Origin of the sequence: Nocardia sp. NPDC020380, from assembly GCF_044386975.1 — a bacterium.
Classification (GTDB): domain Bacteria; phylum Actinomycetota; class Actinomycetes; order Mycobacteriales; family Mycobacteriaceae; genus Nocardia.
In genome coordinates this window covers 400,104-454,115 of record NZ_JBIRVQ010000003.1, presented here as the reverse complement: position 1 = coordinate 454,115, position 54,012 = coordinate 400,104, and the positions used below count along the sequence as shown (strand labels likewise).

Here is a 54,012-nt window from a genome sequence, read left to right as displayed (position 1 = left end):
TGCACGCCCGCAAACTATGGGAAAGGACACGCATCGAGTTTTCCCACCACGTTGACGATCGTCCAGGGCGGTGGGCCAAGATGGACCCCGTGCCGCAACCGGATCCAGATCTGCTCATCGACTTCAACGATGTCACCGTGCGACGTTCGGGCCATACCCTCGTCGGCCCGGTGACCTGGCAGGTGGAACTCGACGAACGCTGGGTTGTGCTCGGTCCCAACGGCGCCGGGAAGACCTCGCTGCTGCGCATGGCGGCGGCCGAGATGCATCCCACCTCGGGCGTCGCGAATCTGCTGGGGGAGACCCTGGGCCGGGTCGACATCAACGAGCTTCGCCCGCGCATCGGCCTGTCGTCGGCGGCGGTGGCGAGCCGGGTGCCGCTGGACGAGAAGGTCGCGGATCTGGTGGTGTCGGCCGGGTACGCGGTGATGGGCCGCTGGCGGGAACGCTACGACGAGATGGACACCGATCGGGCCATCGACATTCTGGAAAGCCTGGGCGCGGAACATCTTTCCGATCGCGCCTACGGCACGCTGTCGGAGGGCGAGCGGAAGCGGGTGCTCATCGCCCGCGCGCTCATGTGCGATCCGGAACTGCTGCTGCTGGACGAACCGGCCGCCGGCCTGGATCTGGGCGGGCGTGAGGAACTGGTGGAGCGGCTGGGCGATCTGGCCGCTGATCCGGATGCGCCGGCCACGGTGCTGGTGACGCATCACGTGGAGGAGATTCCGCCGGGCTTCACGCACGGCATGCTGCTGAACGAGGGCAGTGTGGTGGCGCAGGGCCTGCTGACGGATGTGCTGACCTCCGAGAATCTGAGTGAGGCGTTCCACCAGTCGATTCAGCTGGATCGGATCGACGGCCGCTACTTCGCCCGGCGTTCGCAGCGTTTCGGACGGCACCGTACGCGCTGACTTCTTTACGGCGCGTTCTTTGCGGCGCGCTGCCGTTGCATCTCCTCCATCCGGCAGGCAAACTGTCCGCAAATAGGGTGGATGGAGGGAGCAGGGGTTGGGCCGGATCATCGGTGCGCTGGCGCTCGTCGCCGTCGCACTCGCCGCGACCGGTTGTGTAGCCGATCCGCCCGCGCCGCAGCAGGTCTCCAAATCCCATGCGGCCGCGAGTCTCGGCCCCGCCGCCGTCCCCTCGGACCTGGAGGGGAAAACGGTTCAGCTGACCTACGATTCCGGTTCCGGCGGCACCGTGACCTTCGCCGGTGACGGGAAGTCGCTCACCTTCATCGCCGCGGATACCGGCCGCAAGACCACGTCGCCGGTGGCGGTGGTGCCGGTGGAGGCGGGCATCTTTCTCGTGACGTGGACCGAGGAAAATGGCACGGTGATCAGTCAGATCCAGGATTACAAGACCGGCAAACTTCAGGCCACCTTCAGTCGCCGCGCCGACACCGAGACCGGCTTCGTCATCGAATCCCGCACCGGATCCGTGCGTCTGACCGACTGAGACCGAATCAGGTTCTGTTGCTTGCCCGGGGCAACGGTTAGTGTGCGAAAGGTGAGCGAGACCGTTATCCAGCCCGATTCCCAGCCCGCCGCGGCGCCCGTCAAGGACGCGTCGACCGTGGTGCTGGTGCGCGACGGGGCGCACGGGCCCGAGGTATTCCTGCAGCGCCGAGTGAATGCCATGGCCTTCGCCGCCGGCATGACCGTGTTCCCCGGCGGCGGCGTCGACCCCTCGGACGCGGAGGTGTCCCTCGACTGGGCCGGTCCCGAACCCGCCTGGTGGGCAGAGCGTTTCGGCACGGACGCGGCGCGCGCCCAGGCGCTGGTGTGCGCCGCGGTCCGTGAAACCTTCGAGGAGTGCGGGGTCCTGCTGGCGGGCCCGACCGCCGACTCGGTGGTCTCCGACACCTCGGTCTACGCGGAGGCGCGCGGTCGGCTGGAACGCCGCGAACTCTCCTTCGCCCAGTTCCTGACTCGCGAAAACCTGGTCCTGCGTGCGGATCTGCTGCGTCCGTGGGATCACTGGATCACCCCGGTGGTCGAACCGCGCCGCTACGACACCCGCTTCTTCGTGGCCGTCCTGCCCGGGGGCCAGCTGGCCGACGGCGCCACCTCGGAGGCCGAGGTCGTCACGTGGAGTACACCGCGGGAGGCGATCGACCGCTGGAAGCAGGGCCTGGACGTGCTGCTCCCGCCCACCTGGACGCAGCTCGACGCCCTCGCCGAATTCGCTTCCACCGCAGACATTCTCGCGGCGCACCGCACCATCTCCCCGATCATGCCGGTGTACGACGGGTCCGGCCGCGGTCCCGCGCTGGCCTTCCCGGACGCCGACCGCTACTTCGCCGACCTGCCGGAGCGGGCCCGCCTGCGCGGTTCCCAGCGTCCGGAGTAGTCACCGGCGGCGCGTCACCTGCGCGAGGATGATCACGGTCACCAGTGGTACCGCGGCGAAGGCGAGCACGCCGACGAACGCGCTGCCGCTGGAGATCCACACCATGACGCCGAGCGCGAACCCGATCACGAGCGCGATCGGCACGAGTACGACGGTGGCGCAGCCCGTGCCCTGTGTTCCGCTGCCGCTGGGGCGCTGCTCGCTGGTCATGCGCGGTTCGTTCCGTCGCGGACCCAGAGCAGGCTCCACAGCATGGTGCTCACCGCGAAGCCGACCGCCAGACCCGCGACCAGCACATGTGTCTCGAGTCCGGTGGCGAGGGCGACCGGTAAACCGACCTGAGCGAGTGCGCTCGGCAGTAGCCGCACCCCATCGTTTGCACGCATCCGAACCCCGCGATCGAGAAGTAACGCAGGTGGCCACGATACCGCTGGGAGACGGCAGTATGGTGTTGCTCTGTGGCCGAATTCGTGACCGTCGACCGGGGCGTGGCGGAAGGTATCGCCGTCCTCCGGATCGGGCGTCCGCCGATGAATCTGATCGATCTGCAAGTGGCTCTCGAGGTTGCCTCCGCGGCGGCCGATATCGGGGGGGACCCGTCGATTTCGGCGGTCGTGGTGTATGGCGATGAACGGGTGTTCTCGGCGGGTGACGAGCAGGCCGAGCTGGCCGCGCTGACCCCCGAGCACGCCGCGGCCATCGTGCCCGATTTCCAGGCGGCGCTGAACTGCCTGGCCAAGATTCCGCAGCCGACGGTGGCCGCCATTACGGGCTATGCGCTGGGCGCGGGCCTGGAGCTGGCGCTGGGCGCGGATCACCGCATCATCGGCGACAACGTGAAGCTGGGCCTGCCGCAGATCAAGGCGGGCCTGATTCCGCTGGCCGGTATCCGCCGGTTGAGTCTGCTGATCGGTCCGGCGAAGGCCAAGGATCTGGTGTATTCGGGTCGCTTCGTGGATGCGAAGGAGGCCGCGGCGCTGGGTCTGGTGGACGCGGTGGTGGCGCCGGACGATGTGTTCGCGTCGGCCATGCGCTGGGCGGAGCGTTTCGTGGACGGTCCGAGTCTCGCGCTGGCGGCCGCCAAACGGGTCTTCGAGGCCGGTACGCACGGGCATGATCGGGCGCGTTCCGAGTGGGCGGAGCTGTTCGGTTCCGAAGATCAGCTGGTTGGAACACGTTCCTATTTGGTCGACGGTCCGGGAGTCGCCCGGTTCACGGGCCGTTAAGCGGCCCGATAACAGGTCTCACCGGGGTATTCATTAGGCTGCCCTGCATGACTGTTGGTCCTGAAGACCCCGCGCCGAACCCGCACGCCACCGAGGCCGAGGTCCAGGCCGCGTATAGCGACAACAAGCTCGCCCAGGTCCTTTACCACGACTGGGAGGCCGAGACCTACGACGACAAGTGGTCGATCTCCTACGACGAGCGCTGCATCGAATACGCCCGCGGCCGCTTCGACGCCGTCGCCCCCGCCGACGAGGCGCCCTACGAGCGCGCCCTCGAGCTCGGCTGCGGCACCGGATTCTTCCTGCTGAACCTGATGCAGTCCGGCGTGGCGAAGCGCGGCTCGGTCACCGACCTGTCCCCGGGCATGGTCAAGGTCGCCACCCGCAACGGCCTCAACCTGGGCCTCGAGGTCGACGGCCGGGTCGCCGACGCCGAGACCATCCCGTACGAGGACGACACCTTCGACCTGGTCGTGGGTCACGCTGTGCTGCACCACATCCCGGATGTGGAGCTGGCGCTCAAGGAATGCCTGCGCGTGCTCAAGCCGGGCGGCCGTTTCGTCTTCGCGGGTGAGCCGACCACCATCGGCAACATCTACGCGCGCCGCCTCGGCCAGGTCACCTGGAAGATCACCACCGAGATCACCAAGCTGCCGTTCCTGTCCGGCTGGCGCCGCCCGCAGGAGGAGCTCGACGAGTCCTCCCGCGCCGCCGCCCTCGAGGCCGTCGTCGACCTGCACACCTTCGACCCCTCCGACCTGGAGGCCATGGCCCGCAGCGCCGGCGCCGTCGAGGTGCAGGCCAAGACCGAAGAGTTCGCCGCCGCCCTGTGGGGCTGGCCGGTCCGCACCTTCGAGGCCGCCGTCCCCGCCGACAAGCTGACCTTCCGCTACCGCATGGCCCAGTACAAGGCCTGGCTGGCGCTCAGCGCCCTCGACGAGAAGGTGCTGCGGCACGTCGTGCCCCGCCAGTTCTTCTACAACGCCATGATCACCGGCGTGAAGCCCGGCGCCTCCGCCAAGTAGTCACGACCGGCGAAATCCCTTGGGCTACGCCTTCACTCGCGACGATGTCGCCTACCTCGGCAGCGCGGCCGCCACGGCCGCGCTGACCGAGACCGGCGCCCTCGCCCTCACCCCGGCCACGTTGCTCAAGGACCTCGAGCAGCTCCGCCGCTCCTTCGGCGACCGCGCCGCCGCCCTCGTCGAAACGGTCCGCCTGCGCCGCCGCGCCGTCATCAAACTCCCCGCCGCGGCCGACTGGCTCTTCACCGACGACGCCCTGCAACAGGCGACCCCCGCGGCCGTCGCACGCCACCGCGCTCAGCGCCTGGCCGGCCGGACCATCCACGACGTAACCTGTTCCGTCGGTGCGGAATTGGCCGAGCTGGCGCAGGTCTGCCCCGCGGTCATCGGTAGCGACCTGGACGACGTCCGCCTCGCGATGGCAGCCCACAACCTCGAGGGCCGGAAAGTGTTGCTGGCCAAGGCGGATGCGCTGGTGCCGTGCAGTGTCGCGGAGGTGGTGATCGCGGATCCGGCGCGGCGGGCGGACGGGCGGCGGACGCATGATCCGGCGAAGTTGCAGCCGCCCTTGCCGGATCTGCTGGCTGCTTACGTGGGGCGGGATCTGGCCGTGAAGTGCGCTCCCGGACTGGATTTCGACAAGCTCGCCTGGGAGGGGGAAGTCGAGGTCGTCTCGCTCGACGGCGGGGTGCGTGAAGCGTGCCTCTGGACACCGGGATTGGCGGAATCCGGGGTGTCGCGGCGAGCGAGCGTGCTCTCGTCTGCGGGTGATTCGTGGACGATCACCGACGCCGACCCGGACGATATTCCGGAGCGGGCGCCGGGGGAGTGGATCATCGATCCGGACGGTGCGGTGGTGCGGGCCGGTCTGGTGCGGCACTACGCCGCGAAACACGGTCTGTGGCAGCTGGATCCGCGCATCGCGTATCTGACCGGCGACACCGTTCCCGAGGGGGTGCGGGGTTTCCGGATTCTCGACCGGCTGGACTTCAAGGAGAAGCCGCTGCGCGCCGAACTGCATCGGCGCGACTGCGGCCCCCTCGAAATCCTCACGCGCGGTGTCGATATCGATCCGGACGCCTTGCGAGCGCGGATCAAACCCCGCGGCACGCAGCCGTACACGCTGGTGATCACCAGGATCGGGCGTACGGCCACGGTCTTCCTCTGCGCGACGCCCTGATTCGCGCCGCGCGACCGCGTGCGCCGGTCTCAGCCCTGCTTGGTGACGTGCGTGGGCCGCATGACCAGGACGACGCGGCGCGGATGGTCGCCGACGGGCCGCTCGTAGGGCAGGCCGTAGCGCTGCGCCAGGACATCGAAGAAGTCGCCCTCGGGATCGGGTTCGATACGCTCGATCACCCCGCGCACCTCCAGGTACCGGTACGGCGCCTCCGGATCGTTGATGCTCACCGCCACGTGCGGATCCCGCACCGTATTCCGGTGTTTGGCGCGATCGGTGGTGGTCGTGAAGCGCAGGAATTCCCCGTCCCAGAGCTGCCAGATCGGCGTCACCTGCGGAGTGCCGTCCGCATTGAGGGTGGCGAGATGCGCGAACAGCGGCCGGGTGAGCAGGTCTGCGTGGCTGTCGGGAACGACGGGGTGAGTCATGGTGTGCTCCATCAGAGTCGGGTGATTTCTGCGATGCGGAAAGGGGCCGGGGTGCCGGGCCCGTACGGCCCGTTCTTGTCGAATTGTGAGACGGTCACCAGCGCGCGGCCACCGGCGTGCACGATGGATGTCGGAATGTCGAGCGTCGGATCGCTGACGCGGTGCTGCAGTTCGGTATTCGCGCCATCGCCGGTGACGTGCCAGCGGCTGACGGCATTGCCCTTGTTGTGCACGATCCACAGGGTGTCGGCGTCGAGTTCGAGCCCGTCACCGTCGAGGGCATTGCCGCCGTGCAGGGCCACCTGGCTGACGGCGGGCTGCGCGCCCAGCGCCACCCGGTACAGGTCGCCGTTGGTCATGTCGACCACCAGCAGATAATGCCCGGCGGTGTCGGCGGCGATGCCGTTGAGGGTCATCTGCGTTTGCGCGCCAGGGTTTTTCGCACCGCTCAGATCGGCGTACGGCTGGAGTTCGCCGCCGTGCCCGCCGTGTGCGATGGCGTCGGCGAGCCGGTCGGGCCCGATGCGGTAGACGACGGGCCGTCCGCTGTCGGTCAGGTAGACGCTGCCGTCCGGGGTGATGGCCAGGTCGTTGAGGAACGGGTTCCCGGTGGCGGGTTCGTCGAAGCGGGCGAGCAGTGCGCGGGTTCCGGTGTCGTACACCGCGACTCCCGCGGTGTGGTCGATGACCCAGAGCCGCCCGGCCGCGTCGACCTTGACCCCGTTGGCGGTGCGGCGTCCGTCCGTGCCCGCGGGGAGGAAGGTTTCGGCCTGGCTCGCACCGGGTTTCGCGCGGTAGACCGCGCCGGTGAGGAAGTTGCTCGCGTAGATGTCGCCGGTACGCGGGTCGACCGTGATGCTTTCCGGGTAGGCGTTCTCGGGTAGCCGGTAGGCCGTGCTGATCTGATCGGCGGCCGGCGTGGCCGCGGGCGTCGCGGCGTCGCCATTGCTGCAGGCCGCGAGGACCAGCAGCAGCGCAGCGGCCGTGGGCGCCGCCCAGTGGCGGATCTGGTGGGACATGCTCGAGCCTTTCGCGTGTTTCGGTGGAGCCGGCACCGGAGTGCGAGAGCGAACATATGTTAGAGGTCTAATGCTCGTCAAGATTCATACGATCGGGTGGGCTATCATCGCCAGGTGACGTCAATGCCCATCGAGGAACGGCTGGGAAGCTTCATCAAGCGCGCCGAACAGGCGCTACAGGGCGCGAAGAACGCCACCCTCAAACACGAGGGCGTCACCGTCCCCCAATACGCCGCCCTCTACGTACTCAGCGAGAACCCCGGCATCTCCGCCGCCGAACTCGCCCGCCGCTGCGGCGTCACCCCGCCCACCATGAACACCATCCTCAACAACATGCGCGACCACGGCCTCATCGAACGCACCCCGCACGCCTGGCACCGCAATGTGCTGGAGACCTCGCTGACCGACGAGGGCCGCAAGGTCATGTACGCCGCCGACGCACGAGCCGTGAAGGTCGAACGCGCCCTCGCCGACGAATTCACCGACGCCGAGCGAAAGTCGTTGATGGACATGCTCACCCGCGCCACGGCCCTCCTGGATTCCGTCCGGCCCGAAGGTTAGGGCGGCGTGAGGGACTGGTAGTCGGCGACGAATGCGGTGAGCAGGCGGGCGAATTCGTCGCGGTCACGCTCCGGCCAGGCGGCCGTGGCGGTGGCGAAGACGGCCTGCCGATTGGCATGCGCCTGATCCAGGACGGTGTGGGCGCGCGGGGTGAGATGCAGCAGGACGCGGCGCGCATCGTTCTGGTCGGCGTGGCGTTCCAATAGGTCTTCGGCGACCGCGCGCGCCACCAGGCGGCTGGCGCGCGGCTGATCCACCCCGAGCGTGGTCGCGATATCGGTGACGGTCGCGTCGCCGGCGTGCGCTTCCACGGCGTCGAGTACGCCGAAGAGCGTGGGGTCGACCGCGGGGCCGCCGCTGCGGGCGGCGATCCGGTTGAGCGCGCGCCGGGTCTGGCTGCGGCGGATGGCCACCATGGCGCGTTCGATGGCGACGATCGCGGGGTCGCTCTGTTCCATGCTTGACATCGTACAAGTACTTGCTACTTTACATGTATATGTAATATGACATGTTCTTGAAAGTGAACCATGAACGGAAACACACCCAAACCGATCGGCTACTGGCTCAAGCACATCGACGTGACGCTCGAATCGAACTTCGTAACCTTGCTCGCCACCCAGAATCTGAAGCGCCGGCACTGGCAGATCATGCACACGCTGGCCGGCGGGCCGATCGACGCGGCAGGCCTGCGCACGGCGCTCGCGCCCTTCCTCGACGCCGAAGACCCCACGCCCGCACCGTATGTCGCGGCACTGATCGAGCGCGGCTGGGTCACCGTCGACGAATCAGCCGTGCACACCCTCACGTCGGAAGGTATTGCGGCCCATACGGATCTCTTCGCCCGCATCCAGATGCAGCGCAAAGCCGTCACCGAGGGCCTCAGCGCGGACGACTACAACAACCTGCTCGCCATGCTGCAGCGCATCGCCGAAAACGTCGACGCCTTCGGGGGTTCGGGGGCGTAGCCCCTGAGAGCCCGAGAGTTGGATTCTACTTTTCGGGCTTGAATGCGAAGATCTCGCCGATGCGGGTAGTTACGAGCACCTCGCCGTCTGCACCGACGGATGTCCCGATGGTCGTACCCTGCGCGCCCGGCAGATCATTCGAGTGCACGGTCGCACCCGACCGAGTATCGAACGTGACCAGCGTCAGCTGATCACCCATCGGCGCAACCGTGTACCCGGTCCCGCCCGCCGTCTGCACCGGCTGCCCGCGCAGTTCGAGATCCTTGCGCTCCCAGGCGATCTCCGCACTGTCGCCCTTGTCGCGCAGCGCCATCAGATGCCCGCCGTCCCCGGCCGGCAGCAGCAGCCCGTTCGACACCGAGATCCCCCCGCGCGCCGGGAATCCGAGATCCTGCACCCACTTGGTGTGCCCGTTCGACGCATCCACGGCCATCAGCCGATCGCTGTTGTCGCCGATGTACACGGTCTTGCCGTCGGAGGACAGTGCGGGGCTGGTGGCGCTGCCGCCGTCGAGCATGGCGGCGCTCCAGTCGCGGCGAATCTCCTTGCCGTCGTAGGTGAGCGCCACCAGGTCGGCCGTCGCCTGTCCGGGCTGCCACACCGTCGCGTAGAAGCGCCCCGACTTCTCGTCCACCGCGGACACATTCGCGACCGGGCATTGCGGCCCGCCGACGGCGCAGTCCTCGATGCCCTGCCCATCCGGCGGCCGGTTCAGGTCGGGCGCCTGCAGGAAGTCGGGGTCGCCGAGCAGCTGGAAGGTCGGCACCTCGCGGTCGCCGGTCTGCCGGGAGAGCACGTCGAGCTGCCCGAACTGGCTGGCGGACAGCACATTCCCGTCACCGGTGAACTGCACGGAGACGGGCACGCCCGCGACCGGGGTGCGCCAGCGCGGCTGGCCCATGGTGTTGAACGAGTACACGCCGCCGTCGTCGCCGACATACACATTGTCGGAGCCGTCCACCGCGGATCCGGCGTAGACGGCGCTGGGGCCCATCTGATTGCAGAAGCGTTTGCGCCCGGTGAGCATCTGGAACGAGAAGATATTGCACGACGAGGTGCGCGTGGTGACGAAGATCTGCCCGTCGCCGCCGATGGTGACCTGCGCGCCCACCGGCCCGCCCACGGGACGCGACCAGCTCAATCCGAGGTTCCGCGAGCCGGTGACGGGAGTCGACCCGCTGTTGCGGGCGTCCCGGAAGGCGAGCGGCCAGCCCTTGCCGGCGCCGACGGTGATGTCGTCGTACTTGGTGCTGCCGAAGGCACAGGAGCTCAGCGTGACCGCGCCGACCGCGGCGACCACCAGGGCGCGCGCGACGGTCGAGGTGGTGCGTGGCCGCGGACGGTCCGGGGTCGTTCCACCGTCCGGCTCGTGACCGGTTCGCGGTGCATGGTCACGTCCGGTCTGCCGCCTGCCGCTTCGCACCTGCTGGTGTCCCTTCTGCCAGTACGGAAGTCTCTGGATAGCCCTGGGCCTGATGCAGCCGGAGCACAGCCTACTTTCGTGTCCTGTGAGGGGTACCGATACCCTCGTTCAAACGGCCGGAGAGTACTACAGGGAGAAGTCTGTGACGAGTATGTGGGGCGCACCGCTGCGCTCGCGGTGGCGGGGTTCGCGACGCCATGATCCGGAGCAGGCGCGCTTCCTCACGGCGGCGTCGCTGAAGTGGGTGCTCGCCAATCGCGCGTACACGCCCTGGTATCTGGTGCGGTATTACCGCCTGTGGAAGTTCAAGATGGCCAACCCGCATATCGTGTTGCGCGGCATGGTCTTCCTGGGCCGCAATGTGGAGGTCCACGCGACCCCCGACCTGGCCCGCATGGAGATCGGCCGCTGGGTGCACATCGGTGACGGCAATGCCCTGCGCTGCCACGAGGGTTCGCTGCGCATCGGCGACAAGGTGGTGTTCGGCAAGGACAATGTCGTCAACACCTACATCGATATCGAGATCGGCGAGTCGACCCTGGTCGCGGACTGGTGCTACATCTGCGATTTCGACCATGTCACCGACAACATCAACCTCCCCATCAAGGACCAGGGCATCGTCAAGTCCCCCGTCCGCATCGGCCCCGACACCTGGATCGCCGCCAAGGTCACGGTCCTCCGCTCCACCCGGGTCGGCCGCGGCTGCGTCCTCGGCGCCCACGCCGTGGTCAAGGGCGACTACCCCGACTACTCCATCGCCGTGGGCGCCCCCGCCCGCGTGGTCAAGAACCGCAAGGAAGCCTGGGATTCCGCCGCCGAAAAACGCGCCGCCCAACTGGAAGCCCTCGCCGATATCGAACGCAAGAAGAACGGCGTAGCCGCTTCCTGAAACGTGTCCCCCCACGCAGGTAGGTTGCACCCATGACCGGTTACGCCGCCTTCCTGCGCGGGATCATGCCCAGCAACCCCAACATGCGCAACGAAAGACTCCGCGCAGTCTTCGAAGGCCTCGGCTACGACCACGTAACAACCCTCCTCTCCAGTGGCAACGTAACCTTCCAAACCCGCGAAACCCCGCCCGCCACACTGGAATCCCGCATCCAAAAGGCCCTGAACACCGAGCTGGGCATCCCCGGCGGCACGCTCATCCGCACCCGAGACCAACTCCAGGCCCTGGTCACCTCAGACCCTTTCCCCGGCCTGACCCATTGCCGCGAAACCTATCTGACGGTCACCTTCGTCAAGGGTGTCCTCCCCGAGGCTCCGGCCATTCCCCCCGAAAGCCCCGCGGATTCCAACATCCAGGTAGTCGCCTACGACCACCAGGCCTCCGCCATCCTCTGCATCCTCGACAACAGCACCCCCGGCACCCCCGCCTACATGTCCTGGGTCGAAAAACAGTACGGCAAAGACAACGTCACCACCCGCACCTTCCTAACCGTCCAAAAAGCCCTGAAGAAACTCGACTCCTGACCACGGGCTAGCTGGATCCAGGCCACCCGGGCACCGGCGAGAGCACCGCGAACTGCGACGGCAGATCGGCCGGTCGGATCGCGTCACACGCCTGCGAATCCGGATCCGAACTCGCCGCCTGCCTCATCCGCGTTGCGTACCAACCCCCGAATACATTGCCCCCCGGCCGTTTCGCCACCCCGCTCTGGTCGCCAGGCGGCGTCTGCCCCCTATGGAAGTAAGTCAACTCGGTAGGAAAGCCCCCGGGTTCCTCCGCCCCGATCCAAAGGCACACAACAGCTTTCGTCGTCTGCCCACCTGAATTCTCCACACGCAGCAAATTCATGAACACACTTTTGTACGTGGCCGGCCCGGTATCCCGAATGCCATCGAGCCCGATGCCATGGTTCGCGTCACCGAATCCGGGATAGACATCGTAGAGCTTCCCGGAATACGCAACCGCCTGCCACGATTCGATGAACGCCCGCACGAAGGTGGCGTCCGGACTCGTCAGCTCCGAGGCCGCATTGGTCCACCGGAACGAGACATCGAGCGGCGGCGGTGCGGAGGTCGTCGTGGTCGAGTCGGTCGTCCCGCTCCCGCCGCATCCGGCGATGAGCGCCGCCGCCGCCGGCACCGACAGCCATCCGAGGTACTTCCTTGCCTCCCCGCTCATCCCACAGGACCTTTCGCGCCGTCCGGCCTCGAACCCGTCGATACGATGGCGTCGTCACCACGCCCATTGGTGAACTCCGACATGTATGCGTCGAACGGTCTGCCAGGTAATTCCAAATGGTTGAAGACATTGATGAATCGGTTCGGGTTCATCGACGCGACATAGCCAGGTAGTTGTTCCATTGCGCGCCTGCCGAGTTGATCGTCTTGGCGGCGTCGGGTCCCGAGTCCAGGATGTTGAACAGCTTCGTCAGGTCGCTGACTCGTTCGAAAGGCTGAGCCGACTGGTTGATCAGCATTTCTCCCGGCGCATTCACGAAATTGCCCAAATACGGGCGCATGGCTTCCGAAAGAGCCTGTGTCACTCCGGGATTCACCTTGCCCAGGGAGTCGGTGCCGTGGCCGGGGAGATTGAGGGCGAGGGTGTCCTCGTGGCGGACGAGGAAGTGGGCCAGGGAGTCGGCGGTTTCGCGGGCTCGGGCGCGGATGAGGGGGTCGGGGTCGGAGGCTTCGGGGCCGCCTGTCCACTTGAAGAGGTTTTCCGCGCCGTGCTGGTTCGGGTCCCACTGGTGGTTGAGGACCGACAGCAGGTGGTCGTCGGTGTCGTATTTGCTGCCCGGGGTGACGGTGGCGTCCATATTGTGGCCGGTGATGAAGTCGGAGACGGCTCGGTGGTCGCCGCCGGCCGCATCGAACATCTTGTCGGCGACGCCGCCGACGCGGTTCATGCCGCCGTCGTCGGGGAGGTAGCCGTCGGCGATCTTCACGATCTCCGAACCCTGTTTGAGCAGGCCGCGATCCAGGTCGGAGCCGAGTTTCAGCGCCGGGTTGCCGCGGTCGACGATGTTCGCGAGGGAAGTGAAGCTCTTCTCGTCGACCCAGGCGCCGCCGATGGACTTCTTGAAGGGATCCTCGGTTGTTCTCGGCCTCGTCGTCGTGTTTCTTGTCGGCGGCGTGGACGGTCCAATCGTCATCGACGCGGAATTGCCCGCCGTTCTCGAGCGACTGTGTCGTCGTCTTCAGATCGCTCACGGTGGTTTGCAGGCCGAAGACCGCGCGGCTGGCGTCGGCGAGCTGGGAGTAGGCGGTGGCGACCGCCCGGATCTGCTGTCGTTCGCGGTCGGCGCGGTCGAGGGCCGCACGCTGGGCGGCGCCGGACCATTCCAGGTCGTGGATGGTCCTGTTCATGGTGTCGGCCATGGTGTCCATGGCTGTCACGATCTTGTCGGCGTCGGTGGCGGCGTCGGCGAAGGACTGGAGGTTCCAGCCGAATACCTGGGACTTGCTCGGGGTGGCCATGTATCAGCCGGCCGAGTTGAGATCGCCGAGCTCGCCTAGTCGCTGCGCCAGCTCGGTATCGGTGCCCTTGAATTGCTCCGCAGTGGAGTACAGCAGACTGCCGAACCCGTCGAAGCGCGATTGCAGCACGCCCTTGGCTTGCGTACTGGCCGGATCCGCCCCCGCCATAGCCTTCGAAACGGCCGATCCCGACATCCCCGCAACCGCCCTGCTCGCACCCAAATGCGGCACCTGACCGGTGTCGTTCACCCCATCTGCCAGGCCCTTCAACAGCCCTGCGGCATTGGCCAAGGAACTCGGATCGATCTTGAAAGTCATTGGCTGCCCCCTCGGCTCCGATCGTGCTCCTGGCATTCAAACACGAGTCCGCAGACACCGGCCTATTGGGTTAGCCACTAAATAACTCTCTCGCAGATCAGTCGCTGGTCTTTTGAAAGCCATTCGAAATAGCAGGAGGGCTGCTCTAGATTTGATCGAGGTTGAAAGAGATTGTGAGAAGGGGAAGTTCATGAATTTTGTCGCAGGCAAGGTGCTCGGCCCGGTGGTCACCCTCGGTGCACTGACCGCAGCGGTCGTGCTGGCCGCCCCGAGCGCGAGCGCGACCATTACAGGCCTGTCGATCTCACCCGGCCTGAGCTTCGGCAGCTCGACTTCGTACGGTGTCGGCTGCACGTACACCATCAGCGTCACCGCGGCGCCGAACACGTCGATCTCCCTGTTCGACCAGAACACCGGCAACACTCCGCCCGCCGGCTACTGGAATTCGTTCAGCCCCCTCGGCATCGTGACCGACGCCTCCGGCAACGGCTCGACCACTTGGTACCCCGCATGGACGGGCACCCACACCATCACGGCCACCGAATTCGGTTCCGGCAACACCTTCACGATCACCGCCAACGCGGGCACCGGCACCAAGGTCGGCCCCCTCTGCGTGGTCTCCAGCTAGGTCGGGCGCCAACCGCGGGTTGATCAGTACGGCTGATTCGGGTCCCGTTCGGGGAGTGGGCGTTCCACGATGACCGGGCGGGCCAGGGGGTTGCGGACGCGGCGCTTGGCCTGCTGGTAGACGAGGGTCGTTTCTTGGGCGACGACGTCCCAGGCGAAGTCGGCGGTGAGGCGTTCGCGGGCTGCCCAGGCTCGGTCCTGGGCGGCGGCGGGGTCGTCGAGGACGGTGCAGACCGCGTCGACGATGCCGTTGACGTCGGCCGGTTCGAACGAGGAACCGGTGACGCCGTCCGTCACCAGATCGCCCAGGCCACCCGCGTTCGAGGTGACCAGGGGCGTGCCCGCTGCCGCCGCTTCCAGCGCCACGATGCCGAAAGGTTCATAGCGGCTGGGCAGTACGACCGCGTCGGCGCTGTGCAGCCAGCCGAGCAGGTCGGTGTGATCCAGGCGGCCTGCGAAGTTCACGGCACGCGCCACCCGATGCACACGCGCCCGCTCACGGAGCCAATCGAATTGAGTGCCGATACCGGCGATGGTGAGGGTGGTGCCGGGGTGGGCCTTGCGGATACGTGGTAGCGCCGCGATCGCGTCCTGGATGCCCTTCTCGTATTCGAGGCGGCCGACGTACAGGAGTCGCGGCGGTCCGGAGCGGGGGGCGCGTTCGCGGAAGGTCCAGGCGCCCACGTCGATTCCATTGCGGATCACCGTGATCGGCGTCTTCTCGGGGCTGTAGAGCCGTGTCACCTCGTCCTTCATGGACTCGGAACACGTGATGAGCGCATCGGATTCGTGCGCCAGCCACCATTCGACGGAGTGCACCTGCTTGTTCACGCGGCCGGAGACCCAGCCACTGTGTCGGCCGGCTTCGGTGGCGTGAATGGTGGAAACCAAAGGCACGTCGTAATACTCGGCCAGCGTGATCGCAGGGTGCGCGACCAGCCAGTCGTGGGCGTGCACCACATCCGGAGTCCAGCCTTCGCCGATTCCCGGTTTGTTCAAGGCGATTCCGGCGCGCACCATGGCGTGTCCCATGGCGAGCGTCCACGCCAGCATGTCCTCGCCGAAGTCGAAGCAGGGCGGGTCCTCGGCGACCGCCACCACCAGCACGCCCTCTTCGATGAACGAGTGGGTCGGGTGGGTGGTGGCGTCGGTGCCCATCGGGCGGCGCGCCAGGATCACGACTTCGTGCCCGGCGGCGGCCAGCTCGACGGCGAGGTGATGGACGTGGCGGCCCAGCCCACCGACTACGACGGGTGGGTACTCCCACGAAACCATCAAGATCTTCATGCGGGTCCTTCTGAAGCGGGGCCGAGCCGGCGCGCATCCAGCGCGGGAAACAGTCCGTCGGCCGCGTACCATCCTGCCGCCAACTGGCCTGCTTTGGCGAGTTGCCCGGCGGCTACCGACGCGGCGATCTCCCGCACCGCGTGCGCGTGCTGATGGGCTCGATCACGGGCGTATCCGGCCGCCGAATCCTTCGACACCATGAACGCCCAGTCGCTGGAGACGGCGAGAATCGCCTCCCGCAGCAGCTGGTCCGCGACCGGGTTGCGCAACCCGCCGGCACTGCCGCCGAGAGTACCGGCGTCCACCCGCATCTTGTCGAGGGTGTCCAGCGCCAGCCGCACCACCTCGGCATTGAGTTCGACGAGATCGTTCACCTGATCGCCGGCCCACACCCGCCAGTCCTTGCCCGATCCCCAGGAGGAGTCGGCGAGTTCCACGCGTTCGCCCACGTAACCGCGGGCCCGTGCGTCGGCGAGGGTGCCGACGGTGATGCCGGCCTCGGGCAGCGCCCGCAGCACCTGTTCCAGCCACTGCGGCCCCTCGTGCCACCAGTGCCCGAACAGTTCGGTATCGAAGGCGGCCACCACCAGGGCGGGCCGCCCGATCCGCGCCGACTCGGAGATGAGCCGTTCGCGCACGGTCTCGACGAAGTCGACCACGTCCCGGCCCACCGCGGATCCGGCCAGCACCGGGTCGTAGGGCGCCTTGTCCGGGCCGTCCACGGTCTTGCCGGTGACGCGCGCCGGTTTGAGCCCGGTGGCGTGATCGTAGTGATGGAAATCACGGTAGTAGGGCTGCCCGGGGTACCCGGATTTCGGCGACCACACCCGGTAACTCACCTGCAGGTCGCGCCCGAACGCCACCACATCCGAATCCCACACCGGCCGCCCGAGCGTGGTGTCACCCTTCAGCGCGGGCCCGTCGGTCATGAAATGCGAGATGCCCGCCGCCACGTAATCACGCTCCATGCCGGGCGTGAATCCGCATTCGGGAGCCCAGATGCCGGCGGGCGTGTGCCCCCACCGATGCCGTGCGTCGGCCAAACCCTCGGCGAGTTCGAATTGCCGCAGCCGCTGATCCAGCAACGGCTGGAACGGATGCGACAGCGGCCCGCCGAGCAGTTCGATGGCGTCGGCGTCGATGAGTTCCCGCCATACCGGCGAAGCCCCGTGCCGCCAACGGGTTTCGAAGTCCTCGAGCGCCGCGTTGGCCAGCCGATGCTCGTGCCGTCCGAGCGCGGTATTGCCGGCCATGGACGCCTCGTCGGCCCGCAACCGCCAGTTGCCGAGCCAGTGATGCATGCCCGCCAGGCAGTGCGGATCGTCCAGCTGCGCCGCCAGCACCGGCGTGATGCCGAGGCTGATCAGATGCGAACGCCCTTCGGCCGCAAGCTTTCTCAGCACCTGCGCGACGGGCAGATACGAGGACGCCCAGGACTGATACAGCCATTCCTCACCCACCGGCCAGCGCCCGTGATGCGCCAGCCACGGCAGGTGGGAATGCAGGACCAGCGTGAACTGTCCTGGGACGGCATTGTTCTCGACGGACGTCACGGCTTCACCGCGATGGCGACCAGGTCGAGGCTGGCATCGATATCCCGCTCGGCGTCGGCGAGCAGTTCGAAGTCCTCGATGCGCACGGCGGCCACATCGGCGGTCAGATCGGCCGGCCACGGTTCGCCCGCGAGGGCCCGTTCGATCTGCGCGTCGATCAGCGATCCGCCCCACTTCTCGTCCAGCGCGACGAGTGCGGGCCCGTGGAAGATGCCCGCCATCAATTCGACCCGGAAACCGGCCTCGACAAGAAGTTCGGTCATTTCCGCGGCATTCAGTTCACGCGTATGGAAAGGGTTGAGCGGGGTGTCGCGCCCGGGGGAGAAGGTGATCCGGTTGGGCGTGCTGATCAACAGCTTCCCGCCGGGCCGCAGTACCCGCAGGCATTCGCGCAGGAACTGCGACTGGTCCCAAAGGTGTTCGATCACTTGGAAGTTGACGACGATGTCGACGGCGGCTTCGTCGAGGGGAAGGTCGGCCAGATTGCCCTGGATCATTTCGACGCGCGGGTACTTGGCGCGCACGTGCGCGACGGCGCTGTCGTCGTAGTCCAGGCCGATGACCTGCGTGGCGACGTCGGCGATCATATTGGCGCCGTAGCCTTCTCCGCTGCCGGCTTCGAGCACGGTCTTGCCGGCGCATTGTTCGAGCATGCGCACGTAGGCGATTTCGTGGCGGCGGAACCAGTAGTTCTCCTCGGCGATGCCGGGCACGGTCCGCTCACCGGTCAAAGGCAGGGGATCGGCAGGGTTTTCGGTGTGCGTCACGGCCTCGCTCATTGGATCGACGTTAGCGGTTGCCCATATCACAGCGTTAAGCGGATCGGCTGATGCAGAACATCACACGTTAAGTTACCCATGAGTAACTTAACGTAGGGTAATCTCCACCGCGAGCTACTTGTGGACGTACGGCAATCGATCGTGCGACCGCCAGATCCAGTGCCCCCAGAACAGGAGGTCGACGAAGACCAATGCCGAACATCGTCGTACTGATCAAGCAGGTTCCCGACACCTGGTCCGAGCGCAAGCTGACCAGCGGTGACTACACCCTCGACCGTGAGGCCGCCGACGCCATCCTGGACGAGATCAACGAGCGCGCCGTCGAAGAGGCGCTGTTGATCAAGGAAGCGCAGGGCGGCGAGGTCACCGTGCTGGCTGCCGGCCCGGCCCGGGCCTCCGAGGCCATCCGCAAGGCGCTGTCCATGGGCGCCGACAAGGCCATCCACATCCAGGATGACGCCATCCACGGCTCCGACGCCGTGCAGACCTCGTACATCCTGGCCGCCGCTCTCGGCCAGATCGAGGGCATCGAGCTGGTCATCGCCGGCAACGAGGCGACCGACGGTCGCGCGGGCGCCGTGCCGGCCATCGTGGCCGAGTACCTGGGCCTGCCGCAGCTGACCCACCTCCGCAAGCTGACCGTCGACGGTGAGCGCATCACCGGCGAGCGCGAGACCGACGAGGGCGTCTTCAAGCTGGAGGCCACTCTCCCGGCCATCGTCTCGGTCACCGAGAAGATCAACGAGCCGCGTTTCCCGTCCTTCAAGGGCATCATGGCCGCCAAGAAGAAGGAAGTTCAGACCTTCACCCTGGCGGATCTGGGCGTCGACCCGGAGACCGTGGGCGTTGCGAACGCCGGCACCAAGGTGACCGGTGTGACCCCGAAGCCGGCGCGCACGGCGGGCGAGAAGATCGTCGACGAGGGTGAGGGCGGCAAGCAGATCGCCACCTACCTGGTCGGCCAGAAGATCATCTAGAGCCCCCCGAGCACAACGAACTTCAGGAGAGAAAGAACATGGCAGAAGTACTCGTGCTCGTGGAGCACGCCGAAGGTGCCCCCAAGAAGGTCACCACCGAACTCCTCACCGCCGCCCGCGCGCTGGGCACCCCGGCCGCCGTCGTCGTCGCCGTCCCCGGCACCGCCGACAAGCTGGCCGACGCCCTGGCCGCGGCCGGCGCCGAGAAGATCTACGTCGCCGAGTCCGACGAGGCCGAAGGCTTCCTGGTGACCCCGAAGGTCGACGTCCTCGCCGGCCTGTCCGAGTCCGCCGCCCCGGCCGCGATCCTGGTCGCCGCCACCGCGGAGGGCAAGGAGGTGTCGGGTCGCCTGGCCGCCCGCATCGGTTCCGGTCTGCTCATCGACGCCATCGCCGTGAACGCCGACGGGTCGGTGCAGCACTCCATCTTCGGTGGCGCGTTCACCGTGGATGCCAAGGCCACCGGCGACGTGCCGGTGATCTCGGTCCGCCCGGGCGCCATCGAGGCGGCCCCGCAGGCCGCCGCCGGCGAGAAGGTGGCCATCGAGGTTCCGGCTCAGGAGGAAGGCGTCGTCAAGATCGTCTCCCGCGAGCCGAACGTGGGCGGTGACCGTCCGGAGCTCACCGAGGCCGCGATCGTGGTCTCCGGTGGTCGTGGCGTCGGCTCGGCCGACAACTTCGGCAAGGTCGTCGAGCCGCTGGCCGACGCTCTGGGCGCCGCAGTGGGCGCCTCGCGCGCGGCCGTCGACTCGGGCTACTACCCGGGCCAGTTCCAGGTCGGTCAGACCGGTAAGACGGTCTCCCCGCAGCTGTACATCGCGCTGGGTATCTCCGGCGCGATCCAGCACCGGGCCGGCATGCAGACCTCGAAGACCATCGTGGCCGTCAACAAGGACGAAGAGGCCCCGATCTTCGAGATCTCGGACTACGGCATCGTCGGCGACCTCTTCAACGTCGCCCCGCAGCTCACCGAGGCTGTGAAGGCGCACAAGGGCTGAGCAGCCACGTAGGCAACCGAACGACCCCCGGCCGAATCGGCCGGGGGTCGTTTAGATTTCCGGGTATGTCTACTGATCCCGTGCTGACCCAAGTGGTCGCGGCGCTCCACTGGGATCTCGCCGAATGGCTGGGAACCGATGCGTTGCCGAAGGTATTCGACCGGATCTCGGGCGCACTCGACGAACAGTTCACCTCGGTCGTGACCACCGGGCAGGCGGTCGATCGGGAAGGGCTCCTGGGCGGACTGTGGTCCGCGCGGAACCTGCAGCCGGGATTGGAGATCGAAGTCTCCGAGGTGGCCGAGCTGGCGCGGAGCGGGAATCTGATCGTGGTGCGGTTCGTGGCGGAGAACCAGCTCGGCGGCGCGGTGACCAAGCGGTGGGTGACGGCGGTGCTGGTCACGGACGGCCGCACCTATCTGTGGCGGACCGTGCACGAGACGGGAATTCCGGAAATATAGAGTGAGAAGATGCCGATCTCACTGCCGCCGGGAATCGCCGAATCCATCCGGAAGTACTTCGGCGAGCGCGGCCGGGCGTGGGTGGCGGCGCTACCGGCCCTTGTGGGCGAGCGTTGCGCGGCTTGGGAATTGGAGCTGATCGGCGACAGCTTCGGCGGGGGAACGCATTCCTTCGTCGCGCCGGTACGCAGGGCGGACGGGTCCGTGGCCGTGCTGAAAGTGCCCGTCGTGGACGAAGAGAATTACGGCGAGCCCACCGGGCTGTACTGCTATGGCGGTGACGGTGCGATCCGGCTCTACGAATTCGATCCGGCGAGCGGTTCGATGCTGCTGGAATGGGCGCGGCCGGGAACGGAACTGCTGTTCCAGCCCGGGTTTCCGAGTCTGGAGGGCCGGCCGGAGAACATCGGGAAGGTCGAGCAGGCGTGCGCCTTGTACCAGCGGTTGCGCCGCTTGCCGGGTGAGATCCCCGCGGGATTCCCGGCCCTGCCGACGGCCGCGAGCATGGTCGACGGCTGGGTGAAGATGTTCCACGACCCGGATCCCGAGGTGGCACAGGTGATTCCGGCGGGACTGCTGGATCGCGCGGCCCAGCGCTGCGTGGAACTGGCGGTGCCGGAGGGCCCGCTCCTGGTGGTGAATCGCGATACGCATCTCGGCAATATCATTGCGGCGGAACGTGAGCCGTGGTTGCTCATCGACCCGAAGGCCTACCTCGGCGAGGCGGCCTTCGACGCGGGATTCCTGATAATGATCCAGGTGCAGAGCAACCCGGCTCCCGAACATGCGCGTGCGGTGATCGAAAGGACCGCTGCCGCACTGGATGTCTCCGCGGAGCGCGCGCACGCGTGGGCGTTCATGCGTGCCATGGAGGAGATCGTCTGGGCAGTCGAGGATGAGGAGCCCGATGATCTCCGCCTGCACCTTTCAGTTGCGTCCGCCCTGGCGTAGGTCCCGATACCGATCCCGGGCCTCGCGCTGTGTGCGACTGTCCTTCCCGGCCACGATCCCGATGCAGGTCGGGATCAACAGCCCGAACGCCCACGGCGCCTCCACCCAGAACGGCCAGAAGTAGCCCGCCCCGGTGGCCAGCCAGATGACGAGGCAGAGCCCGTTCACCGCCGCCCACGGAATCCACATGATCTTGACCCAGGTCGGCACCACCCCGGCCTTGGCTTGCCCGCCCGGTACCCGCGAACCGCGTTGCGCGGGAAGGTCGGACAGTACCGGCGCGAGTTCCCCGTAGGTCCGGGCGGCGTACACCTGCTGCAGCCGTTCATCGTATTCGTGCAGATCGATCCGTCCCTCGTCCATCGCGGACTTGAGTCTGGCGACGATCTGCTCGCGGTCCGCATCGGAGGCCCGCATGTGCTCCTGGCTCACCCTGTTCAGCGTAGGTCGCGCCCGCCCGCCGCGCTGCCCCAATTCTCCTGGCACCTGCGATATTGCCTCGTTCCGCAAGATCGGGCCGATTAGATTGTCGCCCATGGGGATACGAATGCTGCTGGTCGCGGGACTGCTCGCGGGGGCCGGATGCTGCGGTGTGGCGCAGGCGGACACGCCGGTGGAGCACGAGTCGTTCAGCTTCCGATTCGGGGACTTCGAGGGATCGGGGCAGCTCGACTATCCGGCGGGCGCGCGTAATGCGCCGGTCGTCATGCTGGTGCCGGGTTCGGGCCCGGAGGACCGGAATGCCGATATCCCCACCGCGCATCACGGGACGACCCATATCTTCCTCGATATCGCGAACTATCTGACGCAGCACGGCTATGCGGTGATGCGTTACGACAAGCGCTACGTGCATGTTCCGCGTCAGGTGGATCCGCGCTTCGCCACCGATCTCATCATGAACGACATGCGCGACGATGCCGATCAGGTGTTGCGCGCGGTCGAAGGGGATCCGCACATCGATCCGCACCGCGTCTTCCTCTACGGCTGGAGTGAGGGCAGTACGGTGGCCGCCGCGGTGGCGGTTTCGCATCCGGAGTTGGCGGGCACCGTCTTTCAGGGTCCGGTCTCCGTGCCGTGGCGGATGGTGTTCGGCTATCAGACCGAACTGGTCGAGGCCGCCTACTTGGAGCGTTACTCGGTCGGCGGTCTGCTGGGTCCGGAGGAGTTGCGGCGCGCCTACGCCGGCGACGGCGGGCTGGTGGCGATGTCGACCGCGGCCTTCACGGTCGCCGATGCGGCGCACGGTGATTTCGCGGTCGCCCCGACACTGGATCTGGACCATGACGGCAAGCTCGATGTGAATCTCGAATTCCGTCCGGTCTCCGAGGCCTTCCTGGATCAGCTGCTGAATTCGACCCGGTACATCTACGGTCCGGGACGGGCCCTGCCGACGGTGCTGGACCAGGCGCCGAAACTGACGGGACCCGTATTGATCCTGCAGGGCCAGGAAGATGCCAATGTTCCAGCGGCCGGCGCGGCCGGCCTCGATGCGGCCTTGGCGCTCACCGGAAATCGCGATCACTCCGTGCGGGTGTTCCCGGGGCTCGGGCACTCCCTCGGCCGCACACCCGATGCCTTGACCGATGATTTCCAGCCGATCGACACGACCGCTCTGGATGCCCTCAGCCAATGGCTGGATGCGCACACCGGCTGATCCTCAGGAGCAATGCAGTGCGGCCACCAAGGTTTCGAGGATGGCCGAGCGGCGGATGTCGCTGCGCAGTACGGCCGAGACCGGAATCCGGAGTGGGTGCCCGGTGAGGTGCAGGGTGGCGATGCCTTCGATGGAGCTGTCGGCGTAGAGGATGGTCCACGCGTCGGGCCGATTGATGAGTTCCATGGTGGCCGTGTGGTCGGGCGGTATGGGTGGTCCGAAAGCGGGTCCGGTGGGCAGATCGGCGAAGGCGCCGCGGACGACATTGTGCAGCAGTACCTGTTCCGATTCCGGTGGCAGCAGGAGTGGATAGGCCCCGAGTTCGGTGAGGGTGACGTCGCCGCCGCGGATGGCGAGGGGGTGTGCGGTGGAGGTGGCTATGACCGGATCCTCGATCCAGAGCTGTTCCACGGCGAGTCCGGGTTGGTCGATACTGCCCCGGATGAGAGCAAGATCACAGTCTCCGTCGGCGACGGCCTGAATGCGCTGGCGGAAGGGCTTGATGACGAATTCGATCTCGGCGCCGGGATGCGCTTCGCGTGCTCCGGCGATGGCGGACAGCGATCTTGTTGCGAAGCTCATGTTCGCCGCCAGGCGAATTCGTGGCCCGGAAGACCGTACAGCTGCGCGAATGGCCGATTCCAGGCTCAGCATTTGCTTCGCAAGGGGAAGTAGCCGGGTGGTCGCGTCGGTGGGTACGACGGATCGGGTGGACCGCTCGAAGAGCGGTACGCCGAGATCGCGTTCCAGCCGGGCGATCTGGTGACTGATCGCCGATTGTGAGATGAAACAGCGTGTGGCGGCCTTGCTGAAGCTGAGCTCCTCGCAGACCGCGACGAAGTAGGCCAGTTGGCGCAGCTCCACGGCTCGTCCTCGATTCATGATCAACGCAGATAAGAGTCATCTAGATTATGCGCCCTGACCCCTGGAACATTCGCGCTTCGAATCACGGTTAGTAATGACAGAGAAGGGAGTTGTCATGCAGTACGTGGAAGCGGGCATCGAAACCGCGGATGTCGTCATCGTCGGATCGGGCTTCGGCGGGCTCGCCGCCGCGAAGCAGTTGAACAAGTCGGGGGTCGGCTACGTCCTCATTTCGAGTACGCCCGAGCACCTCTTCCAACCTCTCCTCTATCAGGTAGCGACCGGTGTGCTGGCATCCGACGAGATTGCCCCGCCGATCGCGAACATCGTCCGGCACCACAAGAACGGTGAAGCGCGCCTGGGCAAGGTCACCGAGATCGACGCCCCGAATGCCGTGATCACCTACGAGACTCCCGAGGGTCCGCGCAAGATCCGCTACGGCAAGCTGATCGCAGCCACCGGCGCCAGCCAGTCGTACTTCGGCCGGGACGACTTCGCGGACAAGACGTTCTCGCTCAAGACCATCGACGACGCGCGCCGGCTGCGCGCCCAGATCGAGCGGGTTTTCGAGCAGGCCAAGACCGCCGATCCCGAAACCCGGCGCCGGCTGCTGAGTTTCGTCGTGGTCGGCGCGGGCGCCACCGGTGTCGAGGTCGCGGGCCAGCTCAAGGAGCTCGCCAAGCGCCACTTCCACATGGAGGATTCGGTCACCCTGGTCGAGGGCGCGCCCGTGGTGCTGCCCCCGTTCGGCGGCGAACTGTCGGAGTACGCGCTGAAGTCGTTGAGCGGCAATGGCGTCGACGTCCTGCTCGATACCTTCGTGACGGATATCGAACCCGGCAAGGTGACCGTCAAGAGCAAGGACGGCGTGGAGCGCGGTATCGCCGCCGAGACCGTGGTGTGGTCGGCGGGTGTGGCGGCGGGCGGTTTCGCCAAGCTGCTGGCCGAGGCCACCGGCTGTGAAACCGACCGTGCCGGACGGCTTCTCATCAATGACGACTGCACCGTCGGCGGGCACGCGGACATCTTCGCCATCGGCGATATGACCTTCCTCAAGGGCTACCCGGGCCAGTCGCCCGTGGCCATGCAGGAGGGCCGCCACGTCGCCGACATCATCCGCGGCAAGAAGCAGGCGGCCACCCCGTTCGAATACTGGGACAAGGGCAGCATGGCGGTGATCAGCACCTTCAGTGCCGTCACCAAGCTGAACGACAAGATCAAGTTCACCGGTCTGCTCGCCTGGTTCACCTGGCTGGCGGTGCACGTGTTCTACATGGTCGGCTTCCGCAATCGCTTCGCCGCGGTGGCGTCGTGGCTGGTCGCCTTCATCGGCACCGGCCGCCCCGGCTTCAAGGAAGTCCAGAAGGACGCCGCGCCAGCGTCTTTGGCACAACCACGCGCCGCGGCCTAGCCGCGGCCCAGCCGCACCGCCGTTCCCGAGCCGCCCGGTGATCGCACCGGGCGGCTCGTTCGCGTTAGCCTGCCAGGATGGCTGTTCCTACGACTCGATTGCTGGTGCTGGCTGTCGTCCGGATGATGCAGCCGGTGCACGGGTACGACGTGCTCCGGGAACTGCGGTCCTGGCAGGCCGATGAGTGGGCCAATATCAAGCCCGGTTCCGTGTACGGCTCGTTGAAGACGATGGAGCGGGACGGTCTCATCGAGTTGGAGGGGGTGGGGCAGGACGGCGCGCGGCCGGAGCGGACGACGTATCGGCTGACCGCGGAGGGGGAGAAGGAGTACGGCGACATGATCCGCACCGCGCTGTACTCGGCGGAGCTGCCGCGGACTCCGTACTTCGCCTCGGTCGCGCTGTTCCCGACCGTGCCGCGCGATGAGGTGATGTCGGCGCTGCGGGCCCGGATTCTCAAGTTCGAGGCGGAGCTCATGCGGCTGGATCGCGAGATCGCCCGGGTGCTCGCGGGCAGCGGCAATCCGGCGGAGGCGGTGCCGCATCACGCCGCCGACGGGATGCAGCTGGGCGCGGACTATCTGCGGGCGGATCTGGAGTGGACCCGCCGGACCCTGGCTCGGATCGAGCGCGGGGAACTGGATGTGTGGACGAATCAGTGGGGTGGGCCGCCGCCCGTCCAATAATCAAGTTTTAATAGTCAAGCTTGACTATTCGGGTGGTCGTTTCTACCGTAGGACGGGTGGAAACGACTACCCCCGTCCGCGCCCAGCCCACCGATCCGGTGATCCGGGTTCGCGGGCTGGCGCGTACCTTCAAAACCAAAACCGGTGTCGTGCAAGCGGTTTCCGGTATCGACTTCGACGTACGGGCCGGCGAGATCATGGGCCTGCTCGGCCCGAACGGCGCCGGCAAGACCACCACCCTGCGCATGATCTCCACCCTGCTCGCCCCCACCGCGGGCGAGGCCACCGTGGTCGGCGCGGACCTGCGCACCGCGCCGCGGACCGTGCGTTCCCGCATCGGCTACGTACCGCAGGGCGGCTCCACCAATGAAGCCGAACTGGTCGGCGACGAATTGGTGCTGCAGGCCAGGCTTTTCGGACTCTCCAAGGCCGAGGCGCAGCAGAACGCCGCCGACCTGGCCAAGGCGCTGGAATTCGACGGCCTGGAACGCCGCAAGTGCGGGCAGCTCTCCGGCGGCCAGCGCCGCCGCGTGGACATCGCCCTCGGCATGGTGCACCGGCCCATCCTCATCTACCTCGACGAACCCACCACCGGACTGGACCCGCAGAGCCGGGCCAACCTGTGGGACCACATCCGCCGGCTGCGCGACGAAGGCACCACCGTCGTGCTCACCACCCACTACCTGGAGGAGGCGGACGCGCTGTGCGACCGCATCCTGGTGATGGACAACGGCGCCATCGTCGCCGAAGGCACCCCGGACGAGCTCAAGCGGCGCATCTCCGGTGACGTGATCAGCCTCGAAATCGATTCCCGCAGTGCGGATCTCGCCATGGACATCGCGGGGGAGGTGCTCGAACTGCGCAGCCGCCTGCGCACCGAGGGACTCGAGAACGGCCATGCCGGAAGGAGTCTCGTGCATCTCACCGTCGAACACGGTGACGCCGCGGTGGTTCCGCTGCTGCACGCGCTCGGCGATCGGGGCATCACGCCCGGCTCGCTGACCGTCAAACGTCCCAGCCTCGACGATGTGTTCCTCACGCTCACCGGGCGTTCGCTCCGGGAAGGAGACCGGTCATGACATTCCTGCGCGATACCGGACTGATCTTCTGGTCCCAGCTGCGATCCAATCTGCGAAATCCGTTGTGGGTGATCATCGGTGTGATGCAGCCGATCATCTATCTGGTGCTGTTCGGCCCGCTGGTGAAGGGCGTCTCCGGATCGTTCGGGCCGGGCGCCGATCCGTGGAAGATTCTCACCCCCGCATTGGTCATCCAGATCGGGTTGTTCGGCGCGCTGTTCGTGGGTTTCGGCATCGTGGCGGAATTGCGGGCCGGCGTCATCGAGCGGCAGCGGGTCACGCCCGCCGCGCGTGGCGCGCTACTGCTCGGGCGCGTGCTCAAGGATATGACCGTGCTGGTCGTGCAGGCGCTGGTGCTGGTCGCCGTGGCCGCCGCGGCGTTCGGGCTGCGACCCGATCCACTGGGCCTGGTGCTGTCGCTGCTGCTGATCGCGGTGATGGGTGCGGGGCTGGCCGCCGCGTCCTATGCGCTGGGGCTGTGGGCGCGGTCGGAGGACACCCTCGCCTCGCTGCTGAACTCGGTGTCGGTGCCGGTCATGCTGCTGTCGGGCATCCTGTTGCCGATGACAGTCGGGCCGAAGTGGTTGCAGGACATCGCCAAGATCAATCCGTATTCGCACACGGTGGATGCGGCACGGGCCTTGTTCCGCGGCGACTTCGCCACCCATGACGTCTACGTCGGCACCGCCGTCACCCTGGTGTTCTCCCTGATCCTCATGGCGATCGGCGCTCGCGGCTTTGCCCGCGAGAATGCCTGACCGCCTTCGCTCCCGGCGAAAGAAGTTGACCTGAACAGAGGTTCAGGTTTCACCATGGCTGTATGGCAGAAACCACGAAAACAGCCCTGGTCACCGGGGCGTCGGCCGGGTTCGGGCGGGCGGTAGCGCTCGCTCTGGCCGGCCGCGGCTGGCAGTTGATCCTCACTGCGCGCGGCGAGGATCGGCTGGCGAAGATTCGCGCGGAGACCGGTGCGGTGGCCGTGGCCGGCGATATCGCCGATCCGGTCCACCGCGCCGAACTCGCGCGCGTGATCGGCGGGCGGCCGCTGGATCTGGTGCTCAACAATGCCAGCGCCCTCGGCCCGAGCCCACTACCCGCACTGGAGCACTATCCGCTCGCCGAGCTGGCGGCGGTGCTCGACACCAATGTCCTTGCGCCCCTGGCGATCGCGCAACTGACCCTGTCGTCCCTGCGCGCCGCGGACGGTGTGCTGATCGATGTCAGCTCGGATGCGGCGGTCGGTGGTTACGAGGGCTGGGGCGGCTACGGCGCCTCGAAGGCGGCCCTGGATCAGTTGACGAATGTGCTCGCGGCCGAGAATCCCGCGCTGCGGATCTACAGTTTCGATCCGGGCGATATGCGCACCGAGATGCATCAGGCCGCCTTCCCCGGCGAGGACATCTCGGATCGCCCGCTCCCCGAAACCGTGGTCCCCGCCCTCCTGCACCTGCTCGACACCCGCCCGGCGAGCGGCCGATACGTCGCGTCGGAACTGCCGGTGGCGTCATGACACTGAGCATGGACGCCATCGAGTTCACCCTCCCGGCCGAGCTGTCCGCCACCCGCCCGCCGGAGGCGCGCGGACTGGCCCGGGACGAGGTCAGGCTGCTGGTGAGCGACGAATCCACGCTCACCCACGCGCGATTCCGCGAACTACCGGACTTCCTCTACCCGGGAGACCTGGTGGTGGTGAACAATTCGGCCGTCCTCGACGCGGCCGTGGACGCCCAATACCGGGACGAGACAGGGGTACTGCACTTCTCGACCTGGCTCGACGACGGCGGCTGGGTGGTGGAACTGCGGGACCCGAGGGGTGTCCCGTGGTCCGGCCGCCCGCTGGAATCCGGTGCGCACGTGTGGCTTCCGGACGGTCAGGCGCTGGAGTTGCGCGCGCCGTGGCTGGCCGGCGGCGCTCGCCTCTGGATCGCCGATCTGGTTCCGGAGGTGGCGATCACGAAAGCCGCCGTCCACGGTGTGGCGGGAACGACCGTGCGGCCGACCGGCTCGGGCATCGATCGGGGCGGTGCCGGCGATCGAAGTGACGGTGCCCGATCGGGCATCGAGGGGCGGGGTGGTGGTGATCGAAGTGACGGTTCCCGGATGGGCTTCGATCGGCGTGGCGGTGGCGATGCCGGTGACGGTGTCCGGCGATTGCTGGCGCGGTACGGTCGCCCGATCACGTATGCGTATGTGCCGGAGCGCTGGTCGTCGTCCTACTACCGGACGGTGTTCGGCCGCGAGCCGGGCAGCGCGGAAATGCCCAGTGCCGGCCGGCCGTTCACGGAGGCGCTGGTGACCGATCTGGTGGCGGCGGGCATCGCGCTGGCGCCGATCACGCTGCATACGGGAGTGTCCTCGCCGGAGACGGGGGAGCCGCCCAGTCCCGAACGCTTCCGGGTGTCGGCCTCGACGGCGCGCCTGGTGAATGCCGCGCACGCGGCGGGTGGCCGGGTGATCGCGGTGGGGACGACCGTGACCCGTGCGCTGGAATCGGCTGTCGGCGCCGATGGTTCGGTGCATGCGGCGTCCGGCTGGACGGATCTCGTGCTGGATGGTTCGCGGCCCGCGCGGGCGGTGGACGGGCTGATCACCGGCTGGCATGCGCCCGGTGCCTCACACCTGCATCTGCTGGAGTCGGTGGCCGGGGCGCGAGTGGTGCGGGCGGCTTACCGGGCCGCGCTGGAGAGCGGCCTTCTGTGGCACGAATTTGGGGATTCGGCGCTGTTGTTCCGGGATTGACCGCTGTTTCGGTCAGTGAAAACCGTTCTGCGACAGCCGAGTTACCGGTGTTAGAACGGTGGCCATGAGCACGGTGGAGTCAGAATTTCAGGAAGTACGCCGGATCGAGGCCGCTCCGGCCCCGGCACGATTCGCCCGCGGCTGGCATTGCCTGGGCCTGATCAGGGATTTCGGGGACGGGCGGCCGCATCCCGTGCAGGCCTTCGGCACCAAACTCGTCGTGTTCCGCGGCGACGGTGGTGCGTTGCACGTACTGGATGCCTTCTGCCGGCACATGGGCGGGGATCTGTCGCAGGGCGAGGTGAAGGGCGATGAGATCGCCTGCCCTTTCCATGATTGGCGCTGGGGCGGGAACGGGCGCTGCAAGCAGATCCCGTACGCCCGGCGGGTGCCGCCGCTGGCGCGCACGCGGGCGTGGACCACGCTGGAACAGGACGGGATGCTGTTCGTCTGGAACGATCCGGAGGGCAATCCGCCGCCGCCGGACGTGACGATTCCGCGCATCGAGGGCGCGGGCAGCGCCGAATGGACCGATTGGCACTGGTACAGCACGGTGGTGCACACCAATTGCCGGGAGATCGTCGACAATGTCGTCGATATGGCGCACTTCTACTACGTGCACGGTTCGCTGCCCACGTTCTTCAAGAACGTCTTCGAAGGGCATACGGCCACGCAGTATTTCGAGAGTGGTGCGCGCGAGGACCTGCCGGGCCCGGTCGGTCAGCCGCAGTTGCTGGGCAACAGTTCGGTGGCCTCGTATCACGGTCCTTCGTTCATGATCGACGACCTGACCTACCACTACGAGCACGGCGACCATCGCACCGTCCTGCTGAACTGCCACTATCCGATCGACGCGAATTCGTTCGTGCTGCAGTACGGCATCATCGTCGAGAAGGCAGCCGGATTGGATGCGGCGGCGGCCGAGCAGACGGCGATCGCGCTCGGTGACTGGGTGAAGCTCGGATTCGAGCAGGATGTGACCATCTGGAAGTCCAAGGCGCGCATCGACAATCCGCTGCTGTGCGAGGAGGACGGGCCGGTCTATCAGCTGCGCCGCTGGTACGAGCAGTTCTATGTGGATGTCGCCGAGGTCCGGCCGGAGATGGTGGACCGCTTCGAATACGAGCTCGACACCACCCGCGCGCTGGAGACCTGGCGCGGCGAGATCAGCGCCACCGTCGCGCGCCGGGCCGCGGCGGCGGCGTCGTCCTGAGTGACCGCGGGGCCGGTGTTCCACTCACCGGAACCCTTGCCCACCTTCGACGCTCGAAGCCTTCCGCGGCGGCAGGCCGATTGCTAGCTTCGGAACTGTAATCAATTTCAGTTTTGAAGGTGAGTGGCATGACCTCAGTGTTGAGTGGGGACGCCCGGCCCGATTCCGGCCGATCCCCGTTGCCGCCGTCGATGATCGAACGCGTCACCCTGATCATGGATCTGTTCGAGAACCCCCGCACACGGCGCACATTGGAGCAGATCGCCCGCAGCACCCGGCTGCCCCGGTCGACGACCTACCGCATCATCGAGCAACTGGTGCGCCTGCAATGGCTGGACCGCGGCCCGAACGGCTACCGGCTCGGGCCGCGGGCACTGGGACTGGGCGGCCGCGAATTCGAGCATTCGGCGCTGCGCGCGGCCGCGGCGCCGGTGCTGCACGAGCTGGCGGTGCGCACCGGACTCGTCATCCATCTGGCCGTCTTGGACGGCGCCGAGGTGTATTACCTGGACAAGATGGGCGGACCGGCCGCGGTCGAGGTGCCGTCCCGGGTGGGTGGCCGCGCGCCTGCGCACTGCACCGCGCTGGGCAAGGCCATGCTGGCCTGGTTGCCGCCCGAGGATGTCGACGCGCTCTACCGGGACGGCCTGCCGCGCCGGACTCCGCGCAGCATCGGTGATGTGGGCGTCCTGCATCGCCAGCTGGTGCACATTCGATCGGTCAGCGGGCTCACCTTCGAACGTGGTGAATGCGTGCCGCACATCGGTTGCGCGGGTGTCGCATTGCGCACGCCCGACGGGCCGGTGGGCGCCCTCTCGGCGGTCTGCGATGTGCGGACACCGATGCGGCGTCTCGCACCCGTGCTGGCCGCTGCCGCGCGGGCCGTGCTGCGGGAGCTGTCCGATGGTCCGGCTGCCACGCGCTGCGGGCAGACGCCTTTCTGCTCGGATACCGACGTCGTAGCGGAGGAGCACGGTGGCGCGCATCGCTGAAGCGCGGCGGCCCGCCGCGCCCATTTCCGAGCGGCAGGTGGCGCGCCGTGAGCGGATCCTCGACGCCGCAGCCGAACTCGGGGCCGAGGCCGACTACGAACGCGTGCAGATGCTGGACGTGGCCCGGCGCGCGGATGTCGCCATCGCCACGCTCTACCGCTACTTCCCGTCCAAAACGCATTTGTTCGCAGCGGTTTTCGAGGCGCGCATCGACCGTTTCGTCACGCGCTACTGGATCGGGTCGTCCGGGGATCCCGTCGAGGATCTCGGTGAGCGGCTGGTGGCGTTGAGCCGGGATCTGCTGAGTACACCGAAGTTGTGCGCGACCCTCATGCATGCCGCGGCCGCCTCGTATGTGGCCGGGCCGCCCGATGACGACGGCATGCCGGATCTGATGATCGTGCGCGCCATTCTGGACACCCTGGGTGACCAGGTGCCGGATCGCGCGGATCTCGCCGCCATCCGGCTGCTCATCTACAGCTGGTGGGGTGTGCTGGTTTCCGGCCTCAACCACAAACTGCCCCGGGAGCTCGCCGAATCGGACCTGCGCCTGGCCACCCGTTTGATCCTCGCGCCCTTCCGCTGAACGGAAACAGGGCTCGCCACGCGCCGGTATCGGGCCTACCGTCGTCGGCACCCACCCGTGCCGGTGGGTTGTCCCACACAGTGATTCGGAGGTGCGTGATGTCGCACGAAGTAGTGCGCCGCGTAACGGAACTCGGCGATCGGCTGGCCGCGCACGCGGCCGAGACCGAGCAGCTCGGCCGATTGTCCGATCAGAGCGTCGCGCTGGTGCGCGAGGCGGGCGTCATGCGGATGTTGCAGCCCACCGAGTTCGGCGGATACGCCGCCCACCCACGCGATTTCGCCGAGGCCGTGATGGCGGTGTCGCGGTACTGCGGCTCCACCGGGTGGGTGTGCGGCGTCGGCGGTGTGCATCCGTGGGAGATGGCGCTCATGGATCGCAAACTGCAGGACGAGGTCTGGGGCGAGGACCCGGATATCTGGATCGCGTCGCCGTACGCCGCGCAGGGCATCGCCACTCCGGTCGAGGGTGGTTACCGGCTCCGCGGGCATTGGAACTTCTCCTCCGGCACCGATCACTGCGACTGGATCTTCCTCGGCGCGCTGGTGGCCGGCCCCGACGGTGCGCCCGCGCAACCGCCCAAGGTGCTGCACGTGGTGCTGCCGCGCGCGGATTACACGATCGTCGAGGACTCCTGGGATGTCATCGGCCTGTGCGGTACGGGCAGCAAGGATGTCCTCGTCGAGGACGCGTTCATTCCCGAGTACCGCACCATCGACGCCGGTGAGGTGGCCGAGGGGGAGAGCGCGGCGGCCCGCGCGGGCCGCACCGACACCGTGTACCGGCTGCCGTTCTGGGCCATGTTCCCGCTGGGTATCACCGCGGCGGTGATCGGCATCGCGGAGGGCGCGATGGCGGCGCATCTGGACTATCAGCGCGAGCGGGTCACGGCCATGCACACCCGGATCAAGGACGATCCCTATGTCCTGTACGCCATTTCGGAGGCGGCGGCGGAGATCGCGGCGTCCCGCACCCAGTTGCTGGACGGCATCAGCCGGCTCTACGACCAGATCGAGGCCGGCGAGGCGGTGAGTTTCGCGGACCGTTCGATGGTGCGCCGCAATCAGACTCGCTGCGCCTGGCGCGCCGTGACCGCGGTCGACGAGATCTTCGCCCGCTCCGGCGGTAATGCGGCGCGCAGGACCGGTGTGCTGCAACGCTTCTGGCGTGACGCGCATGTGGGGCTGCAGCATGCCATCCACACGCCCGGTTCGATCTATCACTCCTCGGCGCTGACGGCGATGGGCGTCGAGGTCCCCGAAGGTCCGTTGCGCGCGCTCATCTGAGGCGGTGAACCCCCGGGTGCGCCCGCGCCCGGGAGGCGCCGGATCGGCCGCCGTCCAGCATCCTTACCCCGGTGCGCGGACCGCTGTGAGCAGGCGTAGTCTTGCATCTTCCACGCGTCGCGGCGCGCTCTTCCCGGGCCGCGCGGCAGGGTGATCCAGTGTCCGATTCCCGGTCCGCCGGCTCTCGGATTCGGCCTCGTACCCAGCCAGAATACGAGCGTTTGTCCTGGTAGGGAACTTTCGGAGGCGGTCCGATGAACGCTGGGTGTGGTCTGCGTCGCGTTCACCCGACTGGCATCGCCAGGTCATCTGGCGGTAGCGCCAAGGCAGTCTGGGACTGGCTTGATCAAGCGTATGACCACCATGGCAGCGTCGAGCGCCAGCCTCGCCCCCGCGTCATATGTCAAGCCGGAACCGCCCCGCACGACGGGCCGGTCCCAGTACTCCTTGGTCGTCTCCTCCGACGCCGAGCATCGGGAGGCCGCCCAGCGCCTGCGCTACCAGGTGTTCGCCAACGAGCCGGGCTTCACCATTCCGGACAATGGCACCGGCCTGGATTCCGACCGCTTCGATGATCACTGCGACCACCTCCTGGTGCGGGACGAGCTGACCGATCAGTTCGTCGGCTGCTACCGCATGCTGCCGCCGGACAAGGTGTCCGCGGCCGGTGGCTACTACACCGCCACCGAATTCGATTTGGCCGCACTGGATCCCACCGGTCACCGGATCGTCGAGATGGGCCGTGCCTGCGTGGTGCCCGATCACCGCAACGGCTCGGTGCTCACCCTCATGTGGGCGGGCATCCTGCACTACATCCAGCTCACCGGTTACGAGTGGGTCATGGGTTGCGTCTCCGTTCCCATGCAGATGACGCCGGAGGATCAGCCGGGCGTGAACGTGCGCGGGGTCCGCGACATGCTCATGAAGAAGCACGCGCTGGCCGCGGAACGCCATGTGCGCCCGTACAACCCGGTCGTGGTGGACGGTGTTTCCCTGGAGGAGCTGGAGGCGCCGGCGCGCCCCAAGCTGCCGCCGCTGCTGAACGGTTACCTGCGCCTGGGCGCCGAGATCTGCGGCGAGCCCGCCCACGATCCCGAGTTCGCCGTCGCCGATTTCGTTGCCCTGCTGGGCTTGTCGACCATCAACACCCGTTATCTGGAGCGCCTGCAAGGCGCTGCCAACAGTCTCTAGGCCGGTGACGCACCCATGATGCCCGCCCTCCTCGCTCCGGACACCACGCCCCTGTCGTGTCCGCCCGCCCAGCCGGTGCACGCCTGGATGCCGTCCAGCCCGTGCGGCCCGACCTGCGTCGACGCCGCCGCCGAGGCGGGCAGACTGCGCGTCGCGGCGCGCGTCCTCGGCATTGTCGGCACCCTGGTCAGCTTCCCGCTCGCGCACTACGCCACCCCGCGCAAGCACCGTCCGGCCGTGCAGCGCCGTTACGCGCGAATGCTGCTGGGCTCCTGTGGCATCCGGGTCCGCATCATCGACAATCGCGGCCCGGAAGACCGTTCCGGCGGCGTCCTGGTCGCGGCCCGGCACATCGGCTGGACCGATATCGTCGCCCTGACCGCCGTCGAGCCCATGGCCTTCGTGGCCCGCGCCGACATGGTCGAGTGGCCCATGCTCGGCGATATCGCCAAGCGCGTCCGCGTCATCCCCATCGAACGCGAGAAGCTCCGCACCCTCCCCGCGGTCATCGACAGCATGGCCCGCCGCCTCACCGCCGGCGAGCGCATCACCTTCTTCCCCGAGGGCACCACCTGGTGCGGCCGCGCCCACGGCCGCCTCCGCCCCGCCCTCTTCCAAGCCGCCGTCGACGCCGAAACCCCCGTCCAGCCAATCCGTTTGCGCTACGTGGACCGCCACGGCGACCTCTCCACGGTCCCCGGCTTCGTAGGCGTCGACTCCCTCGGCGACTCCATCCGCCGAGTCCTCCACGCCCGCGGCGTCACCGCCGAAATCACCCTCCAGCCACTGGAATCCCCCGGCACCGACCGCCACGACCTGGCCCGCCGCTGCGAAGCCGCCATGGCCGACAACGAAGCCGTCACCCGTGCCTTCACCGACGTCATCCACGGCACCGAGAACGTCGAAGCCATCGGCACCGGCGCTGTCCGCCGGGCCACCACCACTCCGCAGGCTGTCGCCACCGAGGCCGCACGCACCGACGCCTGAGGCGGGACCGTTCGATCAGGGCTGGAATGCGTTGCGGTCCAAGGTCGCCGCGGTTTTGGCGGCGACCAGGGCGGCGATGCCGTGGGGTTGCTGGGGGTCGTGGCCGGTCAGTTCGGCTATGCGGGTGAGGCGGTAGTGGACCGTGTTGCGGTGGACGTGGAGGGCTCGGGCTACGGCGCTGGTGTTGAGTTGGTTGTCTATGAGGGCGTCGAGGGTTTCGCTCAGGAGCGGGTGCTCGGCCAGTGGGATCAATAGGGCGGTAAGGCTTTTGCGAGCCGGTCCCGAGGCGGCTATCGCGTATTCGAGGACCATGTCCTGGTGGCGGCAGACGATTTCGGGGCGGCGGAGGCAGCGGGCGGCGTCGGCGACGATTCTGGCTTCGGTGTAGGCGTGGGGGATGGCATCGTGGGAGGCGGCGGGGGCTATGCCTATCCAGAGTTGCGGATGTGGTTCTGCGGCTGTGGGTTTCGGTTGGGTCAGGCTTTGCAGTGGGTGGGGGAGGCGTTCGCCGTGGAGGGGGAGGAGGGCGGTCCAGCCGGCGCTGTCGCGGTGCAGGAGGGTGCCGGGTTCGGCGGCCAGGGCACGGCGGACCGCGGTGAGGGCGCCGGGGGCGGCCGCGCCGAGGCGGATGACGGTCACCAGATAGGCGTCGGCGAGGGGGGTTTCGGGGTCGCCGACCCAGCCGCCCAGTTTTCGGCCGGTCAGCAGGGCGTCGGCTATCTCGTGCTGATGTTCCAGTAGTTCCCAATGGGGTTGGCGCACATCGGTGACGAGGGCCTCGGCGATGCGGGCGGTGATGAGGCCCAGGTAGCCGGTGAGGCGGGCGCCGAGTTCGGGCAGCATGGCGGGGTCCTGCGCTTCGACCAGCGGGGCCAGCTGGGTCCAGAAGAAGCGGGCGCCCTCCCGGTAGTTTCCCAGCGCCTCGGCGACCGACATGCCGTCGCGGATCAGTTCGGTGGCGCGGTCGACCAGTGGGCGGGTCGCGGTCTCCGCCGGTTCGATGCCGTCGGCGAGGTAGCGGAAGAACAGTTCGATATTGAGCTGTGCGCTGTGCACGAAGTCGGCGTCGATGATCGATTGCGGGAGGGCGTTGAAGGAGAGGGTCTCCGCGGTGAAGTCCCGGATGAGGTCGTCGGCCTGCTGTCGCAGTATGTCCACGGTGGAGCTTTCCGGGCCGCTGCCGTTCGAGCCATGAGGGGGTCGGGTCTGTTCCACGCTGGCCCCTCCGGCTTCGGTCGAACGGTTGCTAGGTCCCTTGGATCATGAAGTTGGCGATGTAGGAGCTGGCGAGCTCCGGCATGCCGTTGTTCTGCTTCTCCGCGGCCGTCACCACGTCGTAGTGGCGGTAACCGGGAATGTACTTCGCGTTGTAGGGCAGCAGTCCGGCGAGGCCCGCATTCTGGACCGGCGAATCACCGCTGAGCAAGGTCAGATTGCGTTTCCCGGCCGGCGTGCTCTGCCAGGTGTCGCCGTGCAGCAGGAAGTTCAGGATGCCGCCGTTGCGGTAGGTGAGCTTGGCCAGGTCGCCGTCCCGGCCGACGCCGAGCGCGAACACGGTATCGGTGATGAGCCGCAGCGGCGTGTATTCCTCGAAGTAGCCGACCGGCTGCCAGCCCGGATTCATGGCGTGCGCGAACTGCCGGATATCGGTCACCTCGTGGTCCTGATCGGTGGCCGGACCGTGCCCGAGCACCGGCCCGTCGATACTCGACGGCGGCACCTGGTCGTAGTTCTTCCAGCCGCACAGCTGCGAATGATCGGCGGGCACATAGTTCTGCCCGTAGCCGACCCGCAGCGGAATCACGAAGAGCGTCGGCCCGAGGATCGGCACCGAGGCGAGCCCGTTCGGTATCGGATACGTCTTGCCCGCCACCGGGCAGTCGTAGAACCCGAGCCCCGCCTGCATCACGTACTCGGCCGAGTTCTGATCGAAGAACATGCCCAGATGCGCGGTATTGGTGAGCCGGAAATCGTCCGGCAGGTTCGCACCGGTGAACAGGTCCAGGTAGTCCTTGCCGTACATGGCGCGCATCCACGGTTCGGTCCGCAGATCGCGCGGCACCAGGTTCTTCAGGTCGCTCTCGTCATCGGGTCGCTGATCGGCGGCCATGGCGGCGAGATAGTAGGTGTTCATCACCTCCGAGGCCGAAATGACCGGCAGCTGCGCCACTCCCAGCCCGTTCTGCACCAGGAAGTTCACGGCGTTCTTGATCGCCCCGCCCGCCGCCGACATCACCTGGTCGAGCACACCGGTACCGGAGAACCCGGCGGGATCGGTCATGGCGAAACCGTCCTCCGGGATGGTGCCGCCGCCGCACAGGTTGAATCCGGCGTAGTCCAGGTTGGAGGCGTCGCCGGTGAAGTTCCACGCCATCATCGGCCCGGTCAGGAATCCGCCCAGCGAATGCCCGCCGCAGAAGCTCTTGGTGCGCTGCGCCGGATCCGGTAGCAGATGCTCGATGACGGCCCGCCAATCGTCGAGCGTCAGCGAAAGCCCGTATTCGCCTAGGTAATTCAGATCTTCGGGCGTCTTGTACTGATAGGTGTGCCCGTCGATCTGCGCACCGTGGAAGTAGTAGTCGGCGGCCACGTGATAGTCGTTCGCCCGCTGCGCGGCCTCCCAGCCGGTGCGGTCCTCGGCACAGGTGGAACGCCGGACGAGGGAGATGTATTCGACGTGCTTGCCCTTCTCGGCCGCCTTGCGCACCACCTGCGGGCCTTGGGTGTCGAGATTCGCTGCGCTGGAATAGGTTCCGGGCTGCACGGTGAGTACCGCGTCCGCATCGGCGCTGTTCGCCGGGCCCTGCTTCGACCGGTAGCGCACATAGCCGATCCAGTCGCACGCCTCGGGATGCGCCATCGTGGAGTACGGGCTCGGATAGTGCAGTCGCACATAGCTGGCCTCGACATCGTCACCCAGTCCCGGATCGCCGGTGATGGGCGTGACGATCTCCTGATCGGGCACGCCGAGCCGCACCGGGTCCGCGTGCGCCGCGAGCGGCAGCGCGGTACCAGCCAGAATCGTTGCGGTGCAGCAGATCACGGCTGCGAAGACGGGCCGCATCAGCCGAGCGTCCGGATGAATCGGGCGAGGGTCTCGCCGCTGTAGTCGGGGTTTCCGTCATTCTGCACGGCGGCGGCTCCGATCGTGTCGACGTGGTTGTATCCGGGCAGGGTCACCACGTTCGCCGAGGCGGGCGCGGGGAAGAAGGTGCCCGCCGTGCCCTGCACGGCGCTGTCGCCGGCCCAGGCGACGTAGTTCGGTTTGGCGCGGCTCATGCCGTGATAGCGGAGTCCGGCCATCTCGCCGCTGCGCGCACCGCCGTATCCGGCGCCGATGTCCACGACCGCGCGCAGCGGAAAGTAGGTCTCCCAGTACGCATACGGTGATCCCATGGCGAGCTGCCGGGCGGCGTCCCGGATATCGGCGACCTCGTGCGCGGGCGTGGTGAAGGGGATGCCGGCGGTGTCGTCGTAGTTGCGCCACGTGTAGAGGGCGTTGCGATCGGTCGGTGCGACACGCTCCTGGGTTCCGGCGCTGATCTTGAGGAACCCGCCGAAAAGCGGGAGCTGCGTGAGGGATCCGGGATTGGGGAAGGTCTTCTCCTGCACCGGCCCGCCGCTCAAAGCGCCCACACCTTGCTGGAACAGCGTGAAGTTCGTGGAGTTGTTGTCGATCAGCACACCCAGCAGAGCGGTATTGGTGAACCGGTAGTCGCGGATGGTGCCGGAGCCGTCCGCGCCATTGGTGGCGAACGCGCTCCAGCTCGGCGCGAACAGGTAGTTCAGCGTGGTGTCGATCTCCAGGTCGTGGGGGAGGTGCGCGAGCAGTGCGCTCTCACCGTCCGGATCCAGGTGCGCGGCAAGACCGGCCAGGCGCAGCAGCATGAAGGTCTTGGTGCCCAGCACCGGCATCGGGCCGAAGATGCGCGGCATCACGCCGCCGCGGAACCCCGCCTGCACGACCGAATCCGTGGGTCCGACGATCGCATCGGTGAGATCGTGCAGGAACGGCGTGTTCTGGATGGCGACCGGATCGGACGAGATCATCGAATCCTGGGCGGCGAAGGCCGCGCACTGATCCGCGCCCGGATGCCCGTCGAAATCCCAGTCGGAGAAGAAGCCGGTCACCAAGCCGCCCAGCGAGATTCCGGTGCAGACGAATTCCCGCTGCCGCTGCGCCTGGCTGGGCACTTCGTGCAGCATGACCTCGTACTGGTCGCGGACGATCCGCTCGAGGCCCATATCGTCGAGCACCGCCAGATCGGCGGAGGTCTTGAAGCCGGGAAACACCTTGCCGTCCAGCGGTTTCCCGTTGAAGTAGTAGTCCACCGCATCGAGGTAGTTGCCGCTCTTCAGCGCGTAGTCGAAGCCCTCGGTCTCGTCCAGGCAGGCACTGCGCCGGGCCAGCGCCCAGAACTCGATGTGCTGCCCCATGGCGCGCGCGGAGTGCACGGTATTGAACGCGACACTGTCCGAGTTCTCCGCTCCGCCACCGAGTCCCTGCTCCTGAACGACGATGTGGTCCGCGTCCGCGGAGGCCGCGGGCCCGTCCGCCGGCCGGTACCGCAGGAACCCGACGCGGTCACAGCTCGCCGGATGCGGTGGGGCGTCGGCGGGCAAGGGCAGCGCCAGACTGACATACGAGGTGACGATCCCGTCGTGGGTGGACAGGACTTGTTCCTGACGGTCGCTCGCCGCGCTCACCGGTTCGGAATCGGCGGCCGCCATGCCTGGATGAGACAGTGCTGTCGAGAGCACTGCGGAGGCCATCAGGGCGACACAGCCGCGTCTGCGCACGGTCGACCGAACAACACTGTTCATGCAGTGGAGCCTTCCAGCGCTGTGACCCGGCAATCCATTCGCAGAACGCCGATATTCCGCGGGTCCGTTTGGGCAAATGCCGAGACGGTGCCGCGACCGGGCGCGACTGTCTGGTACGGAGGTGCGACCGTCCCGGGCCGCTCCGGCGGTAGCGTGGGCGCGGTGGAGCGACTGGTGGTGATCGGCGCGGATGCGGCCGGCATGTCGGCGGCGTCGCAGGCGCGGCGGCAGCGCGCGGCGAGCGAGCTCGAGATCGTGGTCTTCGAACGGGGAGGGTTCACTTCCTATTCGGCGTGCGGGATTCCGTACTGGGTGGGCGGTGACGTGCGCGAGCGCGACGCCCTCATCGCGCGGACGCCCGAGGAGCATCGGGCCCGCGATATCGAACTGCGCATGCGCACCGAGGTGATCGAGATCGATGTGCCGGGTAATCGCGTCCGGGCGCGCGATCTCGACACCGGGGCCGAATCATGGACGGCCTACGACAAACTCGTCATCGCCACCGGCGCGGAACCGATCCGGCCGCCGCTACCGGGCATCGACGCACCGGGCGTGCACGGCGTGCAGACCCTGGATGACGGTCAGGCGCTGATCGATTCGCTCGAGCAGACCACCGGCCGCCGCGCCGTGGTGGTGGGCGCGGGCTACATCGGCGTCGAAATGGCCGAGGCCCTGATCAATCGAGGCTTCCAGGTCACGCTGGTCAACCGCGGACCCCAGCCGATGTCGACCCTGGACCCCGATATGGGTGCGCTGGTGGGCAAGGCGATGCGCGGCCTGGGCATCGAATTGATCGACGACGCCGAGGTACTGGAGATCCGCACCGGGCCGGACGGCCGGGCCACCGCCGTGGTCACCGACGATGCCGAATACCCCGCCGATGTGGTGGTGCTCGGGATCGGCGTCATCCCCGCCACCCGGCTGGCTCGCGCGGCCGGCCTACCGCTGGGCGAGTTCGGCGGCCTTCTCACCGATCCGGGGATGCGGGTGCTCGGGCACGAGAACATCTGGGCGGGTGGGGATTGCGTGGAGGTGCTGGACCTGGTGTCCGGCCGCCGCCGGTATGTCCCGCTGGGCACGCACGCCAACAAGCAGGGGCAGGTGATCGGGTCCCGGGTGGGCGGCGGTCATGCCGGTTTCCCGGGTGTGGTGGGTACCGCGATCAGCAAGGTCTGCGATCTCGAGGTGGCGCGCACCGGTCTGCGGGAGCGGGACGCGCACGCGGTGGGGCTGCGGTTCGTGACGGTGACCATCGAATCCACCAGTCGCGCAGGCTATTACCCGGACGCGGCGCCGATGACGGTGAAGATGCTCGCCGAATGCGAGACGGGCCGCCTGCTCGGTGTGCAGATCGTCGGGCGGGAGGGCGCGGCCAAACGCGTCGATATCGCCGCGGTCGCGCTCACCGCCGATTTCACGGTCGAGCAGGTCGCGCAGCTGGATCTCGGTTACGCGCCGCCGTTTTCGCCGGTGTGGGATCCGATCCAGGTGGCCGCGCGCAAGGCCGTGATCGCGGTCGCCGGTACGCCCTGAAACGCGTGCGGATACGGCTCTGCGGCCGAGTCCCGGCCGCAGCTCCGCGACGTTCGGGCACACTGGGCGGGGTGCGATATGTGATGCGGCATCGGGTGTTCAGCCTCGGCGACGACTACTGGATTACCGACGGAGCGGGGAACAGAGCCTTCCTCGTAGATGGCAAGGTGCTCACGTTCCGTAGATCCTTCCAGCTGAAGGGCCCCCGCGGAGAGGTATACGCCGCCGCCCACAAGAAGCTGATCGCCCTGCGCGACACCAGAATCGTCGAGTCCGGCGGCAGGCACGCGGCCACCGTCCGCAAGAAGCTCTTCAGCCCGCTACGGCACAGCTTCACCATCACCCTCGCCGACGGCGAACACTGGACCGCCCGTGGCGATCTCATCGAAAAGAACTACGTCCTCGAAGGTCCCCGCGGCGTGGTGGCCGAGACCTCCCGCAAATGGTTCCGCATCCGCGACACATACGGCGTCGAGATCTACCACCCCGACATCCCCCTCACCCTCGCGATCGTCGCCTGCATCGACGAATTCATCGCCGCCGACCGCGGCGAACGCTAGCGGGAACGCCCGGCCCTCAACGGGATCCGGCTCGTATCCCGTCGAGGATGATCCCGCCGATGCGCGCCGCCCGCGCCGGGTCGGTCTGCGCCTCGGCGTGCTGGATCGCCGCGAAGGCGCCGGCCACCAGTGCCATCACCTCGCCGGGAGTGACATCCGCGCGCACGAGACCGGCCGTCCGCGCGCGATCGAGCAGCTCGGTGACATAGCCGGTGAGGTCCGCCGCCACATCCGGTGCGGCAGTGCGCAAATCGAACTCGGCGGCGGTGAGCGCGCTCTTCACCGTGGAATTCTCGGCCCCATTGGCCATCATGCGCGACAGCAGCGTGAACACGGCCGCGGGATCCTCGCCGGCCGCCAACGCTGCCGCCTCGGCCACCAGACGCTCCAGCTGGTCGATCGAAACCGCCAGGTACAGCGCTTCTTTGGATGGAAAGTGCCGATGCACCGTCCCGGGTCCCACGCCGGCCCGCCGCGCGATCTCATCGAGTGAGACGCTCAGTCCTTCCTGGGCGAACAACTGCTGTGCGGTCTGCAGTACGCGCTCGCGATTGCGGCGCGCATCGGCCCGCAATGCCCGGCCGCTGCGGTGGGCCGCGGGCGATGCGGCGGGATCGTGTTCGGGGAGTTGGCGAGACATCGTGGCCCTAGCATAACCGGGTCGCCGCCCCGTATGCTCGATCCGGTAACCGGGGCGGCGCACCGTTTAGTGGATTGCGCCGCTCACGGGGGCTGAACGGTCATCTCAGGAGGACATAGTCATGGCCACGAACGACGCCGGAACTCTCGTGCGGCAACTCCACCACTGCTTCAACACCCGGCAATTCGATGCCGCCGACGACCTGCACACCCCGGACTGCTTCAGCCACCCGCTCGGCAGCACGGGATTCGAGGCGGGCAAGAACGCCTGGCGCAGCCTCGTCGCGCAATTCCCCGATATCCGCGTGGTCGCCCAGGATGTTCTGGTCGACGGGGATCGGGTGGCGGTCCGTTCGACCGTCGAAGGAGTCCCCCTCGCGGCGGACGCCCCGGAACCGACGATGATCGAGATCTTCCGCATCGACAACGGCCGCATCGCGGAGAACTGGGGGATCGGCCAAGGACTGCCCTACACCGCGAAAACCCTTGCCGCCGAGGGTGCGGGAAGGGTTGCGGAGTAACCCGATCCGCGGTCGGCCGGATCGATCAGGCCGTGCGGAGGGCTCGGCGGGCCGCGGCCACGAAGGACGCGACGAGGGGGCGATCGTCCTGCTCGTTCCAGGCGAGCACGAGATGGCTCGGGGGCGCGTCGATTACCGGGAGGCAGACCAGTCCGGGCGGAGCCGGGTCGACCAGGGAGCGGGGGAGTACACCGATCATCCGGCCCACCGCGATCATGTGGAGTAGCTGAACCACATCGGCTACCTCGGGGCCGGTGCCCTCGCCGCCGCCGGCGGGGATTCCCTTCCAGCGCGGGAGGGTTTCACCCGTCAGGTCGGACATCCGGACTCCCGGCTGTGCGGCCAGGCGGTGGCTGGCCGGGAGGATGGCCACGCGGTCTTCGGTGTGCAGGGTCTCGTAGGCCAGGCCGTCGAGGTTGTCGAAGGGGGCATAGAGCAGGCCGACGTCGGCGCGGCCGTCGAGCAGGAAGTCGGTGCGGTCGGCGGGGCCGCTGAACAGGATGTCCACGCGCTGGGCCGCGGGCTGCTGGGAGTACTCGGCCAGGATGCCGGACAGTAGACCGGCGTCGCCGCCGGGTTTGAGCACGAGCCGGAGGTGGGGATCGAGGTCTCCGGCGCGGCGGGCATTGCGGACGGCGGCGCTGACGGCGTTGAGGGCGTGCCGTCCGTGTTCCTGCAACGCCGCTCCGGCCGGGGTGAGTTCGACGTGCCGGCTGGAACGCACGAACAGCGTTACGCCGAGCCGGGTTTCGATGCGCTGGATCGCTTTCGAGAGCGCCGGTTGTGCGATCGAGAGGCGGGTGGCGGCCCGGCCGAAATGCAGCTCGTCGGCCACCGCGATGAAGTACTCGAGCTCGCGGGTCTCCAGTTCAACCATGCCTACAGGTTATCGCCGAATATCGAACAGGTCTTGGACACTGCTGGTGGGTGCGATCGAGAATTGCTGCATGATCCACCATACGATGATCGTTTCCTTCAATGGGCCTATCCCTGGCGAAGACCTCGATCGATACCTAGAGGATATCGAACAGGTCATGCTGGACAGCGGATCGGTGCAATCGGTCGAGGCGCGCCGGCACCTCCGGATTCCCGGCGAAGAGGCCATTCCGGCCTTGATCGCGACCGCGATCGTGCGGGTCGCCGTGCCCGATATCGACGCGCTCGCGAAGGCGTTCGGCGCACCCGGCGTGCACGAGGTGATCGATCGCTGGCAGTCGCGGTACCCGTACCGGGTCGCCTGGGCGAACCACGAGCCGCTGGCATGAGCGGCGAAACCCGCAAGGCGGGACTGATCACCGGCGCGGGGAGCGGCATCGGCCGCGCGACCGCGCTCGCCTTCGCCCGAACCTGCGCGGCGGTCGCCGTACTCGATATCGATGAGCACGCGGCGGCCGAAACCGCCGCGCTTATCGAGAAAGAGGGCGGCGAAGCCCTGACCGTCACCGTCGACATCGGTGACGAGGACTCGGTGCGGACCGCCGTCGAGCGCACGGTCGAAGCGCTCGGCGGCCTCGACTTCGCCGTGAACAATGCCGGAATGGCCTCGCACCACAAGCAACTCGACCGGATGACCCTGGACGAGTTCGAGCGCGTGGTCCACGTCAACCTGGCCGGAACCTTCCTGTGCATGAAGTACGAGCTGCCCTTGCTCGAAGGCGGCGGCGCGATCGTCAATATCGCCTCCAACGGCGGCCTGTACGCCATCCCGAACGCACCCGCCTACGTGGCCGCCAAGCACGGCATCGTCGGGCTGACCAAGGTCGCCGCGGTCGACCACGCGCCGAAGAACATTCGAGTCAATGCCGTCTGCCCCGGACCGACTCTGACGCCCGGATTCGACAGCGTGGCGGCCGGCACCGACATGCCGGAGCGGCAGGCGGCGATCACGCCACTCGGCCGCCTCGCCGCACCGGAAGAGGCTGCGTCAGCAGCGGTTTGGCTCTGCTCCGATGCCGCGTCCTACATCACCGGCATCGCGCTGTCGGTCGACGGTGGGCGCCGGGCATGAGAGTGGACACGTCTCTGACCGACGATCAGCGGACGGCGATCGCCCACCGTACCGCCGAGCGGGACTTCGAAATCGACCAGGCCCCAACGGCTCTCGTCACCGTGTTGAGCGCTCAGCGGCCGCCGGAGCTATCCCCGGCATCCATCGAGCATCAGCCGGAGGGTGAGGCGGGCATCGTAGTCCGGGTCGGCTCGCTCTGCGCCCGCACAGATGTCGCCGATGGCGCGCATCAGTTGGTAGGCGCTGAACTCGGCCGTGATCTCACCCGCGTCGCGCCCGGCGGTGAGGATGTCGTCGAGTACCGGCAGCAGGCGATCGAGGAACAGGGTGTGCAGGGCCGTGAAGCCGGCCGGGTCGTCGCGCATGGCGGCGGCGAGGCCGTGCTTGGTGGTCAGGAAGTCGGCGAACAGGTTCACCCATTGCTGTAGTGCGGTGAACGGTGAACCTGTCGTCGCGAGCAGGGTGGGCCCGGCCTCGGCGCAGGCGTCGATCTGGTGGCGGTAGACGGCGGCGACGAGGTCCGCGCGGGTGGGGAAGTGGCGGTAGATGGTGCCCATGCCGACGTCGGCCTCGGCGGCGATCCGGCGCACGGGCACGTTCACGCCGTCGGTGACGAAAACCGCTGCGGCGGCATCGAGCAGGGCCTTCTCGTTCCTGCGCGCGTCGGCGCGTTTGGCCGGATTCGCGGTGGTCGGCTCGTCGCCTGTGGTCACGCGGCGTTCCTTTCTGGCGGGTGCACTTGTCAAGCGGAACGCTGCTCCGTATATTCGGAACAGTGCTCCGTTTCAAGAGTCTAGCCGGTGACCGACCCCATCGGCAGCCGCGCTCCGCACGTTCGAAGGGAAGCTACCCATGCCCGCATCGCTCACGCTCGCCCCGAGTGCCGTTCCGGCGCTGACCGCGCCGATCATCAGCGTCAAACCGGTTGTCCTGCCTGCGCCGGAGCGCGGTGACGACCTGCAACTGCGAGTGTCGGCGCCCGCGTCCGGCACGGATCTGCCGGTGCTCGTGTTCGCGCACGGTTTCGGCCAGTCGATGTCTTCCTATGACCCGCTGGTCGACTTCTGGGCCGGGAACGGATTCGTCGTCATCCAGCCGACATTCCTGGATTCGCAGACGCTCGGCATCACGCCCGCGGATCCTCGCTACCCCGACATCTGGCGCATCCGAGTCCGGGATGTGGTGCGAGTACTCGACGAGCTCGACCATGTCGTGGCCGCTGTACCCGGGCTCGCCGATCGCATCGACCGCGACCGCATCGCCGTCGCCGGACACTCCTGGGGCGGCCAGACCGTCGGCATGCTGCTCGGCGCACGCGTGCTCGGCGCGGACGGGCAACCCGGTCCCGACCTGACCGATGCCCGCGTGAAAGCCGGTGTGCTGCTGGCCAATACGGGTATCGGCGGTGACAACCTGTCCGAGTTCGCCAGGGAACACTTCTCTTTCATGAGCCCCGACTTCAGCGGCCTGTCCACGCCGACCCTCGTGGTCGCGGGCGATCACGACCAGTCCGCGCTCACGACCCGCGGTCCCGACTGGTTCACCGATGTCTACAACCACGCACCCGGTGCCGACAGCCTGCTCACCGTCTTCGGCGCCGAGCACTCGCTCGGCGGTATCCACGGCTACAAGGCCACCGACACCACCGACGAGAGCCCCGAGCGGGTCGCCCTCATCCGCCGGGCCGCGCTGGCCTACCTCCGCAGCGCCCTCGGAATCGACAGCGCCGCATGGAAACAACTGCAATCCGACCTTGCGCAGACCTCCGATCCGATCGGACGCATCGACACCGAGTAGCGCCGCCGCGGCTATGCTCTGACTTGAAGCACGCTTCAAGTCAGAAAGGGCATCGACGACCGAGATGCTGCTGGATATCGCCGATGTGGCCGCGCGTTCGCAACTCGCGCCCTCGGCCTTGCGGTTCTACGAGAAGCGCGGCCTCATCAGCCCGGCCGGGCGAAACGGCTTGCGCCGCACCTACGAAGCGAGCGTGCTGGACCGCCTCGCATTGATCGCCTGCGCGCGCGACTCCGGCTTCACCATCGCCGAGATCGCCCGCTTCCTGATCGCCCGGCCCGACGACACAGAAGGCCGATGAGCTGGACGAACAGATCGCCCAGCTCACCAGGATGCGTGCCAGCCTGCGCCACGCCGCCACCTGCACTCACGACCCGCTGGTCGAATGCCCGGACTTCAAGCAGGCGGTGCGACTCGGCGAATGAGATCGGCCACCGCCGCCGGATGCGTGAGCTGCGGAACATGCGCGCCGGGCAGCGTTATCGGCTCCTTGCCGAGCATGCCCGCAAGGCCCCGCGCACCGGCGGTGAGGTACTCCGGGGAGTCGGTGCCGTGCACGATCGTCAGCGGGACCTGCGGCTCGGTGATCGCCACCTCGATTGCCGAGAGCCCGCGGAGGTCGATGCCCAGCAGGATTTCCGCATTGCCCAGCATGCGTTCGAGCTGCGCCGGTGGGAGGTCGGCATAGACCTGCTCACCGTTCAATGTGCGCAGCAGCGCGCCCGCCGCCCCGCGGAGGTTGCCCGCTTCGACGAACGGCGCCACCACCTTTCGCAATGGCAACGTCGCCTGCGCGGGATCCGGCACCAGTGATCCGGAAACCGGCTCGTGCAGGATGGCGAACCCGAGCCCCTCCACCTGCCGAATCGCGGTCTCCGCCTCCGCCAGCACCGGCTGCGAAATCTCGACCCACGCCCGGCCCAGCACCGTATCCGGATCCCGCACATCCCCCAGCCCGAGCCCCGTCTCGACGAGCACCAGCCCATCCGAATCCGTCTCGACCAACAGGCAATGGTTCACCGAATGCGCCGGCTCCAAACCTTCATAAGTCGGCTCGATCACACGAACCGAACCACAGTTGAGGTGATGAATCTTCATGCACCCACCCTCCAACTTGAAGCACGCTTCAAGTCAAGGGGCAGTTCGCCCGAGGCGCAATATTCCGTGCAGTACGAGTGCGGTCAAGCGGGTCAAGCAAGCGCTGAAGGTCCCGAACATGTTGTCGCAGTGCATAATTGGATTTCAACGGTACCTGAGCTGCGGGATGGAAGCAAGGGCTACTGGGTTGCGGCGGGCATGCCTAGTGTGGGTGCATGACAGGGCAGTCGACCAGTGATCTTTCGATAGCGCGAAAAGTTGTGTCGGGGCGGGACTTTCGCTTGTTGTGGTTGGGGCAGACGGTCAGTTTGCTGGGGAGCAATGTGTCTACTGTGGCGTTGCCGTTGGTGATGGTGGTGACGTTGGGGGCGGGAACTTTTACTGTTGGGTTGCTTACGTCTGTTGCTTGGCTGCCTTGGTTGGTTATCGGGTTGCCGGCGGGGGCTTGGGTTGATCGGCTGGCTCGGCGGCCCGTGATGCTGTGGTGCGACGTTGTGTCGTTGGTGGCGGTGATGACTGTTCCGGTTGCTGCGTGGTTCGGGGTGCTCACGGTTGGGCAGTTGTTCGTGGTGGCTGCTGTCGGGGGGTGTGCCAAGGTGTTCTTCACTACGGCGTATCGGGCTTATCTGCCGTCGCTGGTGCCCGGTGATGAGTTGATGGCGGCGAATTCGCGGTTGTACGGCAGTGAGGCGACGGTGCAGGTTGTCGGGCCGGGGTTGGGTGGGGTGCTGGCCAGCGTTTTCGGGGCGGTGTCGGGGCTGGTGGTCGATGCGCTCAGTTTCGGGGTATCTGCCGTCTGTCTGTGGGGGATCCGGGCGGAGGAGCCGCGGCCTGCGGTGACGGGGCGGGGTGGGCTGCGGAAGGAGATCGGTGAGGGGCTCCGGTTCGTGGTGCGGGATCCGTATCTGCGGGTGCTGGTGTGTTACAGCGCTGCTGTGAATATCGCGCTCATGGGGTTCACCTCGATTTCGGTGCTGTTCCTGGTGCGGGACGTCGGTGCGGGGGCGGGCACGGTGGGGGTGGTGCTTGCGCTGTCCTCGGGGGGTGGGGCTATCGGGGCCGTGCTGGCCGGGAGGATTTCGGGCAGATTCGGTTCTGCGCGTGCTGTTGTGCTGCTGCAGGCGGCGACTGTGCCGATGGGGCTGCTCATTCCGTTGACCGGGGCGGGGTTCGGGTTGGTCTGGTATGTGGCCGGCGTGCTGGCGATCGAAATCGGAGGCGTCGCATCGAATGTCATCATCAATACCTTCCGGCAGCAGTACTGTCCGCCCGAGCTGCTGGGCCGGATCAATGCCAGCATGGCCATGGTCACCGTCGGGGTGGTTCCGCTCGGTGGTGTGCTCGCCGGTGGGCTCGGCACCGTGTTCGGTGTCCGCCAGGCGATCTGGATGATGACCGGTCTGCTGGCGTTATCGGTGGTGATCCTGCTGATGAGCCGGATCCGGGGGCTGCGCGACTTTCCGGCAACGCGTTCGGTGTAGCCGTTTCGGCTGCTGGACAGGCTAACTCGACACCGGCGGCCGAATTTTCTTCTATCCCTCGTGGATCCGGCGTTCTGCTGATACGAATTATCGAAATACATTGCAGCGCCTGGCATCTCATCCTCTCATGTCGCAGGTCATCACCCCTCGAACGCTCGGTGATGGCGCGGAACATGGGGCGTACCAACAGGATTCACAATCCATGTGACCTACCTCACAGTCGGCCCGCATGACAAACTGGTGAACGTCTGATTAACATGAGCATGAGTGGTCGGAAAAACACCGAAAATCCGTGCAGGGGAGTGTAATTCCACCGAAAAATCCAGGTGGGAGTGTAAAAACCACGCGCGAGGGGCGTGTGGTTTCTGGGTGCTGCCCAGCTGGTTTCGGGTGAAATCCCCTGAAGATTCGGATCAGTAACGATCAGGGAGACTTATCTTAATGTCGTTTGATCTTTCGAATGTGATCGGCGAGCTGCGCACGAGAGAGCTGCTGCCCGCCGCCTACGACACGGTCATCGCGAGCGGCTCGCTGATTCGCGGCTGGGGAAATCCGACCAGTGACCTCGATGTCCTCGTGGTGACCAGGGAACCGTGGGTCAGCTCGATCGGCGAGACCAATCATGTTGCGCTGGAACCGAACTCGCTCCAGTACGAGATCACCTTCGTCGACGACCGCCGGTGGGATATCGAGTACTGGACTGCCGCGCAGGTGGAGCAGGTGACGGCGAAGGTGTCGCGTGAGCAGTTCACCGCCGACAAGGGTGCGTGGCGCACGCTCAGTCACCACGAGATCGCCCTGCTGGAACGCCTCCCGTATGCCGCACCGGCCGATGACGGCGCCTGGCTCGAGCGCACTCGCTCGGTGCTCGCGGACTCGGCGCACCGGTCGGTGCTGGTGGTGAACTCGCTGCGGCAGGCGGACAGCTACACCGAAGATGCCGCCGGCCAGGTCGCGCGGGGTGATCTGCACAGCGCGGTGATCTCGACCAAGAATGCGTTCAGCCACGCCGTGGACGCCCTCCAGGCCAGCCAGGGGCAATTCGGGAGCCTGTGGCCGAAATGGCGAGCGCGGCGCATGCAGATCCTGGATCCGGAAATTCTTCCCTTCACCGACTATTGGGCAGTCGAAACCATGCGCACCTTCGACCCCGACAACCCACGGAAATGGGTAGAGGAAACCATCGCCGTCTGTCAGCGAATCTCCATGGAGGTGTCCGTCTGATGGCAGCAGAAAATGCAGGCTCGGTGGGCCCGGAAGCTATCGCCGCACTGCCCTTGAACGTGAAGATCCGGATCCACGGCGGCAAGACGATCGTGGGTGGCTACCAGCACTTTTACGAACTGACCGAGTCGGCGGCGTTCATCTGGCGCCAAATAGACGGCACCCGAACCGTGCACGATATCGGGCTCCTGGTCGCCGGAGAATACGATATCGATAAAGAATCGGCCACCCAGGACGTCGCCGAACTCCTTACCGAACTCGCCGAGCACGACGTGATCAAGATACGCAACGATAAATCTTGAATATTTCCTGGTCAGCTGCCGGAAGAACGAGAGTGGGATGCAGGACGATTTACAGTTCGAACTCTTCGGTCCGCTGACAGTCAGGCACAACGGGCACATTATCGAAATCCCGCGGGCCAAACATCGAGTCGTATTGGCCACGCTGCTGCTCCAAGCCAATCGCGTGATAACGGCCGAGGAATTGATCCAGCAGCTCTGGGGCAGTAATCCGCCGGCCACCGCGCGGAAGACGCTCCAGGGATATATCGCCAGGCTCCGCAAGGCGCTCGGCGCCGAACGCCTGGTCAGCCGCTCCGCGGGCTACGCCATCGTGGTGGCGGCGGACCAGGTGGATCTCGGCCGCTTCGACACCCTGCTGGACCGGGCGGAACAGGCCACCGAACCGCACGACCGCGCCCGCCTCTTGCGAGCGGCGATGAGCGAATCGCGAGGCACTCCGCTGGTCGATATCTCCTCGGACTATCTCAAACAAGGCGACGGCGCCGCGCTCGTCGAACGCTGGCTGAACGCGACCGAACAATGGGCGGAAGCCGAAATGGCGGTCGGCCGGCACGCGGATGTGCTGCCCCGGCTGCGGTCGCTGGTCTCCGAACACCCCTTCCGGGAATCGGCTTGGCGGCAGCTGATGGTGGCCCTGTTCCGCGCGGGCAGACAGGCCGACGCCCTCGCCGCCTACCAGGAGGTCAGGCAGCTGTTCGCCGACGAACTCGGCGTCGAGCCCAGCGAAGAACTGCGCGCACTCCAGCGGCAGATCCTGGCCGCACCGAACACCCTCGCGAAACCGCGGTTCGACACACCCCCGCAGCGTGGCGAACGGGCTGCCAAGTCGCCCTTCACCCTCCCGCCCAGCCACGCGGAGTTCATGCGCCACGACATCGAACAAGAGGTCACGCGCGCACTGACCGCCATACGGGACGCGAACAGCGGTGACGAGAGCACTCCTCGGATCGTCGCTCTGCACGGTCCCGCTGGAGTCGGCAAGACCACCCTGGCAGTCCGTGTCGCCCACGCGGTCAGCGGCCACTTCCCCGACGGCCAACTGTTCATCGAGCTACAGGAGGCCGGTGTACCACGCGAACCGGTCGATATCCTCCGAGAAGTGGTCGGCGCCTTGGGAATCCGTCCTGCTGCGGTTCCCGCGGACCTCGGCGCGCTCAGCGCGCTGTATCGAAACCTGTTGTCCCACAGGCGAGTACTCATGGTCCTCGACGGCGCGGTCAGCGAGGCCCAGGTCCGTCCGCTCATCCCGGCCGCGCCGACCAGCGCACTGCTGGTCTCCAGTCTGCAGATGCTGCCGACCCTGGACAGCGCGCATCACGTCCGTTTCGGCCTGCTGTCACCGCGGGAATCGGTGGACATCCTGGCCCGCATCATCGGACCGGACCGGGTGGCGGCCGAGGAACGCGTGGCCGGCGACCTGGCCGCGCTCTGCGGTCAACTCCCGCTCGCCATCCGGATCGTGGCCGCGCGACTGCTCGCCCGGCCGCATTGGCGACTGGCGCAACTCGTCGACCGACTCGCTCCCGAATCCCGCCGGCTGGATGAACTGGTGGCAGGCGACCTGAGCGTGCGCAGCAGTCTCGAGGTCAGCTACCGGGCCCTGGATGCCCCGGCCCGCCGGGCCTTCCGCCTGCTGAGCCTCCTCGAAATGCCCTCGTTCCAGGTTCATGTCGCGGCCGCGGCGCTGGACTTGCCCGAGGACCGCACCGAGGAACTCCTGGAACAGGTGGCCGCACACCACCTGCTCGACGCCGGGTTCGTCAAAGGCAACGGCATCC

At 67.2% G+C, this 54,012-nt stretch carries 62 protein-coding genes (2 of these 62 running past the window's edge); 41 read left to right on the top strand and 21 right to left on the bottom strand.

Annotation, left to right across the window (positions count from 1 at the left end; all coding sequences use genetic code 11):
• From ACH438_RS09650 to ACH438_RS09635, 4 genes are all read left to right on the top strand, one after another.
• Nucleotides 1-55 carry the 3' end of a hypothetical protein gene (locus tag ACH438_RS09650; protein ID WP_397003165.1) on the top strand. 167 nt of this gene lie to the left of the window's left edge, so only the last 55 of its 222 coding nucleotides appear in the window; the start codon falls outside the window, past its left edge; it ends in the stop codon at nt 53-55.
• A 25-nt stretch (nt 56-80) separates the two neighbouring features.
• Complete coding sequence (locus ACH438_RS09645; protein ID WP_397003163.1) at nt 81-914, top strand: ABC transporter ATP-binding protein; 834 nt, start codon at nt 81-83, stop codon at nt 912-914.
• Between the two features lie 97 nt (nt 915-1,011).
• Nucleotides 1,012-1,461 carry a MoaF-related domain-containing protein gene (locus tag ACH438_RS09640; RefSeq protein ID WP_397003160.1) on the top strand — a complete coding sequence of 150 codons (450 nt, stop codon included), beginning with the start codon at nt 1,012-1,014 and terminating at the stop codon, nt 1,459-1,461.
• 51 nt (nt 1,462-1,512) lie between these two features.
• The gene (locus tag ACH438_RS09635; protein WP_397003158.1) at nt 1,513-2,355 is read left to right on the top strand and encodes an NUDIX hydrolase; all 843 of its coding nucleotides are present in this window, start codon (nt 1,513-1,515) and stop codon (nt 2,353-2,355) included.
• Here the strand turns inward: ACH438_RS09635 and ACH438_RS09630 are convergent, their stop codons facing one another.
• Entirely contained in the window at nt 2,356-2,565 is a 210-nt protein-coding gene (locus ACH438_RS09630) for a hypothetical protein (RefSeq protein WP_397003155.1), read from the bottom strand.
• Nucleotides 2,562-2,741, bottom strand: coding sequence for a hypothetical protein (locus ACH438_RS09625; RefSeq protein ID WP_397003153.1), 180 nt, complete (start codon nt 2,739-2,741; stop codon nt 2,562-2,564). Before ACH438_RS09625 ends, ACH438_RS09630 begins: the two co-directional genes overlap by 4 nt.
• Before the next feature lie 72 nt (nt 2,742-2,813).
• Between ACH438_RS09625 and ACH438_RS09620 the strand changes: the two genes are divergently transcribed.
• The 3 genes from ACH438_RS09620 to ACH438_RS09610 are packed head-to-tail and all read left to right on the top strand — an operon-like array spanning nt 2,814 to nt 5,786.
• A complete protein-coding gene (locus tag ACH438_RS09620; protein WP_397003151.1) occupies nt 2,814-3,581 on the top strand; it encodes an enoyl-CoA hydratase-related protein in 768 nt (255 codons plus the stop codon).
• A gap of 47 nt (nt 3,582-3,628) precedes the next feature.
• Nucleotides 3,629-4,606: a class I SAM-dependent methyltransferase gene (locus ACH438_RS09615; RefSeq protein ID WP_397003149.1), complete on the top strand. Its 978-nt coding sequence runs from the start codon at nt 3,629-3,631 to the stop codon at nt 4,604-4,606.
• A gap of 19 nt (nt 4,607-4,625) precedes the next feature.
• Nucleotides 4,626-5,786 carry a class I SAM-dependent methyltransferase gene (locus tag ACH438_RS09610; RefSeq protein ID WP_397003147.1) on the top strand — a complete coding sequence of 387 codons (1,161 nt, stop codon included), beginning with the start codon at nt 4,626-4,628 and terminating at the stop codon, nt 5,784-5,786.
• Nucleotides 5,787-5,815: 29 nt separating this feature from the next.
• Here the strand turns inward: ACH438_RS09610 and ACH438_RS09605 are convergent, their stop codons facing one another.
• The gene (locus tag ACH438_RS09605; RefSeq protein WP_397003145.1) at nt 5,816-6,214 is read right to left on the bottom strand and encodes a PPOX class F420-dependent oxidoreductase; all 399 of its coding nucleotides are present in this window, start codon (nt 6,212-6,214) and stop codon (nt 5,816-5,818) included.
• 11 nt (nt 6,215-6,225) lie between these two features.
• Complete coding sequence (locus tag ACH438_RS09600; RefSeq protein WP_397003143.1) at nt 6,226-7,233, bottom strand: SMP-30/gluconolactonase/LRE family protein; 1,008 nt, start codon at nt 7,231-7,233, stop codon at nt 6,226-6,228.
• 123 nt (nt 7,234-7,356) lie between these two features.
• Here ACH438_RS09600 and ACH438_RS09595 point away from each other — a divergent pair, with 123 nt between their 5' ends.
• Nucleotides 7,357-7,794 (top strand): MarR family winged helix-turn-helix transcriptional regulator, encoded by a 438-nt coding sequence (locus tag ACH438_RS09595; protein WP_397003722.1) that lies wholly within the window; start codon nt 7,357-7,359, stop codon nt 7,792-7,794.
• Here ACH438_RS09595 and ACH438_RS09590 read toward each other — a convergent pair.
• The gene (locus tag ACH438_RS09590) at nt 7,791-8,252 is read right to left on the bottom strand and encodes a MarR family winged helix-turn-helix transcriptional regulator (RefSeq protein ID WP_397003140.1); all 462 of its coding nucleotides are present in this window, start codon (nt 8,250-8,252) and stop codon (nt 7,791-7,793) included. The two genes, ACH438_RS09595 and ACH438_RS09590, sit on opposite strands and share 4 nt — an antisense overlap.
• Before the next feature lie 69 nt (nt 8,253-8,321).
• Here ACH438_RS09590 and ACH438_RS09585 point away from each other — a divergent pair, with 69 nt between their 5' ends.
• Nucleotides 8,322-8,759, top strand: a complete 438-nt coding sequence (locus ACH438_RS09585; protein WP_397003138.1) for a MarR family winged helix-turn-helix transcriptional regulator — start codon at nt 8,322-8,324, stop codon at nt 8,757-8,759.
• Nucleotides 8,760-8,784: 25 nt separating this feature from the next.
• On the opposite strand, the gene ACH438_RS09580 is transcribed toward ACH438_RS09585, so the two are convergent.
• Nucleotides 8,785-10,182, bottom strand: a complete 1,398-nt coding sequence (locus ACH438_RS09580) for a PQQ-binding-like beta-propeller repeat protein (RefSeq protein WP_397003136.1) — start codon at nt 10,180-10,182, stop codon at nt 8,785-8,787.
• 142 nt (nt 10,183-10,324) lie between these two features.
• Between ACH438_RS09580 and ACH438_RS09575 the strand changes: the two genes are divergently transcribed.
• Entirely contained in the window at nt 10,325-11,071 is a 747-nt protein-coding gene (locus ACH438_RS09575; protein WP_397003134.1) for an acyltransferase, read from the top strand.
• Between the two features lie 32 nt (nt 11,072-11,103).
• Nucleotides 11,104-11,655 carry a DUF1697 domain-containing protein gene (locus ACH438_RS09570; protein ID WP_397003132.1) on the top strand — a complete coding sequence of 184 codons (552 nt, stop codon included), beginning with the start codon at nt 11,104-11,106 and terminating at the stop codon, nt 11,653-11,655.
• A gap of 7 nt (nt 11,656-11,662) precedes the next feature.
• Here the strand turns inward: ACH438_RS09570 and ACH438_RS09565 are convergent, their stop codons facing one another.
• Nucleotides 11,663-12,310, bottom strand: coding sequence for a hypothetical protein (locus tag ACH438_RS09565; protein WP_397003130.1), 648 nt, complete (start codon nt 12,308-12,310; stop codon nt 11,663-11,665).
• A 148-nt stretch (nt 12,311-12,458) separates the two neighbouring features.
• The gene (locus ACH438_RS09560) at nt 12,459-13,076 is read right to left on the bottom strand and encodes a hypothetical protein (RefSeq protein ID WP_397003128.1); all 618 of its coding nucleotides are present in this window, start codon (nt 13,074-13,076) and stop codon (nt 12,459-12,461) included.
• A 124-nt stretch (nt 13,077-13,200) separates the two neighbouring features.
• On the opposite strand from ACH438_RS09560, the gene ACH438_RS09555 reads away from it, so the two are divergent.
• Complete coding sequence (locus ACH438_RS09555) at nt 13,201-13,647, top strand: hypothetical protein (protein ID WP_397003126.1); 447 nt, start codon at nt 13,201-13,203, stop codon at nt 13,645-13,647.
• Here the strand turns inward: ACH438_RS09555 and ACH438_RS09550 are convergent.
• Nucleotides 13,612-13,926 carry a hypothetical protein gene (locus tag ACH438_RS09550; RefSeq protein ID WP_397003124.1) on the bottom strand — a complete coding sequence of 105 codons (315 nt, stop codon included), beginning with the start codon at nt 13,924-13,926 and terminating at the stop codon, nt 13,612-13,614. The genes ACH438_RS09555 and ACH438_RS09550 overlap by 36 nt on opposite strands.
• Nucleotides 13,927-14,116: 190 nt before the next feature.
• Here ACH438_RS09550 and ACH438_RS09545 point away from each other — a divergent pair, with 190 nt between their 5' ends.
• Nucleotides 14,117-14,554 carry a hypothetical protein gene (locus ACH438_RS09545; RefSeq protein ID WP_397003122.1) on the top strand — a complete coding sequence of 146 codons (438 nt, stop codon included), beginning with the start codon at nt 14,117-14,119 and terminating at the stop codon, nt 14,552-14,554.
• 23 nt (nt 14,555-14,577) lie between these two features.
• Here ACH438_RS09545 and ACH438_RS09540 read toward each other — a convergent pair whose 3' ends face one another.
• From ACH438_RS09540 to ACH438_RS09530, 3 genes are read right to left on the bottom strand one after another with little or no spacing between them, the layout of a single operon-like run.
• Nucleotides 14,578-15,840: a glycosyltransferase family 4 protein gene (locus tag ACH438_RS09540; protein ID WP_397003120.1), complete on the bottom strand. Its 1,263-nt coding sequence runs from the start codon at nt 15,838-15,840 to the stop codon at nt 14,578-14,580.
• On the bottom strand, nt 15,837-17,393 hold the full coding sequence (locus ACH438_RS09535; protein ID WP_397003118.1) for a 1,4-alpha-glucan branching protein domain-containing protein: 1,557 nt from the start codon (nt 17,391-17,393) through the stop codon (nt 15,837-15,839). Before ACH438_RS09535 ends, ACH438_RS09540 begins: the two co-directional genes overlap by 4 nt.
• Complete coding sequence (locus ACH438_RS09530) at nt 17,390-18,172, bottom strand: class I SAM-dependent methyltransferase (protein WP_397003115.1); 783 nt, start codon at nt 18,170-18,172, stop codon at nt 17,390-17,392. Before ACH438_RS09530 ends, ACH438_RS09535 begins: the two co-directional genes overlap by 4 nt.
• Nucleotides 18,173-18,363: 191 nt before the next feature.
• Here ACH438_RS09530 and ACH438_RS09525 point away from each other — a divergent pair, with 191 nt between their 5' ends.
• From ACH438_RS09525 to ACH438_RS09510, 4 genes are all read left to right on the top strand, one after another.
• Nucleotides 18,364-19,149: an electron transfer flavoprotein subunit beta/FixA family protein gene (locus ACH438_RS09525; protein WP_397003113.1), complete on the top strand. Its 786-nt coding sequence runs from the start codon at nt 18,364-18,366 to the stop codon at nt 19,147-19,149.
• A gap of 38 nt (nt 19,150-19,187) precedes the next feature.
• Nucleotides 19,188-20,147, top strand: a complete 960-nt coding sequence (locus ACH438_RS09520) for an electron transfer flavoprotein subunit alpha/FixB family protein (protein ID WP_397003111.1) — start codon at nt 19,188-19,190, stop codon at nt 20,145-20,147.
• A gap of 65 nt (nt 20,148-20,212) precedes the next feature.
• The gene (locus ACH438_RS09515; protein ID WP_397003109.1) at nt 20,213-20,608 is read left to right on the top strand and encodes a hypothetical protein; all 396 of its coding nucleotides are present in this window, start codon (nt 20,213-20,215) and stop codon (nt 20,606-20,608) included.
• A 9-nt stretch (nt 20,609-20,617) separates the two neighbouring features.
• A complete protein-coding gene (locus ACH438_RS09510) occupies nt 20,618-21,559 on the top strand; it encodes an aminoglycoside phosphotransferase family protein (protein WP_397003107.1) in 942 nt (313 codons plus the stop codon).
• Here ACH438_RS09510 and ACH438_RS09505 read toward each other — a convergent pair.
• The gene (locus ACH438_RS09505; RefSeq protein WP_397003105.1) at nt 21,536-21,991 is read right to left on the bottom strand and encodes a DUF1707 domain-containing protein; all 456 of its coding nucleotides are present in this window, start codon (nt 21,989-21,991) and stop codon (nt 21,536-21,538) included. The genes ACH438_RS09510 and ACH438_RS09505 overlap by 24 nt on opposite strands.
• Nucleotides 21,992-22,094: 103 nt before the next feature.
• Between ACH438_RS09505 and ACH438_RS09500 the strand changes: the two genes are divergently transcribed.
• Nucleotides 22,095-23,213 carry an alpha/beta hydrolase family protein gene (locus tag ACH438_RS09500; RefSeq protein ID WP_397003103.1) on the top strand — a complete coding sequence of 373 codons (1,119 nt, stop codon included), beginning with the start codon at nt 22,095-22,097 and terminating at the stop codon, nt 23,211-23,213.
• 3 nt (nt 23,214-23,216) lie between these two features.
• Here ACH438_RS09500 and ACH438_RS09495 read toward each other — a convergent pair whose 3' ends face one another.
• On the bottom strand, nt 23,217-24,077 hold the full coding sequence (locus ACH438_RS09495; protein WP_397003101.1) for a LysR family transcriptional regulator: 861 nt from the start codon (nt 24,075-24,077) through the stop codon (nt 23,217-23,219).
• A 115-nt stretch (nt 24,078-24,192) separates the two neighbouring features.
• Here ACH438_RS09495 and ACH438_RS09490 point away from each other — a divergent pair, with 115 nt between their 5' ends.
• From ACH438_RS09490 to ACH438_RS09435, 12 genes are all read left to right on the top strand, one after another.
• Nucleotides 24,193-25,488 carry an NAD(P)/FAD-dependent oxidoreductase gene (locus ACH438_RS09490; protein ID WP_397003099.1) on the top strand — a complete coding sequence of 432 codons (1,296 nt, stop codon included), beginning with the start codon at nt 24,193-24,195 and terminating at the stop codon, nt 25,486-25,488.
• A gap of 77 nt (nt 25,489-25,565) precedes the next feature.
• Entirely contained in the window at nt 25,566-26,174 is a 609-nt protein-coding gene (locus ACH438_RS09485; protein WP_397003097.1) for a PadR family transcriptional regulator, read from the top strand.
• 56 nt (nt 26,175-26,230) lie between these two features.
• Nucleotides 26,231-27,253, top strand: a complete 1,023-nt coding sequence (locus ACH438_RS09480; RefSeq protein ID WP_397003095.1) for an ATP-binding cassette domain-containing protein — start codon at nt 26,231-26,233, stop codon at nt 27,251-27,253.
• Complete coding sequence (locus ACH438_RS09475; protein WP_397003093.1) at nt 27,250-28,011, top strand: ABC transporter permease; 762 nt, start codon at nt 27,250-27,252, stop codon at nt 28,009-28,011. The genes ACH438_RS09480 and ACH438_RS09475 overlap by 4 nt, the downstream gene beginning before the upstream one ends.
• Nucleotides 28,012-28,073: 62 nt before the next feature.
• Nucleotides 28,074-28,763, top strand: a complete 690-nt coding sequence (locus ACH438_RS09470; protein ID WP_397003090.1) for an SDR family NAD(P)-dependent oxidoreductase — start codon at nt 28,074-28,076, stop codon at nt 28,761-28,763.
• Entirely contained in the window at nt 28,760-29,992 is a 1,233-nt protein-coding gene (locus tag ACH438_RS09465; protein WP_397003088.1) for an S-adenosylmethionine:tRNA ribosyltransferase-isomerase, read from the top strand. The genes ACH438_RS09470 and ACH438_RS09465 overlap by 4 nt, the downstream gene beginning before the upstream one ends.
• Before the next feature lie 64 nt (nt 29,993-30,056).
• Nucleotides 30,057-31,205 carry a Rieske 2Fe-2S domain-containing protein gene (locus ACH438_RS09460; protein WP_397003086.1) on the top strand — a complete coding sequence of 383 codons (1,149 nt, stop codon included), beginning with the start codon at nt 30,057-30,059 and terminating at the stop codon, nt 31,203-31,205.
• A gap of 128 nt (nt 31,206-31,333) precedes the next feature.
• Entirely contained in the window at nt 31,334-32,197 is an 864-nt protein-coding gene (locus ACH438_RS09455) for an IclR family transcriptional regulator (RefSeq protein ID WP_397003084.1), read from the top strand.
• Complete coding sequence (locus ACH438_RS09450; RefSeq protein ID WP_397003082.1) at nt 32,181-32,783, top strand: TetR/AcrR family transcriptional regulator; 603 nt, start codon at nt 32,181-32,183, stop codon at nt 32,781-32,783. The genes ACH438_RS09455 and ACH438_RS09450 overlap by 17 nt, the downstream gene beginning before the upstream one ends.
• A 98-nt stretch (nt 32,784-32,881) precedes the next feature.
• Complete coding sequence (locus tag ACH438_RS09445; protein WP_397003080.1) at nt 32,882-34,069, top strand: hydroxylase; 1,188 nt, start codon at nt 32,882-32,884, stop codon at nt 34,067-34,069.
• Nucleotides 34,070-34,423: 354 nt separating this feature from the next.
• The gene (locus ACH438_RS09440; protein ID WP_397003078.1) at nt 34,424-35,260 is read left to right on the top strand and encodes a GNAT family N-acetyltransferase; all 837 of its coding nucleotides are present in this window, start codon (nt 34,424-34,426) and stop codon (nt 35,258-35,260) included.
• A gap of 18 nt (nt 35,261-35,278) precedes the next feature.
• Complete coding sequence (locus ACH438_RS09435) at nt 35,279-36,247, top strand: lysophospholipid acyltransferase family protein (RefSeq protein ID WP_397003720.1); 969 nt, start codon at nt 35,279-35,281, stop codon at nt 36,245-36,247.
• Nucleotides 36,248-36,262: 15 nt separating this feature from the next.
• On the opposite strand, the gene ACH438_RS09430 is transcribed toward ACH438_RS09435, so the two are convergent.
• From ACH438_RS09430 to ACH438_RS09420, 3 genes are all read right to left on the bottom strand, one after another.
• Nucleotides 36,263-37,405: a PucR family transcriptional regulator gene (locus ACH438_RS09430; RefSeq protein WP_397003076.1), complete on the bottom strand. Its 1,143-nt coding sequence runs from the start codon at nt 37,403-37,405 to the stop codon at nt 36,263-36,265.
• 88 nt (nt 37,406-37,493) lie between these two features.
• Nucleotides 37,494-39,311, bottom strand: a complete 1,818-nt coding sequence (locus ACH438_RS09425) for a hypothetical protein (protein WP_397003074.1) — start codon at nt 39,309-39,311, stop codon at nt 37,494-37,496.
• Nucleotides 39,311-40,978 carry a hypothetical protein gene (locus tag ACH438_RS09420; protein WP_397003072.1) on the bottom strand — a complete coding sequence of 556 codons (1,668 nt, stop codon included), beginning with the start codon at nt 40,976-40,978 and terminating at the stop codon, nt 39,311-39,313. The genes ACH438_RS09425 and ACH438_RS09420 overlap by 1 nt, the downstream gene beginning before the upstream one ends.
• Nucleotides 40,979-41,233: 255 nt before the next feature.
• On the opposite strand from ACH438_RS09420, the gene ACH438_RS09415 reads away from it, so the two are divergent.
• Complete coding sequence (locus ACH438_RS09415) at nt 41,234-42,604, top strand: FAD-dependent oxidoreductase (protein WP_397003070.1); 1,371 nt, start codon at nt 41,234-41,236, stop codon at nt 42,602-42,604.
• Between the two features lie 71 nt (nt 42,605-42,675).
• A complete protein-coding gene (locus ACH438_RS09410) occupies nt 42,676-43,164 on the top strand; it encodes an LURP-one-related/scramblase family protein (protein ID WP_397003068.1) in 489 nt (162 codons plus the stop codon).
• 16 nt (nt 43,165-43,180) lie between these two features.
• Here the strand turns inward: ACH438_RS09410 and ACH438_RS09405 are convergent, their stop codons facing one another.
• A complete protein-coding gene (locus ACH438_RS09405; protein ID WP_397003066.1) occupies nt 43,181-43,804 on the bottom strand; it encodes a TetR family transcriptional regulator in 624 nt (207 codons plus the stop codon).
• 121 nt (nt 43,805-43,925) lie between these two features.
• On the opposite strand from ACH438_RS09405, the gene ACH438_RS09400 reads away from it, so the two are divergent.
• A complete protein-coding gene (locus ACH438_RS09400; RefSeq protein WP_397003064.1) occupies nt 43,926-44,324 on the top strand; it encodes an ester cyclase in 399 nt (132 codons plus the stop codon).
• A 25-nt stretch (nt 44,325-44,349) separates the two neighbouring features.
• On the opposite strand, the gene ACH438_RS09395 is transcribed toward ACH438_RS09400, so the two are convergent.
• Nucleotides 44,350-45,201 carry a LysR family transcriptional regulator gene (locus ACH438_RS09395; RefSeq protein WP_397003062.1) on the bottom strand — a complete coding sequence of 284 codons (852 nt, stop codon included), beginning with the start codon at nt 45,199-45,201 and terminating at the stop codon, nt 44,350-44,352.
• 70 nt (nt 45,202-45,271) lie between these two features.
• On the opposite strand from ACH438_RS09395, the gene ACH438_RS09390 reads away from it, so the two are divergent.
• Complete coding sequence (locus ACH438_RS09390; protein WP_397003059.1) at nt 45,272-45,589, top strand: hypothetical protein; 318 nt, start codon at nt 45,272-45,274, stop codon at nt 45,587-45,589.
• Nucleotides 45,586-46,332 (top strand): SDR family NAD(P)-dependent oxidoreductase, encoded by a 747-nt coding sequence (locus tag ACH438_RS09385; RefSeq protein ID WP_397003057.1) that lies wholly within the window; start codon nt 45,586-45,588, stop codon nt 46,330-46,332. The genes ACH438_RS09390 and ACH438_RS09385 overlap by 4 nt, the downstream gene beginning before the upstream one ends.
• A 128-nt stretch (nt 46,333-46,460) precedes the next feature.
• Here ACH438_RS09385 and ACH438_RS09380 read toward each other — a convergent pair whose 3' ends face one another.
• The gene (locus ACH438_RS09380) at nt 46,461-47,045 is read right to left on the bottom strand and encodes a TetR/AcrR family transcriptional regulator (RefSeq protein WP_397003055.1); all 585 of its coding nucleotides are present in this window, start codon (nt 47,043-47,045) and stop codon (nt 46,461-46,463) included.
• Nucleotides 47,046-47,184: 139 nt separating this feature from the next.
• Between ACH438_RS09380 and ACH438_RS09375 the strand changes: the two genes are divergently transcribed.
• On the top strand, nt 47,185-48,129 hold the full coding sequence (locus ACH438_RS09375) for an alpha/beta hydrolase family protein (RefSeq protein WP_397003053.1): 945 nt from the start codon (nt 47,185-47,187) through the stop codon (nt 48,127-48,129).
• Between the two features lie 64 nt (nt 48,130-48,193).
• Nucleotides 48,194-48,430 (top strand): MerR family transcriptional regulator, encoded by a 237-nt coding sequence (locus tag ACH438_RS09370; protein WP_397003051.1) that lies wholly within the window; start codon nt 48,194-48,196, stop codon nt 48,428-48,430.
• A 95-nt stretch (nt 48,431-48,525) separates the two neighbouring features.
• On the opposite strand, the gene ACH438_RS09365 is transcribed toward ACH438_RS09370, so the two are convergent.
• Nucleotides 48,526-49,134 (bottom strand): hypothetical protein, encoded by a 609-nt coding sequence (locus tag ACH438_RS09365; protein WP_397003049.1) that lies wholly within the window; start codon nt 49,132-49,134, stop codon nt 48,526-48,528.
• A 308-nt stretch (nt 49,135-49,442) separates the two neighbouring features.
• Between ACH438_RS09365 and ACH438_RS09360 the strand changes: the two genes are divergently transcribed.
• The 4 genes from ACH438_RS09360 to ACH438_RS09345 all read left to right on the top strand — a co-directional run.
• The gene (locus ACH438_RS09360) at nt 49,443-50,708 is read left to right on the top strand and encodes an MFS transporter (protein ID WP_397003047.1); all 1,266 of its coding nucleotides are present in this window, start codon (nt 49,443-49,445) and stop codon (nt 50,706-50,708) included.
• Nucleotides 50,709-51,149: 441 nt separating this feature from the next.
• Complete coding sequence (locus tag ACH438_RS09355) at nt 51,150-51,932, top strand: hypothetical protein (RefSeq protein ID WP_397003045.1); 783 nt, start codon at nt 51,150-51,152, stop codon at nt 51,930-51,932.
• Nucleotides 51,932-52,234, top strand: a complete 303-nt coding sequence (locus ACH438_RS09350; protein ID WP_397003043.1) for a PqqD family protein — start codon at nt 51,932-51,934, stop codon at nt 52,232-52,234. Before ACH438_RS09355 ends, ACH438_RS09350 begins: the two co-directional genes overlap by 1 nt.
• 37 nt (nt 52,235-52,271) lie before the next feature.
• Nucleotides 52,272-54,012, top strand: the 5' portion of a protein-coding gene (locus tag ACH438_RS09345; RefSeq protein ID WP_397003041.1) for a BTAD domain-containing putative transcriptional regulator. 269 nt of this gene lie beyond the right edge of the window; the window shows 1,741 of its 2,010 coding nt (coding positions 1-1,741); its start codon is at nt 52,272-52,274; the stop codon falls past the right edge of the window.

Coding starts and splice junctions, on each gene's coding strand:
- ACH438_RS09645 (WP_397003163.1), top strand. CDS start 81: ATGGACCCCGTGCCGCAACCGGATCCAGATCTGCTCATCGACTTCAAC.
- ACH438_RS09630 (WP_397003155.1), bottom strand. CDS start 2,565: ATGACCAGCGAGCAGCGCCCCAGCGGCAGCGGAACACAGGGCACGGGC.
- ACH438_RS09625 (WP_397003153.1), bottom strand. CDS start 2,741: ATGCGTGCAAACGATGGGGTGCGGCTACTGCCGAGCGCACTCGCTCAG.
- ACH438_RS09615 (WP_397003149.1), top strand. CDS start 3,629: ATGACTGTTGGTCCTGAAGACCCCGCGCCGAACCCGCACGCCACCGAG.
- ACH438_RS09605 (WP_397003145.1), bottom strand. CDS start 6,214: ATGACTCACCCCGTCGTTCCCGACAGCCACGCAGACCTGCTCACCCGG.
- ACH438_RS09600 (WP_397003143.1), bottom strand. CDS start 7,233: ATGTCCCACCAGATCCGCCACTGGGCGGCGCCCACGGCCGCTGCGCTG.
- ACH438_RS09595 (WP_397003722.1), top strand. CDS start 7,357: ATGCCCATCGAGGAACGGCTGGGAAGCTTCATCAAGCGCGCCGAACAG.
- ACH438_RS09590 (WP_397003140.1), bottom strand. CDS start 8,252: ATGGAACAGAGCGACCCCGCGATCGTCGCCATCGAACGCGCCATGGTG.
- ACH438_RS09585 (WP_397003138.1), top strand. CDS start 8,322: ATGAACGGAAACACACCCAAACCGATCGGCTACTGGCTCAAGCACATC.
- ACH438_RS09570 (WP_397003132.1), top strand. CDS start 11,104: ATGACCGGTTACGCCGCCTTCCTGCGCGGGATCATGCCCAGCAACCCC.
- ACH438_RS09565 (WP_397003130.1), bottom strand. CDS start 12,310: ATGAGCGGGGAGGCAAGGAAGTACCTCGGATGGCTGTCGGTGCCGGCG.
- ACH438_RS09555 (WP_397003126.1), top strand. CDS start 13,201: ATGGACTTCTTGAAGGGATCCTCGGTTGTTCTCGGCCTCGTCGTCGTG.
- ACH438_RS09550 (WP_397003124.1), bottom strand. CDS start 13,926: ATGACTTTCAAGATCGATCCGAGTTCCTTGGCCAATGCCGCAGGGCTG.
- ACH438_RS09545 (WP_397003122.1), top strand. CDS start 14,117: ATGAATTTTGTCGCAGGCAAGGTGCTCGGCCCGGTGGTCACCCTCGGT.
- ACH438_RS09540 (WP_397003120.1), bottom strand. CDS start 15,840: ATGAAGATCTTGATGGTTTCGTGGGAGTACCCACCCGTCGTAGTCGGT.
- ACH438_RS09530 (WP_397003115.1), bottom strand. CDS start 18,172: ATGAGCGAGGCCGTGACGCACACCGAAAACCCTGCCGATCCCCTGCCT.
- ACH438_RS09525 (WP_397003113.1), top strand. CDS start 18,364: ATGCCGAACATCGTCGTACTGATCAAGCAGGTTCCCGACACCTGGTCC.
- ACH438_RS09520 (WP_397003111.1), top strand. CDS start 19,188: ATGGCAGAAGTACTCGTGCTCGTGGAGCACGCCGAAGGTGCCCCCAAG.
- ACH438_RS09515 (WP_397003109.1), top strand. CDS start 20,213: ATGTCTACTGATCCCGTGCTGACCCAAGTGGTCGCGGCGCTCCACTGG.
- ACH438_RS09510 (WP_397003107.1), top strand. CDS start 20,618: ATGCCGATCTCACTGCCGCCGGGAATCGCCGAATCCATCCGGAAGTAC.
- ACH438_RS09500 (WP_397003103.1), top strand. CDS start 22,095: ATGGGGATACGAATGCTGCTGGTCGCGGGACTGCTCGCGGGGGCCGGA.
- ACH438_RS09490 (WP_397003099.1), top strand. CDS start 24,193: ATGCAGTACGTGGAAGCGGGCATCGAAACCGCGGATGTCGTCATCGTC.
- ACH438_RS09485 (WP_397003097.1), top strand. CDS start 25,566: ATGGCTGTTCCTACGACTCGATTGCTGGTGCTGGCTGTCGTCCGGATG.
- ACH438_RS09475 (WP_397003093.1), top strand. CDS start 27,250: ATGACATTCCTGCGCGATACCGGACTGATCTTCTGGTCCCAGCTGCGA.
- ACH438_RS09470 (WP_397003090.1), top strand. CDS start 28,074: ATGGCAGAAACCACGAAAACAGCCCTGGTCACCGGGGCGTCGGCCGGG.
- ACH438_RS09465 (WP_397003088.1), top strand. CDS start 28,760: ATGACACTGAGCATGGACGCCATCGAGTTCACCCTCCCGGCCGAGCTG.
- ACH438_RS09460 (WP_397003086.1), top strand. CDS start 30,057: ATGAGCACGGTGGAGTCAGAATTTCAGGAAGTACGCCGGATCGAGGCC.
- ACH438_RS09455 (WP_397003084.1), top strand. CDS start 31,334: ATGACCTCAGTGTTGAGTGGGGACGCCCGGCCCGATTCCGGCCGATCC.
- ACH438_RS09445 (WP_397003080.1), top strand. CDS start 32,882: ATGTCGCACGAAGTAGTGCGCCGCGTAACGGAACTCGGCGATCGGCTG.
- ACH438_RS09440 (WP_397003078.1), top strand. CDS start 34,424: ATGACCACCATGGCAGCGTCGAGCGCCAGCCTCGCCCCCGCGTCATAT.
- ACH438_RS09435 (WP_397003720.1), top strand. CDS start 35,279: ATGCCCGCCCTCCTCGCTCCGGACACCACGCCCCTGTCGTGTCCGCCC.
- ACH438_RS09425 (WP_397003074.1), bottom strand. CDS start 39,311: ATGCGGCCCGTCTTCGCAGCCGTGATCTGCTGCACCGCAACGATTCTG.
- ACH438_RS09420 (WP_397003072.1), bottom strand. CDS start 40,978: ATGGCGGCCGCCGATTCCGAACCGGTGAGCGCGGCGAGCGACCGTCAG.
- ACH438_RS09405 (WP_397003066.1), bottom strand. CDS start 43,804: ATGTCTCGCCAACTCCCCGAACACGATCCCGCCGCATCGCCCGCGGCC.
- ACH438_RS09400 (WP_397003064.1), top strand. CDS start 43,926: ATGGCCACGAACGACGCCGGAACTCTCGTGCGGCAACTCCACCACTGC.
- ACH438_RS09395 (WP_397003062.1), bottom strand. CDS start 45,201: ATGGTTGAACTGGAGACCCGCGAGCTCGAGTACTTCATCGCGGTGGCC.
- ACH438_RS09390 (WP_397003059.1), top strand. CDS start 45,272: ATGATCCACCATACGATGATCGTTTCCTTCAATGGGCCTATCCCTGGC.
- ACH438_RS09385 (WP_397003057.1), top strand. CDS start 45,586: ATGAGCGGCGAAACCCGCAAGGCGGGACTGATCACCGGCGCGGGGAGC.
- ACH438_RS09375 (WP_397003053.1), top strand. CDS start 47,185: ATGCCCGCATCGCTCACGCTCGCCCCGAGTGCCGTTCCGGCGCTGACC.
- ACH438_RS09370 (WP_397003051.1), top strand. CDS start 48,194: ATGCTGCTGGATATCGCCGATGTGGCCGCGCGTTCGCAACTCGCGCCC.
- ACH438_RS09360 (WP_397003047.1), top strand. CDS start 49,443: ATGACAGGGCAGTCGACCAGTGATCTTTCGATAGCGCGAAAAGTTGTG.
- ACH438_RS09355 (WP_397003045.1), top strand. CDS start 51,150: ATGTCGTTTGATCTTTCGAATGTGATCGGCGAGCTGCGCACGAGAGAG.
- ACH438_RS09350 (WP_397003043.1), top strand. CDS start 51,932: ATGGCAGCAGAAAATGCAGGCTCGGTGGGCCCGGAAGCTATCGCCGCA.